Below are 56244 nucleotides of genomic sequence, written 5' to 3' on the forward strand. Positions count from 1 at the left end.
TGCTGGTGAAAGGCCGCTATGAAGGTATCGGCGGTTTCCCGATCGGCACGCAGGAAGATGTGTTGTCGCTGATTTCCGGCGGCTTTGACTCCGGCGTCTCCAGCTACATGCTGATGCGCCGCGGCTGCCGCGTGCACTACTGCTTCTTTAACCTTGGCGGCGCCGCCCATGAGATTGGCGTCCGCCAGGTCGCGCATTACCTGTGGAACCGCTTCGGCAGCTCTCACCGCGTTCGCTTTGTGGCGATTAACTTTGAGCCGGTGGTCGGCGAAATCCTCGAAAAAGTGGATGACGGCCAGATGGGCGTGGTGCTCAAGCGCATGATGGTCCGCGCCGCGTCAAAAGTCGCGGAACGCTACGGCGTGCAGGCGCTGGTCACCGGCGAAGCGCTGGGCCAGGTCTCCAGTCAGACTCTCACCAACCTGCGCCTGATCGACAACGTCTCCGATACCCTGATCCTGCGTCCGCTGATTTCGCATGATAAAGAGCACATCATCGACCTGGCCCGCGAGATCGGTACGGAAGATTTCGCCCGCACGATGCCGGAGTACTGCGGCGTGATCTCCAAGAGCCCGACCGTGAAGGCGGTGAAGGCGAAGATTGAAGCGGAAGAAGAACACTTCGATTTCAGCATCCTCGATAAAGTGGTGGAAGAGGCGAGCAATATCGATATCCGCGAAATCGCCCAGCAGACGGAAGAGACGGTGGTGGAAGTGGAAACCGTGAACGGCTTTGGCGCCAACGACGCGATCCTCGACATTCGCTCCATCGACGAGCAGGAAGACAAGCCGCTTAAGGTCGAGGGGGTTGAAGTTGTTTCTCTGCCGTTCTACAAGCTGAGCACCAAGTTTGGCGATCTCGATCAGAGTAAAACCTGGCTGCTGTGGTGCGAACGCGGAGTGATGAGCCGTCTGCAGGCGCTTTATTTGCGCGAGCAGGGCTTCAGCAACGTGAAAGTTTATCGCCCGTAACAGATTGTTATGATGCAAAAGGCCTTCCTTGATGGAAGGCCTTTTTACTATTGGCTGGGGAGTGTATTAGCGCAGGGTCAGCGCCAGGTCATTGAGTTGATCGATGACAATATTCCAGCCCTCGAAAAATCCCATCTGCTCATGCTGCTCGCGGGTTTCATCATCGGCATGCAGCACTGTGGCCGTATAGCGACACCCGCCCTGTTCATCGGCAAAAGTGATGATGGCCGTCATCGCGAAGGGGGAAACGGCGGGGCGATAATCCGCCGTCAGCATCGAGGTCATGACGATTTTTTGTTGCGGGATAACCTCAAGAAAACAGCCGGGGTTATCACTGCGTTCACCGTCAGGGCCGTGCATCACGGTGTGAAAGGCCCCGCCGGCGCGAAAATCAAAGGTCAGAACCTCGGTTTGCCAGGGCTTCGGGCACCACCAGGTTCGGAGTAATGCCGGGTCGGCCCACGCGCGCCACAGGGCTGCGGCGGGCGCGCTGAGCAGGCGGCTGATAACAAGATCGCGAGAATCGGTTGCGCTACGGGACATGCTACGACTCCTCAGGAAAAGGGGGAGCCAGTCCGCGGCGCGGACCGGCTATCAGGCTTCGTAGTAATTATAGATGCCGGCGGCCATCACCAACTGTGAGGCGACCTCATACGCTTTCTCGCGCCCCACCAGCAGATCGATCATTTTCAGGGCGAAATCAATCGATGTCCCTGGACCCTGGCTGGTTAACAGATTCACCCGCGGATCCCAGACCACCCGCTTATCCTGCCACTGATCGGCGGGGATCTGCGCCTTCAGCGCTGGAAAACCGGTCATGTTGCCGATCGGGAACAGATGATGAGGTACCAGCACGGTCGCCGGAGCGGCGCAGATAGCGGCCACAATGCGCCCAGAGAGATGAAACTGGCGGACGGTTTCCACCAACAGCGGGCTGTCGCGAAAGCACTCCGCTCCCTTGAGGCCGCCCGGGAGGACGATAATATCGAAATCGCCATCGGCCACCTCGACCAGAGGAGCATCCGCCAGCAGCTTGACGCCGCGCGAGCAGACGATGGTCAGGCCGCCGTCGCTGGCGACGCTGGCGGTGGTCACCTTCACCCCGCCGCGGACCAGCAGGTCGATAGTGGTGACCGCTTCGGTCTCTTCGCTACCAGGGGCGAGGCAAATCAGTGCCGACGCGCTCATATTCATTCTCCTTACGCTTGACCAGTTCAAATAAGCGGGCGTTTTCCGGTACGGCAACGCCGTGGGCGCGGGCGCGGTTGAGCAGAAAACCGGTGATATAGTCGATCTCCGTGTGCCGCTGGGCGCGAACGTCCTGCAGCATGGATGAGATATTTTCTGCCGTACTTTCAATCACCTGTTCGACATAAAATAGCAGGTTTTCCGCCGAGGTATGAATACCTTCGCGCTCCATCACTGCCGCCACCTCGCGACAAATGGCCGCAACTTCCTGCGGATAGTCGCGCAGATCGCCATTTTTACACCCTTTTATCGCGGTCAGGGGGTTAATCACGCAGTTAACCGCGAGTTTGCGCCAGGTGGCCGAGAAAATATTGTTGTGCCAGGCGACATCCGGCAGCACGTTCTGCAGCACTTCAGCGAGGTAGCTGTAGTCCTGTTCGTAGCTTTTCGCCGGCCCGATATGCGTGGTGCCCTGGGCGACGTGGATGATGACATTACCGTCCCGGCGAGCCGCCTGGGTGGTGGAGGCCAGCAGCAACGGCTGTTTCACGCTGCGCAGCTCCTCGACGGTTCCCATGCCGTTATGCACCAGCACAATCGGCGTGGTGTCCGGCAGGATCGCGGCCAGGTGCTTCACCGCGTTTGAAACCTGCCAGGCTTTTAAAGTGACAATCAGCAGCTCGCTGCTGGCAAGAAAATCGGGATCGTTGGCCGTCAGCGACTCGTTGAACACCGAGCCGTCGGTTTCAATGACGTTGACGCTACAGAATGGCTGCGGCACGCGCAGCCAGCCCTGGACTTCATGTCCCTGTTTGCACAACGCGGTCAGCCATAGTTGTCCCAGTGCACCGCATCCCAGTACGGTTACTTTCATTGTTCCTCCTCATCTGCCGCTACCCCAGGCGCTGATGACTAAAGTCTATCTCGTCGCTTTTCGCATCGTCGCACGGAAAGGGGGTTTCGGCGTCGTCGGGCAGCATGGGGAAAATAGCGCGAGCGTTGCGTAATCAGCTAAGCTTCCGGGATAACAAGTTGAGTTATGCCGCGTTGCAGGTATTATGCAACGCAAAAGAAACGGAAGGAGAGGAAAAGATGCCATCTTTCGATATTGTCTCTGAAGTTGATCTTCAGGAAGCCCGTAACGCGGTAGACAACGCGAGCCGCGAAGTCGAGTCGCGTTTTGATTTTCGTGGCGTTGAAGCCACGTTTGAATTAAACGACGCCAACAAGACCATTAAAGTGCTGAGCGAGTCTGACTTCCAGGTGAACCAGCTGCTGGATATCCTGCGCGCCAAGCTGCTCAAGCGCGGCATTGAAGGCACCTCCCTCGACGTGCCGGAAGATATCGTACACAGCGGTAAAACCTGGTTTGTTGAAGCGAAGCTGAAGCAGGGCATTGAAAGCGCGGTGCAGAAGAAGATCGTTAAACTGATCAAAGACAGCAAGCTGAAAGTGCAGGCCCAGATTCAGGGCGAAGAGATCCGCGTGACCGGTAAGTCCCGCGACGATCTGCAGTCGGTGATGGCGCTGGTGCGCGGTGGCGATCTGGGACAACCGTTCCAGTTCAAAAACTTCCGCGACTAAGGCGGCCGACAGACAGCAAAAAGCGGGGAATTCCCCGCTTTTTTATACCCCTTTGATGAGCTGCTCTATCTCGAAGCGGTTGGTGACTTTGCTGTCGATTTTGATATACACCGAACGCTCCTCGGGCACCACCAGCGCCTGATGAACCCCGCTGGCATTCAGCAGACGCGCCTGCAGCGCGCTGTCGACCACCACGCCGTCCGGTACCTCTACCCGCAGGCTGCTGACGTAGGGCGGCTCGCTCATGGTGCTGGCCACCAGCAGCCACAGCATCGCCAGCAGGGCGCCCAGCAGAAACACAGTCTGCGAATCAAAGAAACCATCGACCCAACCGCCAAGGGCGCCGCCAATCGCCACCCCGAGGAACTGGCTGGTGGAGTAAACGCCCATCGCGGTGCCTTTGTAGCCCGCCGGCGACTCTTTGCTAATCAACGACGGCAGCAGCGCTTCCAGCAGGTTAAACGCCAGGAAGAAGAGCTGAACGCCCGCCACCAGCTCCCAGAAGTAGCCTCCGGCGCCCCAGAGGACAATCTCCGCAATCAGCAGGATGGCGACGCAGAGCAAAAAGACGCGCTTCATCTTACGCTTCACTTCGGCGTAGATGATAAACGGCACCACCGAGATGAAGGAGATAACCATGGTGACCAGGTAAATCTTCCAGTGCTCGGCGGCCGGGAAGCCGGCGGCCTCCAGCTGTCCGGGCAGCGCGACAAAAGTGGACATCAGCATGATGTGCAGGCACATGATGCCAAAGTTGAGCTTCAACAGGCGCGGCTCCGCCAGCACCTTGCTAAAGCAGCCCTTCACCATCCCGGATTCGCGGTTAAGCACGTGGTTCTGGCTGTTGGGAACCACCCACAGGGTGAGCAGAATGCCGACGGTCGCCAGGATGGCGATCATCCAGAACAGGGCGTGCAGACCCAGCTGATGGGTAATAATCGGCCCCAGCACCATGGCGATAGCGAAAGTGACGCCGAAGCTGACGCCAATAAACGCCATCGCTTTAGTGCGGTTCTGTTCGCGGGTGAGATCGGAGAGCAGGGCCATGACCGCGGCGGCGATGGCGCCGGAGCCCTGAAGGGCGCGGCCAAGAATGATGCCCCAGATGGAGTCGGTGAGCGCGGCGATGACGCTGCCGAGCACGAAAATAAGCAGGCCGCCGACGATCAACGGCTTACGGCCAATACGGTCAGATAACAGTCCAAAGGGGATCTGGAACACCGCCTGCGCCAGACCGTAGATGCCGATCGCCAGGCCAATCAGCGCTTCACTGGCGCCCTGCAATGCCATGCCATACGTGGTCAGAACCGGCAGGACCATAAACATGCCAAGCATGCGCAGGGAGAATACCGTCCCCAAACCCCAGGTCGCGCGCAGTTCCCCTGGCGTCATTTTGTTATCGTTCATTACCACCTCAATATAAAAACTGCGCCTAGTGTAGCGGCGGGGGGTAAGAAGCGTAAATAAATGTTTGTTTAACAGATATTACGGGGCTGTTGCGCGATGCGACAAGTTGGTAAAAATCAATAAACCAGTGGAGGAGGACTCCACTGGCGAGGGGGAAAATTAAGGTAAAGTAAAGTCAACCCACTGGCTGCCGGCATCAGCCGATTTGACGCATTGCTCGACCCAATAGACGCCGTGCAGACCGGCTTCGACGTCCGGATACCAGAAGTCTTGCAGGAAGGCGCGATCGTCACGGTCCGTAGCGTCAATCGCCTGCGCATAGCGGCGATAGAGGTTGGCCCAGGCTTCAAACAGCCCTTCCGGATGACCGCCGCCGATGCGATCGTCCGCCAGCGCGTTTGCGCTCAGGTAGGGCATCCCGCGTTCCAGAATGCGCGCCGGCTCGCCCTGCACCTCATAGCTGAGCTGGTTAGGATGCTCATCCCACCATTCGATACTCGCTTTTTCGCCGACGATGCGTACTTTTTGCGAGTGCATGGCGCCGCTGTTCACCGCGCTGGTCCACATCGAGCCAACCGCGCCGTTGTCATATTCCATCAGGACAAAGGCGTTATCTTCCAGCGGCGCGCGAGAGGGAACAAAGCTCTGGCGGGAGCACATCAGCCGTTTGATATTGAGCTGTGGCGCCATGGTTTCGGCGACAAACAGCGGATGGGTGGCCAAATCTCCCAGCACATAGCTGGGCCCGGCGAACTTCGGCGTCACGCGCCAGCGGGTGGATTCTGCCTGCAGCTCCACGGCCTGGTTATGAAAGCCGTGGGCGAACTGCATATTGACGATGCGGATCTCGCCGAGCAGCCCATCGGCAATCATCTGCCGCGCCTGCTGGATCATCTGATAGCCGGCATAGCCGTAGGTGACGCCGACGATTTTGTTCTGTTTTTTACTCAGGTCCACCAGTTCGCGTGCCTCTTCGGCGGTAAAACAGAGGGGCTTTTCACAGATGACATGGAGGCCCGCTTCCAGCGCCGCTTTGGTGATGGCGAAATGGGTATTATTCGGGGTGGTGACCGAGACGACCTCGATCCCGTCAGGACGCTGCGCCTCTTCACGAAACAGGGTCTGGTAGTCGGCGTAGCAGCGCTCCGGCGCGATGCCAAGCTGCTCACCGAACGCGCGCCCGCGCTCGGCATCGACGTCAAGCGCGCCGGCCAGTAGGGTGTAAACATTGTCACGCAGCGCCGCACAGCGGTGGCTGTAGCCGATCTGGCTGGTTCCCCCGCCGCCGACCATGCCCCAACGCAGGGAACGGGATAAGGGTTTCAGACCGTTTAACATGGTGCTCTCCTTTTTGAAATCATTCGCACTCTGAGGCGCTCAATGCCGACGCCTGCGGCAACGCGCATCCGGATAGACTGACCTAAACTTAAGGAAATGTTTGTTCTGTTTCAATTGTATTGTGGAATTTATTTTTCATATATGCGAAGGGGATCGAATAAGCAGAAGTTTATTTTCCGCTGGGTTGAAAAGGAGAGGGGAATCAACGGCGACGGGTACAGGCCGGAATGTGGCGGAATGCTTTTCGTTAAAGAGCAAGATGAAATAAATTTTCTTTTTAACCTCAACGTGCGGTGCAATCCGCAGATTGCACCGGAGGAAGACGACGACATTACGCTCCGCGCACAGATGCGGGGGCTGGCGAAGCGGCGGGAGGATTACCGGCCGCAAAGATACCCTTCGCCGCCAGGCCTGCGACGGTGAGGGCTGCCGGGATGCCGAGGATCAAAAAGACGCTTTCGAAGGGCAGGTTGAGCGCCATCATCTCAGCGCCGGCAAAGGCGCTGAGGATCGCGCCGATCCGCCCGACGCCGTGCATCCAGCTGGATCCCGTCGCTCGCGCCTGCGTGGGGTAGTAACGGGCGGAGAGGGCGTTCATGCCGGTATTGGCGCCGTTCAGGCAGGCGCCGCTGATAAACGCCAGCATACAGAGCAGGGCAAAGCTGCCCGCCGCGTAGCCCATCGCCATGGTAAACAGGCCGCCGACGGCGTAGATCATCCCCAGCGCGCGATGGGGATTGATGCGGTCCATCAGCCAGCCGGCAAACAGCGAGCCGAGGGTACCTCCCGCCTGGTAGATGGCCGTCATGACGGCCGCCTGGCTGACGGTAAGCCCGACCTCCTTAACCAGCGTTGGCAGCCAGCTGCCGAGAATATAGACGAGGAACAGCCCCATAAAGTAGACCAGCCATAGCATCAGCGAGCCAAAGCCATACTGGCGGGAGAGCACAATGCGCATCGCATTCCCGGCCGCCGGCTGCGCCGGCAGGATAAACGTCACGTTGTCGCTGATTTGTCCGGGATAAAGACGATTGAGGATGGTGCGAATGCGCGCCGCAGGCGCTTGTTTTATCACCAGAAAACGAACCGATTCCGGCAGCCGCCAGATAAGCAGGGGGGCAAACAGCAGCGGCAGAATGCCGCCGAGCGCCATCAGCGAGTGCCAGCCAAACTGCGGGATCAGCCATGACGCGGTAAATCCTCCGGCCGCCGCGCCGAAGGTGAAGCCGCAGAAGATGACGGTAATAATAAATGAGCGCTGGCGTTCCGGAGCGTATTCCGACACCAGCGTCCCGATGTTCGGCATCGCGGCGCCCAGTCCGAGGCCGGTCATAAAGCGGAAGAACATCATCTGCTCAATGTTGTGCGAGAAGGCGGTGGCGATGGTCCAGAAGCCGAAGAAGAAGACGCTGTTGATGATGATCTTCTTGCGTCCCAGCCAGTCGGCGAGCGGGCCAGAGAAAATCGCGCCCAGCGCGAGGCCGATCAGCGCGGCGCTAATCACCAGGCCCAACTGGTGGTTGCTTACCCCCCACTCCAGCTTCAGCGTCGGGGCGATAAAGCCCATGATCGCGATATCAAACCCATCAAGAGCGATAACGCAAAAGCCGAGAAAAATAATCTGCTTTTGAAAGCGGCTCAGAGGATTACGGTTAATTAACTCTCTGACATCCAGGCGTTGAGTCTGTGTCATAGCGTATTCCTTATGCGCAGGAGCGCAGGTAGGGCTGCGCGGCATTGAACAGTAATTGCGCCCGCTGGAGGGGCGGCAGGGCGCCCTGCTCACCGTCCAGCGGCACTTCGAGGGAGACCGGTAGCGTTGCCGGCAGTGCCGCCATCAGACCGTGCAGATCCAGACCGCCTTCCCCCGGCACGTTGCGCGCTGAGCGGGCCTGGCGGATGAGCTCCTGCTCGCTTTCCGGCCGCTGCGCCGCGCCATCGCAGAGTTGCATATAGTTCAGATGATGCGCGGGCAGGCTGGAGAGGGCGGCGAGCGATTCCCCCGCGCGCCAGAAATGAAGGGCGTCCACCAGGATGCCGATATCTTCCCGCCCGCTGGCGGCGATCAGCGCCTGCGCATCGGCGATCGTGCGCAGCTGGGTCCAGGGCATCGGCTCAAGGTTCATGGTCAGGCCAAATGAGCGACCGGCCGCGGCGAGAGTGGCCAGGTTGTCGGCGCTGCGCTGCAGGTTGTCGTCATTCCCGGCGACTAACACCTGTCCGGCGCCAAGCCGCGCGGCGGTCTCCATAAAGCGCTGCAGCCGATCGTCGAGGGTAAACCCCGGGCTGAGGCGGACGATCTCCACGTCCGAGACGCGGATGCCGGTTTCCATCAGCGCGGCCAGGGTCGCGCGGACGGCGGGGGTATCGCCCAGCATGTCGTAGTCCGGGTCGGCGGGTGTGGCGGGCAGCAGCCGCAGTCCCACGTGGGTAAAACCGGTTCTGGCCGCTATCCGCACCTGTTCGGGGGGAGGGACATCGAGCAGGCTCAGCGCGGCGAGCGATAGGGTACGCATGTTCATAAATGGCTCCGGTACAGTTGCAGGTGAAGTTAGCCAGGGGTATTGCCGTCCCTGGTTTTTATTGCTTTGTTTTTATTGTGTTTGCCGCCAGATTTTTGCCCACCAGGTAGCCGAAGGTCATAGCCGGCCCGAGGGTGATCCCTCCGCTGGGGTAATAGCCGCGCATCACGCTCGACATGTCGTTGCCGATGGCGAACAGGCCCGGTATCGGCTGCTGCTGCCCATCCAACACCCGAGCGTGTTCGTCGGTTTGTAACCCGCTAAAGGTGCCCAGCGAGCCGGGCAGAATGCGCACCGCGTAGAACGGCCCTTCGCGCAGCGCTCCGAGCGTCACCTGATGGTCACCCTGCGCGCGGTTATAGGCCGATGCGCCGCGGTGAAAATCGATGTCTTCACCGGTGCTGGCAAAATGGTTAAAGCGTGCAACGGTTTCCGCCAGCGCATCGGTATCGATGGCGCACCGCTTCGCCAGCTCGGCAAGGGTGTTTCCTCGCCGCAGATAGCCGGTACGCAGCCAGGCGGTAGGGGAGAACGGAAAGGGCCTGGCGTGGCCCAGGCCATAGCGGCGCAGCGCGCGCCGATCGGCCAGCAGCCAGGCCTGCGGCGTGTCGCCCGCAGGCGTCGCCGCCAGCAGGGCGGCGATAAAGTCGTGATAGGAGTCGGCCTCGTTAACAAAGCGTTTGCCGTTAGGCAGGACGGCGATCACCCCGGGCTTGGCGCGTTCCACCAGATGGGGAAACATCAGCTGCTGGCCGCTGGCGAGGGTGACGCGGGACACCGGCGCCCAGGCCAGCGGGTGGCGCAGGCGGGTATCGAACTGGCCGCCGGCGGATTCGCCAAGGCGGATCCCCTCGCCCTGATTGTCAGGCGGCGCGGCGGAGAAATGGCCGTAACCCTCCGCGGCATGAGGCACCACCTGCGCCAGGCGCTGCCGATCGTGGGGAAAACCGCCGCAGGCCAGCACCACGGCGCCCGCTTCGACGAGTATCTCCCCGCCGTCGCTGCGCAGCACTGCACCGGACACTCCCTGCGGACCCTGCAGCAGTCTGACCGCCGGGGCGTTGAGCTGAAAACGCACCCCGGCGTCGAGGGCGGATCGCAGCAGACGGGCGACCAGCGCATTGCCATTGACCAGATGCAGCCCTCGTCCTGCGCGCAGCCGCTGCCAGCCGTGGCGCAGCAGGCGGCGGGCGGCATACAGCGCAGAGCGCGGCGAGCGGGTAGCGTTGAAAAAATGCGCCATGTCCGCGCCGCCGGCGATGCCCATCCCGGCAAGACTGATGGTCTCCAGCGGCGGGCGCAGTCGGTGGAGCCAGTCGCCGAGCAGGCGGCCATCGTAGGGCTGAGCGGTGACCGACCGCCCACCGTTCGCCGCGCCCGGCGACGCGTGAAAGTCCGGCATGGTGCTGCCCGACAGAAACTTCACCGCCGTCCGTTGATGAAAAAAATCCACCATTTCCGGCCCGTAATGCAGGAAGGTCTGCAAGCGAACGTCGGCGGCTTCTCCCCCCATCTCATGCTGCAGATAGGTCAGCGGGGCATCGGCCGCTTCGTCGATGCCCTCCGCTCGCGCCAGCGGGTTGCAGGGGATCCACAGCCAGCCGCCGGACCAGGCGCTGGTCCCGCCGAGCACTGACGCTTTCTCCGCCACCATGACGCTGGCGCCGTGCACTGCCGCGGTGACCGCGGCAGAGAGTCCCGCCGCGCCGGATCCGACCACCAGCACATCCACCTTCACAGGCCCGCTCATGATGGACTCCTTATTGCAATGGTGAAAAAGCGGTGGGGCGCATCAGCACCGATTCGAGGCGCTCCACGGCGGCCAGTTCGCGGTTTTTCCGCGAGAAGGTCTGCCAGCGCTCGTCCTGGGCCATCCGTGCGCGGCGTACCAGACGATCGTCCAGGCTTTCGTAAGCCCAGATGTGCACTACCTGATTGACCACGCCGATCTCGGTAAAAAAGAAGCCGATCAGTTTGCCAAGATGGTCAGTTTGCACCGCCAGGGCATCGCTTTGGTACAGCGCCAGCCAGTCGGCCATTTTCAGCGGATTGATGGTGTAGGTGCGTTTTTCGTAGATCATGATGTTTTCCTGATTAGTGGGTGGCGGGTTGCGCCAGATGGCAGGCGGCGAGGTAGCCAAACGTCAGCCCCGGGCCAAGGGTGATGCCGGGACCCGGGTAGGTGCCGGCCATCAGCGAATCCATGTCGTTTCCCACCGCGTACAGCCCCGCAATGGGGTTGCCTTCAGCGTTGACGACCTGGGCATCGGCGGTGGTGACCAGACCTCGAGAAGTCCCCAGATCGCCGGTATAGAGTTTGATGGCATAGAACGGCGCGCTGAGCAGGGGAGCGTTGCAGGCGTCAGGATGACGGCCCGGATCGCCCATCGCCCGGTTATAGCTGTTGCCGCCTTTGGCAAACTCACGGTCCACACCCTGCGCGGCGTCACGATTGTAGCGGGCGACCGTCTCGCTCAGGGCGTGGGCATCCAGCCCAAGCTGCTGCGCCAGCGCGGCCAGGGTATCGGCTCTATGCAGATAGCCAGCGGCGATCAGGGCGTCATTGTTCACCGGCGCCGGGCGCGCCAGCCCGAGGCCGTAACGCTTCATCGCCTGCGCGTCGCACAGTAAAAAGCAGGGGGCATTCTCCGCTGCACGCTGCATCGCGCTGGCAAAATGGTGATAGGAGCTGGACTCGTTAACGAAGCGTACCGCCCGTTGATTGACGGCAATCACGCCCGGCTTGGCCCGGTCGGTCACCAGGTGGGGGAAGCGCTCCTCGCTGCCGTCGGCCCGGGTCAGCACCGATACCGGCGCCCAGAAAAAGTTGGACGCGCGATCGGCTCCCTCGCGAGCGTTAAGTGCCGCCGCGAGACGCAGCGCGGCGCCATCATTGGCTGGCGGCGACATGGTGAAGTGCTCTCGGGTGTGAGGCCGATAGCGCGCCGCCAGCGCGCCAGCGGCAAAGCCGCCTGCGGCTAGCACCACCCCACGGCGGGCGTGTAGGGTCTCTTTTTGCCCCTGATAGTCAATCTCTACCCCGGTGACCGCGCCTTGCGATTCGCACAGCGCCAGCACATTGACATTCAGCCGAAGGCTCATGCCTTTACGCAGCGCCGTGGTCGCCATGCGGGCAATCAGCGCATTGCCCATCGCCAGGCGGGTGCCGCGAGGATATTTCACCCGGTCGCGGGCGTAGCGCAGCAGCAGCCGGGTGCAATGGGCCAGGGAGCGCAGCGAGCGACGCATATCGAGAAAATGTTGAATGTCGACGCGGTTGACCATCATCCCGCCAAACAGCAGCATCCCCGGCGGAGGCGAGCGCAGGTCGCGAAACGCGTCCCCCAGTTCACGGCCGTCATACTCGACCACCTCCAGCGCCCGACCGACGTCGACGGCGCCGGGCTCATCCGGATAGTAATCGGGTGAGAGCGGGCGCAGGCTATATTTCACCGCCCCCTCGCGCTCCAGAAAGGAGAGGGCCTCTCGCCCGGCGCGGACAAACGCCTCGGCGATATCTTCGCGGTAGTGGGCCTCGCCGATAATGGTTCGTAGATAGGTTTTGATCGCTTCGGCGCTACCGCTTTTGCCCTCGGCGCGCGCCTGGTCGGTATCGTGCAGCCACACGGCGCCGCCGGAGATAGCCGAGGTGCCGCCGAACTGACCGGCTTTCTCCAGCATCAGCACCGACAGCCCTTTGCAGCTGGCGGTGACCGCGGCGGCAAAGCCAGCGGCGCCACTGCCGATGACGATCACATCCCAGCTTTTCATGCCGCCGCTCCCTGCGCCGACGGGATGGCGCCGATAAACTGGCCCATCAGCGTCATCTGCGCCAGCGCCATTTCCGGCCCAGTCTGTACCCGGCAGCCGCGGGCGGCGGCGAAGGTGAGCAACGGCGTCATCACCGGGGCGGTGACAACGTCGGCCACGTGGGTGGCGCTGTCGAGCGTCTCCAGCAGCGCCTGGGGTAGGGGCAGTGCATCAAACCCGGCCATGCCGGCCGGCGAGCCGTTGATCAGCAGATCGACACCGTGCAGGCTGTCCGGCAGCGTGCTCAGTTGCACCGCCGGAAAGGCCTCGGTCAGAAGATCGTGCAGGCGTTGCCGGGTGGCCGGGTTTTGATCGTGCAGCGCCAGTTGGCGGATCCCCGCCTCGCACAATCCCCAGGCGATGGCGCTGCCGACGCCGCCGCAACCGGAGAGCAGCGCCTGCTTACCTGCCGGCTGAAAACCCTGTGCCTCGGCGGCAAGCTGAAATCCGACGCCGTCCAGCATATCGCCCTGTAACCGGCCATCCGCCAGCTTGCGGATCACATTGATGGCGTTGAGTCGGCGAGCGCGCGGCGTAAGCTCGTCGACCAGCGCGGCGGCGCGTTGTTTATGCGGTACCGTCACCAGCACGCCGCTCATGTTCTGCCAGCCGCGCAGGGCGTTGAGGTAGGCGGCCACCGCGTCCGGGACGATATCCACCGGGATCATGACGCTGTCCATGTGCTGTTCGGCAAAGTAGCGGTTGAAGTTATCCGGTGATTTCACCTGGGCGATCGGATGACCAATCACGGCGACAACCTGGGTAGTTCCACTGACCATTTCAAACCTCATTTGTTAAATGAATGTTGTGAAAGTATTTCAGCGGAAGCTGGGAGCGACAACGCAGAATTCGGACATGTTGGTTGTTAATCGCACCATCGCTGCGATAATCGCAGGAAATCGATAATGATGTTGCAAAAATGTGAGCGAATATGCAAAACACCATTCATCCACGCGATCTGATCGTCGGTTTACAAAAAGGGTTGGCGTTGATCCAGCTTTTTTCCAAAAACTGCCCAAAGCTCACTGTTGCCCAGGCGGCGAAAATGAGCGGTCTGACGCAAAGCGCGGCACGACGTTTTTTGTTGACGCTGCTGCATGATCGTTATTTGCAAACCGATGGGCGCTATTACTGGCTTACCCCGAAGACCCTGCGGCTTGGCTAGGCCTATGTTGATTCGGCGCAGTTTCCACGCATGGTGCGACCGATTGTCGAATACATCGCCAGCCGGACCGAAGAGCACGCCTCGGTGGGGGTGGTGGATGAAGATGAGCTGGTCTATATCGCCCGCAGCCGGCATACGCCGTTTAACTCCACGTCGGTTCGGCTAGGGGAGCGGGTGCCCATCTTCTGTACCGCCGGGGGGCGATTATGGCTGGCTTCGCTGCCGGAAGCAGAGTGTGAAGCGGTTCTGCAGCGCATTACCCGGGAACAACGCACGCCCTATACGGTGACCGACGTCGCGCCGCTGATGGAGAAAATCGCTCAGGTGCGGCGTCAGGGATACGCCACTATTGAACAGGAGTTTGAGATTGGCATGCTGGTGCTGGCGGTACCGTTAACCGACAGGGAAGGAACCTGGTGGGGAGCGCTAAGTCTGACCAGCCATCAATCGCGGACCTCGCTGGAAGCGTTATGCCGTGATCATCTCGATCTGCTCTACAGCGCGCAGGCGATGCTGGTGGGGTAAACAGGGCAGCCGATGCGCTGCCCTCGGCAAGATGTCGCTTAGGCTGATGCTTTGTTCAGGAAACTGCTCCAGTCGCTGGCGGCGTTATCGACAAAGGTGTTCCAGCTGTTGCCGGCGGTATTGACGAAGCTTCCCCAGTTATCCTTACCGGCGGTCACAAAGGTTTCCCAATTTGACTGACCGGTCAGGAAGGAACCAAACGCCATTGTGCTGTCGCAGACGAACGAGGCGAATGCGTTGCCAGAGGTGAGGACAAATGAGGTGAAACCGATGCCCGAGTTGGCGACGAAGCTGGCGAAGCCGCTGGCCGCGCCGAACAGGTTAAAGCCGCCGGAGATGTAGTCCATTTCGTTCAGTGTTAACTCTTTCATTGCAATTCCTTGTATTGAATATTTCCAAAACGGGCATAAGCCCGAGGCGAAAGGTAGCACCGTAGAGCTGAACGGGGCGAGCGACGTCCGGTTGGTATAAGCTCATTTTTTCCTCATTTATTAGCGGGTAGCTACGAAAACGGTGTGGGGGAGGGGAGGGAAGTATGAATTGAGAAAGGAAAAAGACGTGAAACAGAAAAGAAAAAGCCCCGTAAAAACGGGGCTTTATATCATACTGGAGCCGGTGATTATCTCACATAAGCCAGCAGACTATGTGAATCCGGCACCATAAAGTCAACGGACATCATCACGGACAGCGCAGTGATGGCAACGATGGAAAAGACGAAGAGCTTACGCGCCCAGACTTTATCATCTGCCACTTTGTAGCCGCGCAGCGCCATGCCCAGCCACCAGACGCTGACCGCTGCCGCTACGACCAGGTATTTGTACCCGGCATAGCCGCCCAGCGAGAGCATCAGGGTCGCAACGGCAAAGGCGACGATGTACAGCGTAATATGGTTTTTGGCGACCGATATACCTTTCACTACCGGCAGCACCGGAATATTCGCCGCCTGATAATCCTTGAAGCGGAAAATCGCGATGGCGTAGGAGTGAGGCATCTGCCACAGGCTAAAGATAGCCAGCAGGATAGCCGCACCGCTGTCGAAATCACCGGTCACTGCGCAGTAGCCAATCACCGGCGGCGCTGCGCCGGAGAGTGAGCCAATCAGCGTGCCATAGACGGAGTGGCGTTTCATGTACAGGCTGTAGACGCCGACATAAACCACGAACCCCATCACCCCCAGCCAGCAGGCCAGCGGATTTGCGCCGAACCACAGCAGCATAAAGCCAGCAATACCCAGCAAGGTGGCGTACACCAGCGAAGCTTCTGGCGAGATCAGCCCTTTGACCAGCACCCGGTTTTTCGTCCGTTCCATCTTACGATCGATGTCCCGGTCGATGTAGTTGTTGAATACACAACCCGAGGCGACCACCAGGGATACTCCAAGGAGCGTCCAGACGAACAGCGGATAGTCGATGTGGCCTTTGGAGGCCAGCAGGAAACCGCCGATCACGGAGATCAGGTTGCCAAAAATAATGCCTGGTTTCGTAACTTGCAGGTATTGCTTAAACATACTCGCCGCTCTTAGTGCATCATCATGTTGTAGTTCAGGTTCCACATAATCCAGATGGAGCCGACAACCACGATCGCAATGATGATTACGGTGAAGATAAATGCGGTCAGGTTCCAGCCTTCATCGGACTTGCTGTTCATATGCAGGAAGTACACGAGGTGTACCACGATCTGCACCACAGCGGTCACCAGAATGGTGCCAAGGATAACCGCATGCGAGGCGGAGCCACTCATCACCATGGCGAACGGAATGACCGTCAGGATGATGGACAGGATAAATCCTGTCATGTAGCTCTTCACGCTGCCGTGAGAAGCGCCGCTATGATCGGTAGAATGACTCATTACATCGCCCCCATCAGATAGACAACCGAGAACACGCAGATCCACACCACGTCCAGGAAGTGCCAGAACAGGCTCAGGCACAGGATACGGGTGCGGTTAGTGCTGGTCAGGCCACGACGTGAAACCTGGAACATCAGCACCGCCATCCAGATAAGACCGGAGGTCACGTGCAGACCGTGGGTGCCGACCAGCGCGAAGAACGCGGACAGGAAGCCACTACGATCCGGACCAAAGCCTTCCATGATCAGGTGATGGAATTCATAGATTTCCATCCCGATAAATCCGGCGCCAAACAACCAGGTCAACGCCAGCCAGGAAACCACCTGGCTCTTGTTGTTTTTGTACATGGCGATAGCCGCCATGCCGTAGGTGATGGAGCTGAACAGCAGCAGTGCGGTTTCAACCAGAACGAACGGCAGTTCGAAAATATCTTTGCCAGTTGGTCCGCCGGCTGTGCCGTTCACCAGAACGGCATAGGTAGCAAACAGCGTAGCGAAGATAATGCAGTCGCTCATCAGGTAGATCCAGAAACCGAATACCTTCATCGGTCCTGTATCATGGTGCCCGTGTTCATGCGCGTGGGCAGTATGCGCAAGAGTATCAGTTGCCATTTTTCAGCCCTGCTTTGTTAATCTCATCGAAATGCTGTTTTTCCAGTTTTTCGACTTCTGCAACCGGTACGTAGTAATCCACGTCCTCGTCAAAGCTCTTAATAATCCAGGTCGCTACGATGCCGATGAAGCTGGCGATCGCCATCCACCAGATATGCCAGATCATGGCGAAACCAAATACCGTAGCGAAGGCGGCAATGACGATGCCAGCGCCGCTGTTCTTCGGCATATGAATTTCTTCATAGTGAGCAGGCTGTTTGTACGCTTCACCTTTCTCTTTCATTTCCCAGAAGGCGTCACGCTCGTGAACCTGAGGAACGATAGCGAAGTTGTAGAACGGCGGTGGAGAAGAGGTTGCCCACTCCAGCGTACGGCCACCCCATGGGTCACCGGTCAGGTCACGGTTCTGATCGCGGTCGCGAATAGAGACGTAGAACTGAATCAGCTGGCACAGGATACCGCAGGCGATCAGCGCCGCACCGCAAGCTGCAACAACCAGCATCGGGTGGAACTGCGGATCGATCTGCTGGCTCAGACGACGGGTCATCCCCATGAAGCCCAGCACGTACAGCGGCATAAACGCCACGAAGAAGCCGATGATCCAGAACCAGAAAGCGCGTTTGCCCCAGGTTTCGTTCAGGGTGAAGCCAAAGGCTTTCGGCCACCAGTAGGTCAGACCGGCGAAGCAACCGAACACCACACCGCCGATGATAACGTTATGGAAGTGCGCGATCAGGAACAGGCTGTTGTGCAGAACGAAGTCCGCGCCCGGTACCGCCAGCAGCACACCGGTCATCCCACCGACGGAGAAGGTGACGATAAAGCCGATAGTCCACATCATCGCCGAGTTGAAGACGATGCGGCCCTGATACATGGTGAACAGCCAGTTGAAGATCTTAACCCCGGTCGGGATCGCGATAATCATGGTGGTAATACCGAAGAAGGCGTTTACGTTCGCGCCAGCACCCATGGTGAAGAAGTGGTGCAGCCAAACGATGAACGACAGAACGGTAATACAGACGGTTGCCCACACCAGAGAGGTGTAACCGAACAGACGCTTACGCGAGAAGGTCGCGGCGATTTCGGAGAAGACCCCGAACACCGGCAGAACCAGGATGTACACTTCCGGGTGACCCCAGGCCCAAATCAGGTTGATGTACATCATCATGTTGCCACCCATATCGTTGGTAAAGAAATGGGTGCCCAGGTAACGATCCAGGGTCAGCAGCGCGATGGTGACGGTCAGAATTGGGAAAGAGGCGATAATCAGGATGTTAGCGCACAGAGATGCCCAGGAGAATACCGGCATCTTGAACATGGTCATGCCCGGGGCGCGCATCTTGATAATGGTCACGAAGAAGTTAATACCGGTCAGGGTAGTACCGATACCGGAGAGCTGCAGCGCCCAAATCCAGTAGTCTACCCCTACGCCAGGACTGTATTCAATTCCCGACAGCGGCGGATAAGCCAGCCAACCGGTCTGCGCGAACTCACCGACGCCCAGAGACAGGTTAACCAGAATCACGCCCACAACGGTGAACCAGAAGCTCAGGTTGTTGAGGAACGGGAAGGCTACGTCGCGTGCGCCGAGCTGAAGCGGAACTACCAGGTTCATCAGACCGATAACGAACGGCATCGCCACGAAGAAGATCATGATAACGCCGTGGGCGGTAAAGATCTGATCGTAGTGATGAGGCGGCAGGAAGCCTGCTTCCCCGGCCGAGGCCAGCACCTGCTGGCTACGCATCATGATGGCGTCAGCAAAGCCACGCAGCAGCATGACGATTGCCACGATAACGTACATGATACCGAGACGTTTGTGGTCGACAGAAGTCAGCCACTCGTTCCATAGGTAGGACCACTTACCGAAGTAAGTGATGGCTGCCAGAAGCGCCAGTCCCCCAATGATAATCGCAGCCACCGTTACCACGATAATAGGTTCGTGGTAGGGCACTGCATCCAGTGTAAGTTTTCCGAACATCGTTTTCTTCCTCGGCCCCTTAGTGAGCGGTTTCCGCGTGGCTCATGTCCATGCCTTCCATCCCGTCGTGAGCGGCATGCTCGCCTTCAGGTTTGGACATGTTCATGCTCTCGTGAGACATGAATTTGTTCACAACATCTTTGAACAGATCCGGTTTCACGTTAGAGAAGTATTCCACTTTGTTGTATTCGCTAGGCACAGCCACTTTCTCGAACGCGGCCATAGAGTCCATGGCGTTCGGAGACTGTTTCGCTTTTTCAACCCACTGATCGAAAGTTGCACGATCCGGGGTAGCAATCGCTTTGAACTTCATACCAGAGAAGCCCGGGCCACTGTAGCTAGCGGAGATACCGTCATAAGTACCAGCTTCGTCAGCAATGAGGTGCAGCTGAGTCTGCATCCCGGCCATTGCGTAGATCTGGCTGCCTAAGCGCGGAATAAAGAACGAGTTCATCACCGAGTTAGAGGTCACTTTGAAGTGTACCGGTACGTTCGCCGGGAAGGCGATTTCGTTAACGGTAGCAATACCCTGTTCCGGATAGATAAAGAACCATTTCCAGTCCATCGATACGACTTCGATGGTGATTGGTTTCTCGTCATGGACAAGCGGTTTGCTTGGCTCCAGTGCGTGAGTGGTTTTCCAGGTCAGAACGGCCAGGAACAGGATGATCAGAATAGGTACCGTCCAGACCACAGCTTCCACTTTATTGGAGTGTGACCAGTTCGGGCTATACTTCGCATCTTTATTGCTCGCGCGATACTTCCAGGCAAATCCTACTGCCATCAAGACGGCGGGAATAACGACAATCATCATCAGGCCGAAGGCCGTCAGAATCAAAGAGCGTTGCTCCAGTCCAATCTGTCCTTTTGGGTCAAGGAGTGCAGAATCACAACCACTGAGTAATACAGTACCTGCGATTAATGACATCCATCCCAAACTTTTATTGTATTTCCTGAGTCTCATTGAACGACCTCAATTCCACGGGATCTGGTGGCGTTTAAAGTGTATGGGCATTTTACGGTAAGGTTGCATTACTGTAAACATGATTGGATCTCTGTCAGTTCTGTGTTAGCGGCTTCTGCTTGGTTTGTCACATATGTTACGTAGTGTTACGTAATCGCTTGCAAAGCCTGATTTTCGTGGGATCGATAACGAAAGGGATAAGAAAAGGTGTACTTAGCGGCGAATGGGCATAACCACCCAAAAATTAGAACAATTGTTTAACATTTAATTATCAAATAAAAGACATTGTGGAAACGTGAAATAAAAACGGCGTAGCTGAATCGGTTAAATTATTTAAAGAATCGAATGAAAACTGTCAATAATTTCCAGAAAACAAAAACGCACAAAACAACAAATAGCGCGGCGGGGAATATAAAAGCGTTAATAAGCCGTTATAATTACGTTTCGTAATTACAACGGCTAATAATGATGCAGCGTCCTTAAATCAGGTGGGTTTTACGCAGCGCCAGGTAGTCGAGCAGGCCGCCGAACAAAATACCGCCAACGGCGGTCAGCGCGGCAACCTCCAGCAGGCCGGACAGGAAGCTGAACGACGTATAATCCAGCGCGTTGAGGATCAGCAGACCCAGCCATACCGCCAGCAGCAGGCAGCCCAGCGTCAGGATCCCCAGCGCCAGCGCATAGGCCTGCGGATATTCGCTACGCGGTATAAAGCTTGCCGTGCGTTGGGTATGCTCGAGCGTTTGTCGGCACAGCAGCAGCAGCGCGATCCCCGGCACCGCCGCGACCACGGAGAAGAGATAGAAGGCGGACCAGCCGTGGGCCTCGACAAACCAGCCGGCAATCGGCCCGACGTACACGCGGCCAACCGCGGACAGCGCCGAGAGCAGCGCGAACTGGGTGGCGGAGAACGACTTGTTGCACAGCGTCATCAGCAGCGCCACAAACGCCGCCGTCCCCATTCCCCCGCACAGATTTTCAAAGAATACCGCGGTCGCCATGGAATAGAGGTGCTTATCGGTAATCGACAGCAGCCAGTAGCCGGCGTTGGAAACCCCCTGCAGCAGACCGAAGATCAGCAGCGCCCGGAACAGCGTCAATCGCTGCATCAGGACGCCGCCGTACAGGGCGCCAAGAATGGTGGCGAACAGGCCTAAGGTTTTGTTCACCATTCCCACCTCGCCGGCGTCAAAACCGACGCCGCGGATGAGAAAGGTGGTGGTCAGACTCATGGCAAAGGCATCGCCAAGCTTATAAAGAACGATGAGCAGCAGAATCAGCCAGGCGTTGTTACGGCCGAAAAAATCGCGCAGCGGTTCAGCTACCGCCTGCTCCAGCGACCGGGGAACCGGGATAACGTCGCTTGGCTCGGGCGCCAGCAGCGTGGCGATGATGCAGGGCACCAGCAGCGCCGCCATCAGCCAGTACATGCCCTGCCAGCCGAGATAGCGGTCGGCGATCCACAGGGCCAGACCACCGGAGACCAGCATCCCGAGGCGATAGCCCAGCACGCTGATCGCGGCGCCAGCGCCGCGCTCTTCCGCTGGCAGAACGTCGGTTTTCCAGGCGTCAAAAACAATATCCTGCGACGCCGAACAGAAGGCGATCACTACCGCCAGCGCCGCCATCCAGCGCAGCTGGGAGGCAGGTTCGAGAAAACCCATCGCCGCGATGGCCAGCAGAAGCAGGACCTGGGTGGTCACCAACCAGCCGCGACGGCGCCCGAGAAACGGCGGCGTGTAGCGGTCCATCAGCGGGGACCAGAGGAATTTAAAGACATAGGCCTGGCCGACAAGCGAGAAAAAACCGATCGTTTTCAGATCGATGTTTTCCACCGTCATCCAGGCCTGCAGGGTACCGGAGGTGAGGGCCAGCGGCAGACCGGAGGCGAAGCCGAGGATCAGCAAAATCGCTGATTTAGGCTGCTGAAAAATGCGTAAGTAGTGACTGGACATAGCATAAAGCACGAACCCGGCGGAGGCCGGGTTCGTGGGGGCATTAACGCGCGTTTTGCTTGATGAAATCGTGGATGCTGGTGTCCTGCGCCATATCGGCGATGGTATCAGTCAGGACGCTGTTGACGGCATCAGCGATGTTTTTGTTCGAGGCCTGGAAGGCACCTTCTACCGAGTAGCTGGCGCGGTAGTTTTTGGTCATCTTCGTGCCGTTTGCCGCGGTGGCGATGATGGCGATATCGGCTTTGGTGGCGATGTTGTAGCGCACGTTGCCCTGGGAGACGTCAGCGTAGAGTTTGTTGACGATGATCTGCAGATCGACTGCGCCGTTCGGGCCAATCATGTAGCCGCGCGCGGTCATTTGTTTCTCCAGCACTTCCTGCAGCAGGAAGCGCAGATCGCGGGAGGCGGTAAGGGTGACCTGTTGGTTGTCGCGCGTCACTTTCGCCAGCGCCTGGTCCGGACGCTGGTCGGCGCCGTTGATGCTGACGGTCACGCCCATAAGGCTAGGATCCTGCTGCGGCAGCGTGATTTTCGGCGATACTTCAATGGTGGTCGGCGGCGTGGCGCATCCTGCCAGCATAAACATGGCGACCAACGGGAAAAGGATCTTCTTAAGCATGTTCAGGTCTCAACGCATGGTGTTGTTATAAGGAAAATTACCGCCATCATAGCATTGCCAACGGCAAGGGGAAGTGGCAACGCGTGTAAATCCATCGCCCTGGCGGTTTTCTGAGCGTCCCGCCACGGTTAATCGCTCTTTCCCCGGCGGATCTGGCGACCAGAGCCAGTAAACGTGATACTTTTGAATGAAAATATCAGAACAATGCTAATTTTTTGTTGTTTTCTCCTAATGGAAGCGGTAAAAGCGGCTAACATTTAAATGGAGTGGCGGCATCTCAGCGTTGTCGGAGGAGAAAATTCATGATGATACGTGAACAGATCGAAGCAAAACTTAGAGCAGCGTTCGACCCGATGTATCTCGAAGTCGTGGATGAAAGTTATCGTCACAACGTCCCAGCGGGCTCTGAAAGTCATTTTAAAGTGGTGTTAGTGAGCGATCGCTTCACTGGCGAGCGTTTCCTAAATCGCCACCGTATGATCTACGGCACGCTAACCGAGGAGCTGTCGAATACGGTGCACGCCCTGGCGCTGCACACCTACACGATTAAAGAATGGGAAGCGCTACAGGATACGGTTTTCGCCTCGCCGCCGTGCCGCGGCGCGGGGAGCATCGCCTAGAAATCCCATTTGCAACCGCTGGCGCTTTTCCAGTATGTTGCTTGCAGATTTAGCAAAAACGGCCTACGGGCCGTTTTGTTTTGCCTGGAAAATGCGCAAACTCAGCGCTTTTGCGGACAAAATTGAGCGGGAAATGTGAAAAATGCCGCAGCACCAGGCGACAACCGTTCTCGACTCACAAAAGTGATGCCGCTATAATGCCGCGTCTTATATATGAATGTCTTCGGGATGATTCTGACGACAGGGAATGTGTTTCTGATTTGAAGAGGGCATCCCGGTTCTGCGAAGCCACCTACACGCGCTTCCAGAGTTGACCGAGCACTGTGATTTTTTTGAGGTAACAAGATGCAAGTTTCAGTTGAAACCACTCAGGGCCTTGGGCGCCGTGTAACGATTACTATCGCCGCTGACAGCATCGAGAATGCTGTCAAAAGCGAGCTGGTCAACGTAGCGAAAAAAGTTCGCATTGACGGCTTCCGTAAAGGCAAAGTGCCGATGAATGTTGTTGCTCAGCGCTATGGCGCTTCCGTTCGTCAGGACGTGCTGGGCGACCTGATGAGCCGTCATTTCGTTGACGCGATCATCAAAGAAAAAATCAATCCGGCCGGCGCGCCGAACTACGTTCCGGGCGAATACAAACTGGGTGAAGACTTCACCTACGCGGTAGAGTTCGAAGTGTATCCGGAAGTTGAACTGCAGGGTCTGGAAGCGATCGAAGTAGAAAAACCGGTTGTTGAAGTGACCGACGCTGACGTTGACACCATGCTGGAAACCCTGCGCAAGCAGCAGGCAACCTGGAAAGAAAAAGAAGGCGCGGTTGACGCTGAAGATCGCGTAACCATCGACTTCACCGGTTCCGTAGATGGTGAAGAGTTCGAAGGCGGCAAAGCTTCTGACTTCGTACTGGCGATGGGCCAGGGTCGCATGATCCCGGGCTTCGAAGACGGTATCAAAGGCCACAAAGCGGGTGACGAGTTCACCATCGACGTGACCTTCCCGGAAGAATACCACGCAGAAAACCTGAAAGGTAAAGCGGCTAAGTTCGTTATCAACCTGAAGAAAGTTGAAGAACGTGAACTGCCGGAGCTGACCGAAGAATTCATCAAACGTTTCGGCGTGGAAGATGGTTCCGTCGCTGGCCTGCGCGCTGAAGTGCGTAAAAACATGGAACGCGAGCTGAAAGGCGCTGTGCGTAACCGCGTGAAGTCTCAGGCTATCGAAGGTCTGGTTAAAGCTAACGACATCGACGTTCCGGCAGCTCTGATCGACAGCGAAATCGACGTGCTGCGTCGCCAGGCTGCTCAGCGTTTCGGTGGCAACGAGAAACAGGCTCTGGAACTGCCGCGCGAACTGTTCGAAGAGCAGGCTAAACGCCGCGTAGTGGTTGGCCTGCTGCTGGGCGAAGTGATTCGCACCAACGAGCTGAAAGCTGACGAAGAGCGCGTGAAAGGCCTGATCGAAGAGATGGCTTCTGCTTACGAAGATCCGTCAGAAGTGGTTGAGTTCTACAGCAAGAACAAAGAGCTGATGGACAACATGCGCAACGTGGCGCTGGAAGAGCAGGCTGTTGAAGCCGTGCTGGCGAAAGCCAAAGTGTCTGAAAAAGCCACTTCCTTCAACGAACTGATGAACCAGCAGGCGTAATTTCGCCGCGATTGTTCAAGGTTCGGGCAAAAACCCGTTGCCGAAAGGCGGCGGGTTTTTTTTTAGCTAATGATAGCCTCAGGCACGGTGCTAAAACGCATTTACCATGATAGCGTTACAGCAAAAGCTTGTTATGCTTGAAATATGGCAACGCCATCCCCATTACCGAGGGAGGCAACTGCATCCGCAATCGCACGCGTGTTGAAGAGGCGGTGACGCGTTCAGCGGATAGAAACTGTGGCTGATAATCCGTCCGTAAGGTTACAATCAGTGCAGCAGGTATTTTAAAATTACTCCAGGAGACGGAAATGTCATACAGTGGCGAACGAGACAACTTTGCACCCCATATGGCCCTGGTGCCGATGGTCATTGAACAGACCTCACGCGGTGAACGTTCTTTTGATATCTACTCCCGTCTGCTTAAGGAACGCGTCATTTTTCTGACCGGCCAGGTCGAAGACCACATGGCAAACCTGATCGTGGCGCAGATGCTGTTTCTGGAAGCGGAAAACCCGGAAAAAGACATTTACCTGTACATTAACTCTCCGGGCGGGGTGATCACCGCCGGGATGTCGATTTATGACACCATGCAGTTCATCAAGCCGGACGTCAGCACCATCTGTATGGGCCAGGCCGCGTCCATGGGCGCGTTCCTGCTGACCGCCGGGGCGAAGGGCAAGCGTTTCTGCCTGCCGAACTCCCGCGTGATGATCCACCAGCCGCTGGGCGGCTATCAGGGGCAGGCGACGGATATTGAGATCCACGCCCGTGAAATCCTGAAGGTGAAAGGACGCATGAATGAGCTGATGGCGCATCATACCGGCCAGTCTCTTGAGCAGATTGAGCGTGACACCGAGCGTGACCGCTTCCTGTCTGCTGCGGAAGCCGTGGAGTACGGACTGGTCGACTCTATTTTGACCCATCGTAATTGATGCCCTGGGCGTAAGGGTGCCGCTTTACGCTTCATCCTTCTCGCCACGTTTGCTGAGCGGTTGGCATTTTTCCGGACGCTTGCCGGGCAGGCAGGCGGCCGGTCGCTTCGCTACCGCCGCGATGTAGCGCGAAGGATTTTGTGTATATACTAATGAAGGGCGGCACAACGCTATATGGCGGCTTGCGCCTGAGAATGGCATTTGCGTCGTCGTGTGCGGCACAAAGAACTTAAAAAGAGGTTTGGACTCATGACAGATAAACGCAAAGATGGATCGGGCAAATTGTTGTATTGCTCTTTTTGCGGCAAAAGCCAGCATGAAGTGCGTAAGCTGATCGCCGGGCCATCCGTGTATATCTGCGACGAATGCGTTGATTTATGTAACGACATCATTCGCGAAGAGATTAAAGAAGTTGCGCCGCACCGCGAGCGCAGCGCGCTGCCGACGCCGCACGAGATTCGCCACCACCTTGATGACTACGTCATCGGTCAGGAACAGGCGAAAAAAGTGTTGGCGGTCGCGGTATACAACCACTACAAACGTCTGCGCAATGGCGATACCAGCAATGGCGTAGAGCTGGGTAAAAGTAACATCCTGCTGATCGGGCCGACCGGCTCCGGTAAAACGCTGCTGGCGGAAACGCTGGCGCGCCTGCTGGATGTGCCGTTTACCATGGCGGACGCCACCACCCTGACCGAAGCCGGTTATGTGGGTGAGGACGTCGAAAATATCATTCAGAAACTGCTGCAGAAGTGCGATTACGACGTGCAGAAAGCGCAGCGCGGCATCGTCTATATCGACGAAATCGACAAAATTTCGCGTAAGTCCGATAACCCGTCGATTACTCGCGATGTCTCCGGCGAAGGCGTGCAACAGGCGCTGCTGAAGCTTATCGAAGGCACCGTCGCCGCCGTTCCACCGCAGGGCGGGCGTAAACACCCGCAGCAGGAGTTCCTGCAGGTTGATACCTCCAAGATCCTGTTTATCTGCGGCGGCGCGTTTGCCGGTCTGGACAAAGTGATTTCCCACCGTGTGGAAACCGGCTCCGGCATTGGTTTTGGCGCGACGGTTAAAGCGAAGTCCGACAAAGCGAGCGAAGGCGAGCTGCTGGCCCAGGTCGAGCCGGAAGATCTGATCAAGTTTGGTTTGATTCCGGAATTCATCGGCCGTCTGCCGGTCGTGGCGACCCTGAACGAGCTGAGCGAAGAAGCGCTGATCCAGATCCTGAAAGAGCCGAAAAACGCCCTGACCAAGCAGTATCAGGCGCTGTTTAGCCTTGAAGGCGCAGAGCTTGAATTCCGCGACGAAGCGCTGGATGCCATTGCCAAGAAAGCGATGGCGCGTAAAACCGGCGCCCGTGGCCTGCGTTCCATTGTGGAAGCGGCGCTGCTGGACACCATGTATGATCTGCCTTCGATGGAAGATGTCGAAAAAGTGGTCATTGATGAGTCGGTTATCGCCGGTCAGAGCAAACCGCTGCTGATCTACGGCAAACCGGAAGCGCAGCAGGCATCTGGCGAATAATTAGCCATTTCACTCAAGCAGTTAACAAAAAGGGGGGATTTTATCTCCCCTTTTATTTTTCCTGCATTCCCGCCGTTGAATGTGTGGAATACATCCCCATATACTGGATTACATATTAACGACGATGCAGTGGAGTGTGGCGTCGTCGGCTACCTGGCGGACTTTAAACTAAGAGAGAGCTCTATGAATCCTGAGCGTTCTGAACGCATTGAAATCCCCGTATTGCCGTTGCGCGATGTGGTGGTTTATCCGCACATGGTCATACCCCTGTTCGTAGGGCGGGAAAAATCTATCCGTTGCCTCGAAGCGGCCATGGACCATGATAAAAAAATCATGCTGGTTGCGCAGAAAGAAGCGTCGACGGATGAGCCGGGTGTAAACGATCTTTTCACCGTTGGAACCGTGGCGTCTATTTTGCAGATGCTGAAGCTGCCGGACGGCACCGTGAAGGTGCTGGTCGAAGGGCTACAGCGTGCACGCATTTCTGCGCTGTCTGATAATGGCGAGCATTTCTCGGCGAAAGCGGAGTATCTCGACTCGCCGGCGATTGACGAACGTGAGCAGGAAGTGCTGGTTCGTACCGCTATCAGCCAGTTTGAAGGCTATATCAAGCTGAATAAGAAGATTCCACCGGAAGTGCTGACGTCGCTGAACAGCATCGACGATCCGGCGCGCCTGGCGGATACCATCGCGGCGCATATGCCGCTGAAGCTGGCGGACAAGCAGTCCGTGCTTGAGATGTCCGACGTCAACGAACGTCTGGAATATCTGATGGCGATGATGGAATCGGAAATCGATCTGCTGCAGGTTGAGAAGCGCATTCGCAACCGCGTCAAAAAGCAGATGGAGAAATCCCAGCGCGAGTACTATCTGAACGAGCAAATGAAAGCGATTCAGAAAGAACTCGGCGAGATGGACGACGCCCCGGACGAAAACGAAGCGCTGAAGCGCAAGATCGACGCGGCGAAAATGCCGAAAGAGGCGAAAGAGAAAACCGAAGCGGAACTGCAGAAGCTGAAGATGATGTCGCCGATGTCTGCGGAAGCGACCGTCGTGCGTGGCTACATCGACTGGATGGTGCAGGTGCCGTGGAATGCGCGCAGTAAGGTCAAGAAAGACCTGCGTCAGGCCCAGGAGATCCTCGATACCGATCACTATGGTCTGGAGCGCGTGAAGGACCGCATCCTTGAGTATCTCGCGGTGCAGAGCCGGGTGAACAAAATCAAGGGGCCGATCCTCTGCCTGGTGGGACCGCCGGGGGTAGGTAAAACCTCGCTGGGGCAATCTATCGCCAAAGCGACCGGCCGGAAATACGTCCGCATGGCGCTGGGCGGCGTGCGCGATGAAGCGGAAATTCGCGGTCATCGTCGAACCTATATTGGCTCGATGCCGGGCAAACTGATCCAGAAAATGGCGAAAGTGGGGGTAAAAAACCCGCTGTTCCTGCTGGATGAGATTGACAAAATGTCTTCCGATATGCGCGGCGACCCGGCTTCTGCGTTGCTTGAGGTGCTGGATCCGGAACAGAACGTGGCCTTTAACGACCACTATCTGGAAGTGGATTACGATCTCAGCGACGTGATGTTCGTGGCGACTTCCAACTCCATGAACATTCCGGCGCCGCTGCTGGACCGTATGGAAGTGATTCGCCTCTCGGGTTACACCGAAGATGAAAAACTGAACATCGCCAAGCGTCACCTGCTGCCGAAGCAGATCGAACGCAACGCGCTGAAGAAAGGCGAACTGACCGTCGACGACAGCGCCATTATCGGCATTATTCGTTACTACACCCGTGAAGCGGGCGTTCGTAGCCTAGAGCGTGAAATCTCCAAGCTGTGCCGTAAGGCCGTTAAGCAGCTGTTGCTGGATAAATCGCTGAAACACATCGAAATTAATGGTGAGAATCTGCATGATTATCTCGGCGTGCAGCGCTTCGACTATGGCCGCGCCGATAGCGAGAACCGCGTCGGTCAGGTGACCGGTCTGGCGTGGACGGAAGTGGGCGGCGACCTGCTGACCATCGAAACCGCCTGCGTACCGGGCAAAGGCAAACTGACCTACACCGGATCGCTGGGCGAGGTGATGCAGGAGTCGATTCAGGCTGCGCTGACCGTGGTACGTTCGCGGGCGGACAAGCTGGGGATTAACGCCGACTTTTACGAGAAGCGTGATATTCACGTCCACGTACCGGAAGGGGCGACGCCGAAGGACGGTCCGAGCGCGGGGATTGCCATGTGTACGGCGCTGGTCTCCTGCCTGACCGGCAACCCGGTACGCGCCGATGTGGCGATGACCGGGGAGATTACGCTGCGTGGACAGGTGCTGCCGATCGGCGGTCTGAAGGAAAAACTGCTGGCGGCGCATCGCGGCGGTATTAAGACTGTTCTGATTCCTGATGAGAACAAACGCGACCTTGAAGAAATTCCGGATAACGTTATCGCTGATTTGGATATCCATCCGGTGAAACGAATCGAGGAAGTTCTGACACTTGCGCTGCAAAACGAACCGTTTGGCATGCAGGTTGTGACCGCGAAATAGTGATTCTGCGCAAATTGCGCTAATAAAAATAGGGCTGGTAAGTCATTTCGGACTTGCCAGCCTTTTTTTGTGTAGCTAACTTAGATCGCTGGCAGGGGGGTCATCGACAACTGCTGTTGTAAGGGCATGACAGTCCTGATATAACTGCTGCGCGGTCGCACTATGAAGGACTCTGGTGCGATATAAATTATAAAGAGAGGAAGAGAACAGTGAATAAATCTCAACTGATTGACAAAATTGCTGCGGGTGCGGACATTTCTAAAGCTGCAGCTGGACGTGCGTTAGATGCTTTAATCGCTTCTGTTACTGAATCTCTGCAAGCTGGGGATGACGTTGCGCTGGTAGGTTTCGGTACCTTTGCTGTTAAAGAACGTGCCGCCCGTACTGGTCGCAACCCACAAACAGGTAAAGAAATTACTATCGCTGCCGCAAAAGTGCCGGGCTTCCGTGCTGGTAAAGCGCTGAAAGACGCGGTGAACTGATCGGCTTTCCCGTCAGGGAATGTGACGAAGTACAAGGGCGCATCGTGAGATGTGCCTTTTTTATTGCCTTTTCAGACCACTTTATGTGTGTTTATCGCCACTTGTGGGCTGACAATCACCCTGTTTTCTTGTCAAAATACGTCCTCACGCGCGGCGGCCATCACGTGCTATGCTGCGCGAGCTAAAGTCATCTACAGCGGAGCGTTGTTACACCATGATGGACAACCTACGCACGGCCGCCAACAGCGTCGTGCTCAAGATTATTTTCGGTATCATTATCGTCTCGTTCATTTTGACCGGGGTGAGTGGTTACCTGATTGGCGGTGGCAAAAACTATGCCGCAAAAGTGAATGGCCAGGAGATTGGCCGTGGGCAGTTTGAAAACGCCGTCGCCAGCGAACGTAACCGTATGCAGCAGCAGCTTGGCGACCAGTTCTCCGAGCTGGCGGCGAACGAAAACTACATGAAAACCATGCGCCAGCAGGTGCTGAACCGCCTGATTGACGAGTCGCTTCTGGATCAGTATGCCCGCGAGCTGGGCCTCAGCATCAGCGATGAGCAGGTGAAGCAGGCGATCTTCCAGACCCAGGCGTTCCAGACGAACGGTAAGTTCGACAACCAGCGTTTCAGCGGTATTGTCGCCCAGATGGGGATGACCACCGATCAGTACGCCCAGGCGCTGCGTAACCAGCTGACCACGCAGCAGCTGATTAACGCCATTGCGGGTACCGACTTCATGCTGCCCGGCGAGTCCGATCAGCTGGCGGCGCTGGTGTCTCAGCAGCGTGTCGTCCGCGAAGCGACCATCAACGTCAACGCCCTGGCGGCAAAACAGACCGCCAGCGATGAGGAAATCAACGCTTTCTGGCAGCAGAATCAGGCCCGTTTTATGGCGCCGGAGCAGTTCCGCGTAAGCTACATCAAGATGGATGCCGCCAGCATGCAGGAAAACGCCTCTGACGAAGAAATTCAGTCATGGTATGACCAGCACAAAGATCAGTTCACTCAGCCGCAGCGTAACCGCTACAGCGTGATTCAGACTAAAACTGAAGCTGATGCGAAAGCGGTACTGGCCGAGCTGCAAAAAGGCGCCGATTTCGCCACGCTGGCAAAAGAAAAATCGACCGATATTATCTCTGCCCGCAACGGCGGCGATATGGGGTGGATGGAAGATGCTTCTACCGTGCCTGAGCTGAAAGACGCCGGCCTGAAAGAGAAAGGCCAGCTCTCCGGGGTGATCAAATCCTCGGTTGGCTTCCTGGTGGCCCGTCTGGACGACGTCCAGCCGGCGCAGGTCAAGCCGCTGGCTGACGTGCGCAATGACATTGCGGCGAAAGTGAAGCAGGAGAAAGCGCTGGATGCTTACTATGCGCTGCAGCAGAAGGTGAGCGATGCGGCCAGCAACGATAATGAATCGCTGGCGGGCGCGGCGCAGGTCGCCGGACTGCAGGTGGTGGAAACCGGCTGGTTTGGCCGCGATAACCTGCCGGAAGAGCTGAACTTTAAACCGGTCGCTGACGCTATCTTCAACGGCGGTCTGGTCGGCGTGAACGGCGCGCCGGGCAGCAACTCCGACATCATTACCGTTGACGGCGATCGAGCCTTTGTTCTGCGTATCAGCGAGCACAAAGCCGAGGCGGTGAAACCGCTGGCCGAAGTGAAGGCACAGGTCAGCGATATCGTTAAGCACAATAAAGCGGAACAGCAGGCGAAGCGGGATGCCGATAAGCTGCTGGCGGCGCTGAAAGACGGCAAAGGCGATGAGGCGATGAAGGCGGCTGGCCTGAGCTTTGGCGCACCGCAGACGCTTTCCCGTACCGGCCAGGATCCGCTGAGCCAGCTGGCATTTACTCTGCCGCTGCCGCAGCAGGGCAAACCGGTCTATGGCGTTGGCAGCAACATGCAAGGCGATGTGGTGCTGGTGGCGCTCGATGAAGTGAAAGCAGGCAGCATGCCGGAAGAGCAGAAGAAGGCTATGGTTCAGGGGATTACCCAGAACAATGCCCAAATCGCTTTCGAAGCGCTGATGAGCAACCTGCGCAAGGCGGCGAAAATTAAGCTGGGCGACAGCATCGACCAGCAGCAGTAATTTCGCGTCATTTCGCAAAAATACGCAACACCATGTAATCCTCAAGGGCCGCTTTCGCGGCCCTTTCCATTTCTGTGATTTGCCTTTTGTCGGCCATCCGCACTGACGCTATCGTAGCCTTGCTGTCTATACACAAGGAGATATCAGCATGAAATATGGAATAAAAGCACTGATGGCCGCGGGCGTTCTGGTTTTCGCGGTAGGCGCACAGGGCGCGCTGGCTGCCCCCGCCAGCGGCAAAGCGGCGGTAACCAAAGAGCATGTCCAGGCGTCCTCTTCGGCGAAGGCGAAAGCGGAGCCCGGCGAGGCCAACAACGGGGCGACCAAAGTCAGCATTAACCACGCCAGCGCCGAACAGCTGGCGCAGGCTCTGAATGGCGTGGGGTTGAAAAAAGCCCAGGCGATTGTCAGCTACCGTGAGGAGTACGGACCGTTCAAAACCCTTGATGATCTGAAGCAGGTCCCGGGGATGGGCAGCGCGCTGGTGGAGCGGAATTTATCCCATCTGACGCTGTAAATTTTTTGCCAGCGCTTGCACAGCGGTGATTTTTTGCCAGGATAAAGAGGTTGCATCAAGTGGTGTGACCTCTTACCTCATAAACAACAATAACAGAAAGGCATTGATGCTATGCAGACACAAATTAAAGTTCGCGGCTATCATCTGGACGTCTACCAGCATGTGAATAACGCACGCTACCTGGAGTTCCTTGAGGAGGCCCGCTGGGATGGTCTGGAAAAGAGTCCGGCATTTCATTGGATGACCGAGAAAAACATCGCCTTCGTGGTGGTGAACATTAATATTAACTACCGCCGTCCGGCGGTCCTGGGCGATGTGCTGACAGTGAGCAGCAAACTGGAGCAACTCAACGGCAAAAGCGGCACGCTCAGCCAGGTGGTCACTCTCAACCCCAACGGCGAGGTGGTGGCCGATGCGCTGATTACCTTCGTCTGTATCGATTTGAAAACCCAGAAGGCGCTGCCGCTGGAAGGGGAACTGCGTGAGAAACTCGACCAGATGAACTTGCGCTGACAACCGTCGCGTGCGTGCGTGCCGGGCGGTGGCGCACCTCCACCCACGGAAGGTGATGAACCCCTTGCCCCGGTAAGCGTAGCGCTACCGGGGAAGTTGAACTGAAGCTTTTGGAAGATACCTCTGCGGAGGCTATGCCTGTATCAGCCCGGTTTTTTGCTTCATCACCGCCATTACCCCGAGTTTATCGGCCAGATACTGGTTAAGCCCGTTAGCGCGCAGGTTGCAGGCGGCGCACTGGCCGCAGCCATCGCCCTTAATGCCGTTGTAGCAGGTAAGGGTTTCCCGGCGCACCAGATCTAACTGACCCCAGTAGTCGGCCAGCGCCCAGGTCTCGGCTTTGTTCAGCCACATCAGCGGTGTTTCAAAGCGTATGTCTTTCGCCATTCCAAGGCTGACGGCGTGGTGCAGCGCTTTGACAAACTCATCGCGGCAGTCCGGGTAGCCGGAGAAGTCGGTCTCGCACACGCCGGTGATGATAGCTTCGGCTTTTACCTGATAGGCGTAGATGGCCGTCAGGGTTAAAAACAGAATATTGCGCCCCGGGACAAAAGTGTTGGGAATGCCCTCGGCATCAGGCTGATAGTCCGGTACCGGAATGTTATCGCGGGTCAGGCTGCTGACTGCCAGTTCATTGAGCAGGGTAACGTCCAGCACTTTATGCGCGACGGCGCCAAGTTTCAGGGCGAGTTCGCGCGCAACGTCGATTTCCGCGCGGTGGCGTTGGCCATAATCAAAAGTGACGCAATGCACTTCATCATACTGTTGCAGAGCCTGCACCAGACAGGTGGTTGAATCTTGTCCTCCGCTGAAGACAACTACGGCGCGTTTCATGGCAATTCCTGACTAAATGAGTAAAGGCGATATGGTAGCGCCAGACGCCCGCCACCACCAGCTCTGTCACGTCGACGCCGGCAGCCAGGCGCTGGCGAAGTCGAACCAGCCGCGGGCGTTGAGGCGCAAGCCATTGACTCCCGGCGGGGCGCTGATGCGATAGTTGTATTTAAACAGCGGCGTCATGATGGCGTCTTCCATCAGGCTGTTAAATACGTTGCGCAGCGCATCGTTGCGGCTGCGGGCTTCCGGCTGCGCCTGTACCGCGTCTAATGTCGCCTGCAGATGGGCATATTGCGCCCCGGTCAGCAAATTGGGCCACAGCATATCGCAGCGCAGCCACTGCTCCAGGGCATACTCCGGCGCTTCGCCGATCAGGCGGTCGCCCATCATCAGGTCGGCCTGCCCCAGATGTTGGCAGCCTTCCCAGTTTTTGGCGTCATGGAACAGCAGCGTCAGCTCGCAGCCGAGCACAGCCAGCCGCTGTCTCAGCTGTTCGGCCATGGCGTGGAGTTCGACCGGCAGATGGTAGAGCAGCGTGAGCCTGGCCGGCAGCGGCACCGCGCTGTTTTCCGGCCCCTGCGGGATGGACCATCCCGGCAACACCTCATGGCTTGGCGTAATCAGATCCTCGTCGAGCGGCAGCGTGTCCAGCAACGACGAGCGGTGAATTATCGATACCAGCCGCTGGGCCTGCGCTTTGCTAAGCCGAGGGCTGTGACGCAGGGTCAGATAGCAGAAGCCAAGACTGATGCTGTTGCTGACCTGGCGCAGGTTATGCAGCTCTTCTCGATCGCCAATAGTGATCTGCACCGGGTGGCGGCAGCTGGTCCCGAGATCGCGATCGAAGAGCTGGGGGGTGATCCAGTACTCCACCGCCTGGATCAGCGGATGCCGCAGGTGGTAGCGGGGATGGTTCTCCAGGCGGACGAGTTCCGGACTAAACCGCTTCAGGCGGAACGGTCCGCAGCCGATGGCCGGATCGTCAGGATGGGCCAGCACGCTGCAATAGCTGGCGAGGCGGAACGGCAGCCAGTAGTCAGGACGATGCAGCGTGATGGTCAGGCACTGGGCGTGAGTGACATCGATGCGGCTGATGCTGGCGAAGAGGGTCCGCAGGGCGGGCAGTTCCAGCAGCAGCAATAAGCGCTGCCGCAACTGTGCGGTTTCCACCGCATCGCCGTTGTGCCAGCACAGTGTGGAGCGGATATAAAACTGCCAGCGCAGGCCGTCAGGGGAGACCTGCCAGTGGTGCGCCAGATCGCCGATCGGCATATTGTCACCTTCGTCGAAGCGCGTCAGCCCGGCATAGATCTGCCCGGCCAGATGCTGCTCGGCGCGTCCGGGCAGAAAGCCGGGACGCAGCGGCTCCAGCGGGCGATAATAGGGAATACGCAGCGTCGGGGTATTGTTTTGCCATTGACCGCCCAGAAAGGGGTGGAGCAGGGCTTTCAGCTCCACCGGGGCCAGCTGCGCCAGCTCCAGCGCGTTTTGCTGCTGACCTTTATGCAGCGCCTGCTCCATCATCTCATTGCGCAGACGTTCCGGCGTTTTGTAAAAAGAGAGCAAGCCGCGCTTGCCGCGCCCGGAGCGGGCCTGCCAGCTTAACCATCCAGCTTCCTGCGCCTGACGCAGTAGGGTACGGACGTGGCGTTCGCTGCAAAAACAGCGTTCCGCCAGCTCGCCGACGGTGACCTGCTGCTGCGCCCCGGCAGAGGGCTGCCACAGCCGCTGGTACTGGTTTAAACGGTGTAAGAGTCGCATAAGCGCTGTCGCCCACCGGGCCGCAATAAACCCGGAACAATTTATATTATCTATTCACTATTACTTCCGTATATCCCAGGTGATACTGCAACACAAGCGAAGCCCATCACACATCGGGGAAAACACCATGGCAAAACTGGCAGCATTTGATATGGACGGCACCTTACTGATGCCGGACCATCGTCTCGGAGAAAAGACGCTCACCGCGCTGAAACGGCTGCGGGAACGCGATATCACTCTGACGTTCGCCACCGGCCGCCATGCGCTGGAGATGCACCATGTGATGGGTGAATTTTCCCTGGACGCATTTCTGATCACGGGCAACGGGACGCGCATCCACTCGCTGGAAGGGGAGGAGCTGTACCGTCAGGATCTCAATCCCGAGGTAGCGGAAGACGTGCTGCATAGTCGATGGGATACCCGGGCCAGCATGCACGTGTTTAATGACGGCGGTTGGTTCACCGGCCAGGCAAGACCTGAGCTGCTGAAGGCGCATGTCTTCAGCGGGTTTCGCTATCAACTGTGCGATCCGAAACGTATGTCGGCGCATCATGTCACCAAGATCTGCTTCTGCGGCGATCATGACGATCTGCGCCGCCTGCGGATCCAACTGAATGAGGCGCTGGGCCAGCGCGCGTTTCTCTGCTTCTCGGCGATGGACTGTCTGGAAGTGCTGCCGGTTGGCTGCAATAAAGGCGCGGCGCTGGCGAGGCTGAGCCAGCACCTGGGACTCTCCCTACAGGAGTGCATGGCCTTCGGCGATGCGATGAACGATCGCGAGATGCTTCGCAGCGTCGGGCGGGGGTTCATCATGGGCAACGCGATGCCGCAGCTGAAAGCCGAGCTGCCGCATCTCCCGGTTATTGGCGACTGCCGGCATCAGGCGGTCTCCCATTTTTTAACGCATTGGCTGGATAATCCTGATCTTCCTTATTCCCCCGAATAGAGAGACCCTTCCAGCAAGCCAGATAGCATTCTATCTGGCTTTTTTTATGTTCTGCCGACCAGCCGGGCGATCTCCGCCTGCCAGGGTGCGATATCGCCGATGTTGGCCGCCACCCACTGCGGGTTGTAATAGCTTTCCAGATAACGCTCGCCGCTGTCGCACAGCAGGGTGACGAGGGAACCCGTGCGTCCTTCCTCGCGCATCCGCGCGGCCAGCTGCAGCACGCCCCACATGTTGGTCCCGGTCGAGGCGCCGACTTTTCGCCCAAGCTGCGTTTCCAGCCACAGAGCAGTGGCCACGCTCGCCGCATCCGGCACGCGCAGCATCTCATCGACAACATCGGGAATAAACGATGGCTCGACGCGCGGGCGGCCGATGCCTTCAATTTTGCTGCCGATCGGGCTGCGCAGGCTGGCGTCGCGGGTCTGCCAGTAATCGAGGAATACTGAATTTTGCGGGTCGACAACCATCAGCTGCGTCTCGTAACCCTGGCTGCGAATATAGCGGCCAATGGTCGCCGAGGTCCCCCCGGTGCCGGCGCTCATCACGATCCACGACGGCTGCGGGTGCGGCTCATGGCTCATCTGGCGGAAAATACTGTCGGCGATATTGTTATTGCCGCGCCAGTCGGTGGCCCGCTCGGCGAAGGTAAACTGATCCATATAGTGGCCGTTCAGTTCACGCGCCAGCGTTTCGGAAGCCGCGTAGATTTCGCAGGCGCTCTGCACAAAATGGCAGCGTCCGCCGTAGAACTCGATCTGTTCGATTTTTCGTCTGGCGGTGCAGGAGGGCATCACGGCGATAAACGGCAGCCCCAGCAGGCGGGCGAAATAGGCTTCAGAAACTGCGGTCGAACCCGAAGACGATTCGATAATCGTGGTGCCTTCTTTGATCCAGCCGTTGCACAGGCCATAGAGAAACAGCGACCGCGCCAGACGATGTTTGAGGCTACCGGTCGGATGCGTACTTTCATCCTTCAGATAAATCGGGATCCCCGGAAAACCAGGCAACGCCAGGCGAATCAGGTGTGTATCGGCGGAACGCTGATAGTCGGCGTTAATTTCACTAATGGCGTGTTTTACCCAGGCGCTATTCATCTCGGATTCCTGTTTGTCATTTTGTGCCCAGCTTAGCGGATTGTGCGGGAAAAATTGTTGCTATTTGACCTTTCAATTACAATTGCGGGAGTAAATTATTCTCTCTGGTGGCCTTATGTTAGATAAAATTGACCGTAAGCTGCTGGCGCTGCTGCAGGAAGATTGCACCCTCTCTTTGCAGGCGCTGGCCGATGCCGTTAATCTGACCACGACCCCTTGCTGGAAACGCCTGAAACGACTCGAGGATGAGGGTATTCTCCGCGGGCGCGTCGCCTTACTGGATGCGGAAAAGGTGGGGCTGGGGCTGACGGCGTTTGTCCTAATCAAGACCCAGCATCACAGCAGCGACTGGTATTGCCATTTTGTGAGCGAAGTGACGCAGATGGCTGAAGTGCTCGGCTTCTGGCGGATGGCGGGGGAGTATGACTATCTGCTGCGGGTGCAGGTGGCCGATATGAAGCGCTATGACGACTTTTATAAACGGTTGGTGAACAGTGTGCCGGGGCTGTCGGATGTCACTTCGAGTTTTGCCATGGAACAGATAAAATACACCACCGCCTTGCCTGTCGAATAACGGTATTGCGCCGTAACCCATAACCAATCAGGATCTTACTGCTTGCGATTATTTGCACAACTCAGCTGGTATTTCCGCCGGGAGTGGCGCCGCTATCTTGGCGCAATTGCCCTGCTGGCCATTATTGCCGTCCTGCAGCTTGTTCCGCCGAAGGTGGTGGGCATTGTGGTCGACGGCGTGACGCAACAACATTACACCGCGGAGAAGGTGTGGATGTGGATCGGCGCGCTGGTGCTGATCGCGGTGATGGTCTACCTGCTGCGCTATGTCTGGCGCGTGCTGCTGTTCGGCGCCTCTTACCAGCTGGCGGTCGAACTGCGGGAAGACTTTTACCGGCAGCTGAGCCGCCAGCATCCGGCGTTCTATTTGCGCCATCGCACCGGGGATCTTATCGCCCGCGCCACCAATGACGTGGACCGGGTGGTGTTTGCCGCTGGTGAAGGGGTGTTAACCCTGGTGGATTCCCTGGTGATGGGCTGTGCGGTGTTGATTGTGATGTCGACGCAGATTAGCTGGCAGCTCACCCTGCTGGCGCTGCTGCCGATGCCGCTGATGGCCCTGGCGATCAAACGCAACGGCGATGCCCTTCACGAACGTTTTCGCGTCGCCCAGGCGGCCTTTTCCAGCCTCAACGATCGCACGCAGGAGAGCCTGACCAGCATCCGCATGATTAAGGCGTTCGGGCTGGAGGATCGCCAGTCGGCGCAGTTTGCCGCCGATGCGGCCGATACCGGAGCGAAAAATATGCGCGTGGCGCGAATTGACGCTCGCTTCGACCCCACCATCTATATCGCCATCGGGGCGGCGAACCTGCTGGCCATCGGCGGCGGCAGCTGGATGGTTATCCACGGCAGCCTGACGCTGGGGCAGCTGACCAGCTTCGTGATGTACCTTGGCCTGATGATCTGGCCGATGCTGGCGCTGGCGTGGATGTTTAACATCGTGGAGCGCGGTAGCGCGGCCTATGGTCGTATCCGCACCCTGCTCGAAGAGGCGCCGGCGGTGGACGACGGGACCGAAACGGTGCCGGCAGGCCGCGGCGTCCTGCAGGTCGCTATCTGCGATTTCATCTATCCGCAGGCGAGCAAACCTTCACTGGAACAGGTTAATTTTACCCTTCAGCCGGGGCAAATGGTGGGCATCTGCGGGCCGACGGGCGCCGGCAAAAGCACCATTCTGGCCCTGCTGCAGCGCCATTTTGACGTCACCAGCGGCGAGATCCGCTTTCACGATCTGCCGCTACCGCGTCTGCAGCTCGACAGCTGGCGCGAACGGCTGGCGGTGGTCAATCAGACGCCGTTTTTATTCTCCGATACCGTCGCCAATAATATCGCGCTGGGAAAACCGGACGCGACGCCGGAACAGATTGAGCGGGTGGCGCGGCTGGCCAGCGTGCATGACGACATTCTGCGTCTGCCCCAGGGGTACGATACCGAAGTGGGCGAGCGCGGCGTGATGCTCTCCGGCGGCCAGAAACAGCGTATCTCTATTGCCCGCGCCCTGCTGCTGGAGGCCGAAATTCTGATCCTGGATGATGCCTTATCGGCGGTGGATGGCCGTACGGAGCACCAGATCCTGCACAACCTGCGCCAGTGGGGAGAGGGGAGGACGGTGATTATCAGCGCCCACCGGCTGTCGGCGCTGACCGAGGCCAGTGAAATTCTGGTACTGCAGCATGGGCATGTCGCCCAGCGCGGCCGCCATGAGGCGCTGGCCGTGCAGCCAGGCTGGTATCGCGACATGTATCGCTATCAGCAGCTGGAGGCCGCGCTCGACGAGGTTCCCCAGGAGCAAGAGGAGGTCCTGGATGCGTAGCTTTACCGAACTCTGGCCGACGCTTAAACGCCTGCTGGCCTATGGTTCACCGTGGCGTAAGCCGCTGGCCATCGCGGTGGCGATGATGTGGATCGCGGCGGCGGCAGAGGTGAGCGGTCCGCTGCTTATCAGTTATTTCATCGACAATATGGTGGCGAAACATACTCTGCCGCTGAAGCTGGTGGCAGGCCTGGCGGCAGCCTATATCGGTCTGCAGCTGCTGGCGGCGTTACTGCACTATAGCCAGTCGCTGCTGTTTAACCGCGCCGCGGTTGGCGTGGTCCAGCAGTTACGCAGCGATGTGATGGATGCCGCCCTGCATCAGCCGCTCAGCGAGTTTGATACTCAGCCGGTCGGGCAGCTTATCTCCCGGGTAACCAACGATACGGAAGTCATTCGCGACCTGTACGTGACGGTAGTGGCGACGGTGCTGCGTAGCGCGGCGCTGATCGGCGCGATGCTGGTGGCGATGTTTAGCCTCGACTGGCGGATGGCGCTGGTGGCAATCGCGATTTTCCCGGCGGTGCTGATCGTGATGATCATTTATCAGCGCTATAGCACGCCGATCGTGCGCCGGGTGCGCGCCTGGCTTGCCGACATCAACGATGGCTTTAACGAAGTGATCAACGGCATGGGTGTCATTCAGCAGTTCCGCCAGCAGGCGCGTTTTGGCGAACGGATGCGTGAGGCCAGCTACGCCCACTACCTGGCGCGGATGCAGACGCTGCGCCTCGACGGTTTTCTGCTGCGTCCGCTGCTGAGTCTTTTTTCCTCGCTGGTGCTGTGCGGGCTGCTGATGCTGTTCGGCTTTAGCGCGGCGGGCACGATTGAGGTCGGGGTCCTGTATGCGTTTATCAGCTATCTCGGGCGCCTTAACGAGCCGCTCATTGAGCTGACCACCCAGCAGTCGATGCTGCAGCAGGCGGTGGTCGCCGGCGAACGCGTTTTCGAACTGATGGACCGTCCGCGCCAGGCGTGGGGCGCCGATGACGCGCCGCTGAGCAGCGGTCGAGTGGAAATCGACCATCTCTCCTTCGCCTACCGCGGGGATCGTCTGGTCCTCCAGGATATCACGCTGGATATCCCTTCCCGCAGCTTTGTGGCGCTGGTCGGGCATACCGGCAGCGGGAAGAGTACCCTCGCCAGTCTGATGATGGGCTATTACCCGTTAACCCACGGGGAGATCCGCATCGATGGCCGGCCGCTCGCTTCTCTCAGCCACAGCGCGTTGCGTCGGGGCATCGCGATGGTGCAACAGGATCCGGTGGTGCTGGCGGATACCTTCTATGCCAACGTCGCGCTGGGCCGGGACATCAGCGAAACCCAGGTCTGGGAAGCGCTGGAGGCGGTGCAGCTGGCGGCGGTGGCGCGCAGCATGAGCGACGGCCTGTACACCCAACTGGGCGAGCAGGGCAATAATCTCTCCGTCGGACAGAAGCAGCTGCTGGCGCTGGCGCGCGTGCTGGTGGACACCCCGCAGGTACTGATTCTGGATGAGGCGACAGCAAACATCGACTCCGGTACCGAGCAGGCGATCCAGCAGGCGCTGGCGAAGGTTCGCCAGCATACCACCCTGGTGGTTATCGCCCATCGGCTGTCGACCATCGTCGAGGCGGATACCATTCTGGTTCTGCATCGTGGTCAGGCCGTCGAGCGGGGCAACCACCAGCAGCTGCTGGCGGCGAAAGGCCGCTACTGGCAGATGTATCAGCTACAGCTGGCTGGTGAAGAGCTGGCGGCCAGCGCCAGAGAAGAGTCGCTCAGCGCCTGATGCACCACCAGCAGGCAGCGAAGGCTGGGCGGCCTGTCGTGGTGCAAAAACGTTACATCAAATGCACCGCTGTGGTGCATTTTTGCCCGTTAAATGCCTTTGCGCCGGCTAATGCCTGACCTCTCGCCTGTTTTTTGCCATCAAAGGGCCGCTAAGCGGCCTTTTTTCATTTCTGGCATAGCCCTTGCTTTATATCCATCGTGTTAGCTGCGGCCATTACCGAATACTGACTGGAGGGGACTTATGAAGCTGGTTACCGTGGTAATCAAACCATTCAAACTGGAAGACGTGCGTGAAGCCTTGTCTTCCATCGGCATTCAGGGCCTGACGGTCACTGAAGTCAAAGGATTTGGCCGTCAGAAAGGACATGCGGAGCTCTACCGCGGCGCCGAGTATAGCGTCAACTTTCTGCCAAAAGTGAAGATTGATGTGGCGATCGCCGACGATCAGCTGGATGAAGTTATCGATGTCATCAGCAAAGCGGCTTACACCGGAAAAATTGGCGACGGCAAAATTTTTGTCGCTGAATTGCAGCGCGTCATTCGCATCCGTACCGGCGAAGCTGACGAAGCGGCACTGTAATTTCCAGACCACACAGTGATGGGGAACGAAACAATGAAAATGGCAACAATGAAATCGGGTCTGGGGGCATTAGCCCTTCTTCCGGGGCTGGCGATGGCCGCGCCTGCGGTGGCGGACAAAGCCGATAACGCGTTTATGATGATTTGCACCGCGCTGGTTCTGTTTATGACTATCCCGGGGATTGCGCTGTTTTACGGCGGCCTGATCCGCGGTAAGAACGTTCTTTCCATGCTGACGCAGGTGATTGTCACCTTTGGCCTGGTCTGCGTACTGTGGGTCATTTATGGCTATACCCTGGCCTTCGGCACCGGCGGCAGCTTCTTCGGCAGCTTTGACTGGGTGATGCTGAAAAATATTGAACTGAAAGCGCTGATGGGCACCTTCTATCAGTATATCCACGTCGCCTTCCAGGGCTCGTTCGCCTGCATCACCGTCGGGCTGATCGTCGGGGCGCTGGCTGAACGTATCCGTTTCTCCGCCGTGCTGATTTTCGTGGTGGTGTGGATGACGCTCTCCTACGTGCCGATTGCGCATATGGTCTGGGGCGGCGGTCTGCTGGCGACGCATGGCGCGCTGGATTTCGCCGGCGGCACCGTTGTGCACATCAACGCCGCGGTCGCCGGGCTGGTGGGCGCGTATATGATGGGCAAACGCGTGGGCTTCGGCAAAGAAGCGTTCAAACCGCATAACCTGCCGATGGTGTTCACCGGCACCGCTATCCTCTACGTGGGTTGGTTCGGTTTCAACGCCGGGTCTGCCAGCGCAGCGAATGAAATCGCGGCCCTGGCGTTCGTTAACACCGTCGTGGCGACCGCCGCTGCTATCCTGGCGTGGACCTTTGGCGAATGGGCTCTGCGCGGCAAACCTTCACTGCTGGGCGCCTGCTCCGGGGCAATTGCCGGTCTGGTTGGCGTTACGCCGGCGTGTGGTTATATCGGTGTCGGCGGCGCGCTGATCGTCGGTATCGCCTCTGGCCTGGCGGGTATCTGGGGCGTGACTGCGCTGAAACGCTGGCTGCGTGTGGATGACCCTTGCGACGTCTTCGGCGTTCACGGCGTCTGCGGCATCGTCGGCTGTATTCTGACCGGTATCTTCGCGGCGACTTCTCTGGGCGGCGTCGGTTATGCGGAAGGCGTCACCATGGGCCATCAGCTGCTGGTGCAACTGGAAAGTATCGGCATTACCGTGGTCTGGTCCGGCGTCGTCGCTTTTATCGGCTACAAAGTAGCGGATATGACCGTAGGGCTGCGCGTGCCGGAAGAGCAGGAGCGCGAAGGGCTGGACGTCAACAGCCATGGCGAAAACGCTTACAACGCCTGACAGAAAACCCTTCTCCATGTAGCAAAAAGCCTCCCGTAGGGGAGGCTTTTTTTATGCGTTGCGGTTGCGCATCACCCCTTCCTGCACCGTTGAGGCAACCAGCGTGCCATCCTGGGTGTAGAACTCGCCGCGGACGAAGCCGCGGGCGCTGGAGGCCGAGGTGCTTTCGACGCTGTACAGCAGCCACTCATTGATATTAAACGGCCGATGGAACCACATCGAGTGATCGATAGTGGCGACCTGCATGCCGGGCTCAAGGAAACCAACGCCGTGCGGCTGCAGCGCCACCGGCAGGAAGTTAAAGTCCGAGGCATAGCCCAGCAGATACTGATGAATGCGCAGATCGTCGGGAACGGCGCCGTTGGCGCGCAGCCACACCTGACGCACCGGCTCGGCGATATGGCCTTTCATCGGGTTATGAAACTCCACCGGGCGGATCTCCAGCGGCTTATCGCAGAGGAATTTGTCTTTCACCTGCGGCGGCAGGAGATGCGCCAGCTTGCGGGCAATGTCGGTTTCCGAAGGCAGCCCATCAGGGGAGGGGGCGGCCGGCATCGCTTTCTGATGTTCATAGCCGTGCTCTGGCGCCTGGAAGGAGGCGGTCATATAGAAGATCGGCTTCCCGTTCTGGATGGCGGCGACCCGGCGGGCGCTAAAGCTGTTGCCGTCGCGCAGCACCTCCACATCGTAGACGATCGGTTTTTGACTGTCGCCGGGGCGCAGAAAGTAGCTGTGAAACGAATGCACCAGACGTTCAACGGGCACGGTCTCTTTTGCCGCATACAGCGCCTGGCCCACCACCTGGCCGCCAAAAACCTGGCGCAATCCCAGGTCTTCGCTCTGTCCACGGAACAACCCTTCCTCAATTTTTTCCAAATCTAATAATGCCAGCAGGTTAGAGAGTGCCTGACTCATACTTTTCCTCAGTTAACAATGGCGGCGCCGCGCGCGTAATGTGGCAAAGTATAACCTGGAATCGCAAGTGGTCCGATGGGTGTAATAATCTGAATAACAACCGGTCAACAGGAAGAAATCTGCGATCTGTGCCACACTTATTGACGACACGAAAGTTCCTGCCGGCGAAGCGGCGGAACATCCTCCTGGGTATTAAGGGATGATAAGGAGAACATCATGAAATTTGCCTATATGTTTAGTGCCTTAGCCGTCGCCGCGACGCTGACCGCCTGTGCTAATCACCACTCGAACAATTCTTCGACGCAGGCGGCTGCACCCGACCCTTACGGTATTGCGACGCTGAGCGTGGCGCAGCAGCAGCCGAGCGTCACGGGGACGATTAATATCCGCCAGAGAATCGCTTTGCCGCCGGATGCGGTGCTGACGGTGACCCTGTCGGATGCTTCTCTGGCCGATGCGCCAGCCCGCGTATTGTCGCAAAAAGCGGTGCGTACCGAAGGCAAGCAGGCGCCATTCAACTTTGCACTGCCTTACAACCCGGCAGATATTCAACCGAACGCCCGCATTCTGTTGAGCGCAGCGATTACGGTTAACGGCCAGCTGATGTTCATTACCGATACCGTGCAGACGGTGATCAACCAGGGGGGCACCCATGCCGACCTGACGCTGGTTCCGGTTCAGCAGACCGCCGTGCCTGTCGCACAGTAAGCTCGCTAAGCCCCCGAATGGGGGCTTTTTTTTGGTCTTCAGTAAACCCAGCGATAGCGCTGGAGATCGATATGGCCGCCGCCGGAGACCTGCACCCCTTCGGCCAGCAGCGCCTGACGCTGCCGCTGCAGATCGGGGCCGGTGAGGGAGATATCGCCATGGCGATTGACTACCCGATGCCAGGGCAGAGTGGACCCTTCCGGCAGACGCTTCAGCACACCGCCCACCTGGCGCGCCGCGCGCGGCGAACCAGCCAGCCTGGCGACATCGCCATAGGTCGTGACATACCCTTCCGGTATCGACGCCACAATGTGCCAGACACGTTGGGGAAATGTATCGTGCGGATCCATATTCAGTCCTGTTACCCGAAAAACGCCAGCATAAGCGCTGATCTTCAGGCTGTACAGCCTGCCCGATCAGGCGGGCTGTTCGACGGTGAACGTCAGAGCGAGGCCGAGGATCTGCATGCCATGGACATTGTCGGAAGGTGAACTGGCGATGAGGCTCTCAAGGAATTTTAACCGCTGCGAGGTCGCGTTGATGATCAGCTTCGCGCGCAGGCCCGGCATGGTCAGCGACGATATGGGGTATACCACCCGACCGCTGATGTAGACCGGTAGCTTGCGCAGTTCCACCTGGCGCAGGACGCCGACGGTGGAATAGAGCAGCGCCAGCGGCGTGACCGCCCGCACCGGCGCCTGACTGATGGTCACGAAGTCGAGCATTTTTTCAGGGCGCAGATAATTCACCCCCTGAAAGGCGATGGTCATCCCTTCAATGGCGGGTAAAGGCAGAGTGATGGTCTGTGGTGATGAGTCAGTCATTCGATTACCGTCGAGACAAGGTGCTGATGATAAAAGGGGACGCAAGATGGCTAAGTATGGTGGATATCCCCACTGTGTGCTGAGCGCGCGCTCGCAATCTCACAGGTTGAGCGTGAGTGACTGGTTTTATTCGCATTATTGCGCAATAAACCAGCAGGCAGTCGGGGCGTGCTTGCAATTCACCAGGTCAGCAGGGATAATGCGCCAGCGCGTTGGGTAACAACGCTCTCAATGGGGGCTCTGTTGGTTCTCCCGCAACGCTACTCTGTTTACCAGGTCAGGTCCGGAAGGAAGCAGCCAGAGCAGACGACGTGTGTGCCGGGATGTAGCTGGCAGGGCCCCCACCCATTTCGGCCTTCGTAATTTTCCCCTTGTATTTGTGCGGTCTTTTCTGCTGACCAGAATTTATTTCTGATACAGATCACATATTATTTTTAGTTGCTAAAACACCCTCTACTTATTCCATAATATTTACTTGTCATAAATATGAAATGCTACTGAAATATTAATGTCATTTGCGTGTCATAAATAAAGCGCATCTTATTGGTGGGAATTTGTTGCCAGATCCATGCTATAAAATATATCTCTGGATCAGCATGTTAACTTCGTGTATTAATTATGATGATTTTATTGCACGGGAAGCGTAGCTATGACCACAGTGGTTTTGAATGTAAAAATTGACGCTGAGTTAAAAGAGAAGTTGCGTCATTATGCGGAAGTGAATAACGAGAACCTGGGTACGGCAACGGAAAAGCTGCTGCAGCTGGCTTTTCAGCTGGAGGCGTCAGCAGATGAGGCGGGGGTGACGGAAGAGGACATTGACAGCCAGCATACCGAAGAGGAAGCGACGCCATTAACCCCTAAAGAAATCAAAGCATTAAGAAAACTTCTGAAGAAGAAAAAATGAAACAACAATTCTCTACAGCCAGCAACTACAGCGAAGCCTGCGATATGTTGCGCTCAGGATACGTGAAACACGTTCGCCTGAACTGGAATATCGGTAGTGATGAGTTCTTTCGCATTGCCTCCGACTGGTGTGACACCGGCGCTAAAATTAAAAAAGATGAAGATGGCTTTATTATTTCCTTGAAAGGGTTTCCTATTCCGCGCCAGCATTAATGAAATTGCCTTATTTCCGTCACCGGGTTGCCATAACCAGATGGCAGGATACCCAGGCAATTTTATAAAAACATCTCATATACCTCATGGATGACGGACTTTTGACGGGCTGAAGCCAGCCCGTCGATATTTTCTTATATTATTTTCCGCAAACGCGTACTTTCCCGCTGTTCTGCAAGGCTGTGCCACAATGGTTGTAGCGTGGAGAAGGCCTGGCGCAATGCTTCATCCGGCAGCGTAAACGGCAGACGTAAATAGCGATCGAACGCGCCCTCCAGACCAAACCGCGTGCCGGTGCCGATATGGATCCCCTGGCTTTCCGCACGTGCAGAGAACAAAGTGGCTAGCATGTCAGGGAGTTCCACCCAAAAAGAGAGCCCGCCTTCCGGTGGCGTAAAGCGCCAGCGGGGAAAATACTCTTTCATCAGCTCTTCGCACATGTCCCGGCGCGCCTTCAGCATCTCCCGTCGCGGCGGCAGCAGCGTGGCGGCGTTTGCCAGCAGCCAGCTGCAGGCCAGCTGCTCCAGCAGCGGCGTACCCAAGTCCAGAGAGTCGCGGGCCTGAATAAGCGAGGCGATTGTTCGCGTGCTGGCGCGGATCCAGCCGATGCGCAGTCCCCCCCAGAAACTTTTCCCGGCCGAACCGATGGTGATCACCGCGGCGTCGGGATTAAAGCAGGCCAGCGGCGGCGGGGGCGGGGCGTTATACCAGAGGTCGACCATGGTCTCATCGATCACCAGCGTTGTTCGCGTCCTGGCCGCGATGTCCGCGACCCGCTGGCGGGTGAGGGCATCCATACAGCGCCCGGTGGGGTTGTGAAAATCCGGCATCAGCCACGCCAGACGCGGCGCGGTCTGCGCAATGATCGCCGCGAATCCATCGCAGTCCCACCCCTGCTGTGGGAGTGCGACCCCAATGGGCCGGCAGGAGGCGCCCTGAATGGCGCTGATGGCCATTGGATAGGTCGGGGCATCAATGACCACCCGGTCACCGGGGCCGGTGAACAGACGCAGGATCAGCGCGAAGGCGCTGAGCGCGCCGTTGACCACCATCACTTCATCGGGCCGCGTCGGCAGGCCACGTTCGCTGTAGCGCCGGGCAATCGCTTCCCGCAGCACCGGGAGCCCCTGCTGATCGTAACCGGTCTGGGCGAGATAGGGCGGCAGCAGGGTCATGGCATGCTGGAAGGCCTGATGGACCTCCGGACCGGCGCTGAGGGCGGCGGTAGAGAGATTGATCGTCGAGGGGGTCGCAGAGGGCGGCGGCAGGTCGGCAGGGCGTTCCGGCAAAACAATGCGCGACCCGCTTCCCTGGCGGCTTTGGAGAAATCCCTCCTCCCGCAGCTGGCCGAGGGCGCTGGCGATGGTCGTCCGGCTGACGTTGAGGGCCGCCGCCAGCTCGCGCTCGCCGGGCAGGCGCGTCTGTAGCGTCAGACGGCCATCGAGGATCAGCAGGCGGAGCGCTTCCGCCAGCTGGCGCCATAGCGGTGTGCGTGAACTGGACTCCTGCCAGTTGCCGAGCAGGCGTACCAGGGACTGTGTTCCAAAGCGTCGGGCTGACATAGCGATCCACTTTTCCAAAACTGGCCATTAATTATCAGTCCATTTTTGCTGATGATGAGGGCATTCGCAATGATGTTGAGGAAAAAATATGCTTCGTCGCCTACTGCAGTTATATATCGGTCTGGTGCTCTACGGCGTGTCCACGGCGCTCTTCGTGCATGCTAATCTCGGCGCCGATCCGTGGGACGTCTTTCATCTTGGAGTGGCTAAACAGCTGGGGATCAGTTTCGGGACCGTGATTATTCTGACCGGCGCCGCGGTGCTGCTGCTATGGATCCCTATCCGGCAGATGCCGGGGCTCGGTACGGTGAGCAATGTGATAGTGCTGGGGCTGGCGGCGGACGCCACGCTGGCCGTCCTGCCGCCGCTGGAATCGCTGGTGGCGCGCAGTGCGCTGCTGGTGGTGGCGATTGTGCTGAACGCTATCGCCACCGGGATGTACATTGGCGCGGGGTTTGGCCCGGGTCCGCGCGATGGCCTGATGACCGGCCTGCACGCTCGCACCGGCTGGTCATTGCGCGGTATCCGGACGGCGATCGAGCTTTCCGTGCTGCTGATTGGCTGTCTGCTGGGGGGCAAGTTTGGCGTCGGAACCGTCATTTACGCGCTGTCGATTGGACCGCTTATCCAGCTGTGCCTGCCGTGGTTCAGTCAGCCCGTCAACCGCAACGCGGTCAACACTCCCCGGGAGAGCGTCTCCTGAAGGGAACCCGCGCCCTCGTCGTCAAGAAGAGGGCGCTTTGTGGTTTACAGACCGCTCAGGCCATGAAGCATCATGTAGATCCCCACCACAATAATCAGTAAGCCTGAAAACCAGGGCGCCTTGCGCGAGAGGTCGTTAAGCCACGGCCAGCGGCGGGCGGCATGTTTAAGGCTCAGGGCGGCGATAGCCCCTGAAGCCACCAGCGTCAGCGCCAGACCGACGCTAAAGCCCAGCACCAGCGTGGCGCCCAGCGAGAATTTCTTCAGCTGTAAACAGATAAGCAGCACGGTAATGGACGCCGGGCAGGGGATCAGCCCGCCGGTCAGGCCAAACAGCACGATCTGCCCGGTCGTCACCTGACGGCCATCAAAGCGCCGGTTGATCTCCTGGGCATGGGCCCGCTGATGCGCGTCCTGCCACTCCTCCGCCACCAGCGGCGCGGCGGATGAGGACGCATGGTGATGGTCATGGTGGTGATCATGTTCGTGGTGATGATCATGTTCGTGGTGGTGCTCATGTTCATGGTGGTGCTCATGTTCATGGTGGTGATCATGGTGCGTGTGGGGCTGCGATTCGCGCCAGGTGCGCCAGAGCATCCAGCAGGCAATCAGCACAATGACAATCCCTGAGACCAGCTGAAACCAGGGTTCAGAGGTTTGGGCGTTCCAGCCGCGGCCAAACCACAGACCGGCCATGGCGATCAGCCAGACCACCGCCGTATGCGAAACCGTGGCCGCCAGCCCCAGCAGTACCGCCTGTTTTAAGGTTCCTCGCACCGCCACGATAAAGGCGGCCATCATTGTTTTTGAGTGCCCGGGTTCGAGGCCGTGCAGCGCGCCGAGCAGTATTGCGCTGGGAATAAACAGCCAGGCATTGCCCTGCTGCAGAAGGGAAGTGAAATCGTTCATATTGGGATCCTTGCCAAAAGTGCCTTTATCCTACTCCCCCCCAGTAGTAAAATACTACCCCCCAGTAGATAAGGCGGCTAATAAAAAGGATCATGGTATGCTGGCAGGCGTTGCTGACCACGCAGGTCGGTAATCCCGGACAGAAAAAAACGGTGGATCGCGTAATGTCACACACAGTGAGAGACAAAAAGAAGTTACTGACCCGGCTGAAGAAAATTCAGGGGCAGAGTACCGCATTAGAGAAAATGCTTAATCGCGAGCATGAGTGCGCTGAGGTGCTACAGCAGCTGGCGGCGATCCGCGGCGCGGTCAATGGCATGATGCTGCAGGTTATCCAGGGACATCTCACCGACCATGTGGTGAAAGAGCCAGACGAGACGCAGCGTGAGGCGGATCTGGAGACGGTGATGCAGGTGATTAAATCCTATCTGAAGTAGCCTCCGGCAGAGGGCGGCGAAGAGGCCGCGCCCGCTGACCTTCTGCGCAGGCCGCCTGCCGCTTAATGCGCATGGAGGTTCTCTTCCGCCCACAGAATAAACGACTCTTTTGGCAGCGCTTTGCTGTACAGCCAGCCCTGGGCGTACTGAACGCCATGCTGTCTCAGCCAGTCGCGCTGGCTTACGGTTTCCACCCCTTCGGCGACGGTGGCCAAATTGAGCGCCTTGGCCATTTCAATAATGTGCGGCGTCAGCGGCCGGTACTCGAGGGTATCGACAAAGGATTTATCGATTTTCAGCGTGTCGACGTCCAGCTTCTGCAGATAGCTCAGGCTGGAGTAGCCGGTACCGAAATCGTCAATCGAAATGCGGTGCCCGGCCTCGCGGTAGTGTGCGATCACCGGCATGGTGGTCTCCGGGTCGACAAACCCGCGCTCGGTGATCTCAAGGATAATCTGTTCGGCGGCGATCCCCCAGTGCTGCAGCTGATCGTGTAATAGCTTGGGTAGGGTGGGAGAGCGTAAGTCATCCACCGACAGGTTGATGGAGATATGCACTTCCGGCCGCTGCCTCAGCCAGGGGCCCAGGTCGGCAAAAATTTTCCTGACGATATCTTCCGTCAGCTGGGTGATCAGTCCGGTTTGCTCGGCCAGGGGAATGAAGATATCCGGCGATAAAAAGGTGCCGTCGGGTTGCTGCCAGCGCGCCAGCGCTTCGGCCCCGGCGATTTTTCCGTCCTGCAATGAAATAATCGGCTGATAGTGAACCTGAATCGCCTGGGAATTGAGGGCGTCCAGCATACTGTTGCGCGGTGAACGCAGGTGTCTCAGCAGGCGCAGCAGCAGCCAGGTGGCAAGCAGGCTGGTGAAGATGCCGACAGGGAGCCAGAAGATCAGCTGCTGGCGAATACGCTGCTGTAGCGGCAGCGTGGATGACCAGGTCACAATGCCGGATCCCAGCTCGGGAATGCGCTGGATCCGGTAGACCGTATTATCCAGGGTCAGCATATTCAGGTGCGGATCTTTAATCCGTTGCCAGACCTTCGCCGGCAGCGGCTGGCTGCTGATCACCATTTTCAGATGGTCCAAACCAAACAGCATGGTATGGATCTTCTCCTCGCTGGCGGGCACCACATCAATGAAGGAGATGGGATCGATCATTACCATATGCTGCCGGCTGGCCATGGCCGTCATCTGGTGATTAAGGCCAAGATCGTTAATCGAGGTCAGCCAGGTGCGATAGCCGTCGGGGGCAATGTGGTCCGGTGGCGGGAAGGTCACCGCAACGCTATGGTCTTCCAGGGAGGAGCATTGCGGTACGGAATCTTCCAGCCAGAGCACTTCCTGCACGTAGCGATGGGTATAGGCGATCCGGCGGAGGGCGAGCAGATGCTCCGGGCTACAGGAAGCGGCAGAGTGTGAGTCGGCCTCCCGCAGTGCTTCCCGGGCCTGATCGGCGACCTGCAGCGTGCGGACGACAATACGGTTGGAATAATCATCCAGCTCACGATAGAACTGCATTTTGGCCTGCCGCGCCGCCTGCCAGATGCTGAGCGAGATAGGCAGGATGATGGCCAGTATCAGCACTCCTGTAAACAGCGCCATCAGATGCCGGGTCCTCATGCCTGTATCCTTATCGTTCGCCGGGTGTCATCAGTATATGCGAAAGATAAACCGGGCGCAGCGGGAGAAATCGTGCTGCGTGGGCAAAAAAACCGGCATCACAATAACCTGCGATGCCGGGAGAGAAGGATGATTCCGATGCAGCAGAATAAAAATGAGGGTGTGAATGCCGGGCAGGATGTATTCCGGCATTCAGTCGCAGCATACGCTGCGCAGATGACAGCAATATGTTGGCTTAGTGGGCGTCCGGCGCCGTGATATCGGCGCTGATGCGCAGATCGTTCTCATCAAACACCATGCAGAAGCGGTCATCGAAGGCCAGATTAATCTTCTGCCACGGGCGGAAATGGACGTCGCCGGGCAGCAGAACCTTGACGTTATCGTGACCGTAGCACTGGCCGAACAGGTAGGTATTGTTGCCCAGACGCTCCACCACTTCACATTGAAACTCCACCACGGTACCGGTGGAGACTTCCGGCGTGAGGTGCTCTGGCCGGATCCCCAGCGTGACCGCGGCGCCGGGCTTCAGCGGTTGGGTGGCAACGTTCAGGGTGAGCTGATGGTCCTGGGCGAGGGTGACCGTTAAGCGCTCTGCCTGCCAGTCGCTGACGGTGGCCGGCAAAAAGTTCATCTTTGGCGAGCCGATAAAACCGGCGACGAACTTATTGACCGGATTGTAGTACAGCGCCATCGGCGAACCCATTTGTTCGACCTTCCCGTAGTTCATGACTACGATTTTATCGGCGAGCGTCATCGCCTCCACCTGATCGTGCGTGACATACACCATGGTGGTCTTCAGCTCCTGGTGCAGTCGGGCGATATGCAGGCGCATATCGACGCGCAGCTCGGCATCGAGGTTAGAAAGCGGCTCATCGAACATAAACACCCGGGGATTACGCACGATAGCGCGGCCAATGGCCACACGCTGCCGCTGGCCGCCGGAGAGCTGCTTCGGTTTACGATCCAGCAGGTGAGAGAGCTGCAGCGTTTTGGCCACCATTTCCACCTGGCGACGGATCTCCGCTTTCGGCACTTTATTGACTTTCAGCCCATAGCCCATATTCTCCGCCACCGTCATGTGCGGATAGAGCGCATAGGACTGAAAAACCATCGCCACGCCGCGGCGGGCGGGGACCACATCGTTCATCACCTCATCGCCAATCAGCACTTCCCCGTCACTGACCTCTTCCAGCCCGGCAATCATACGTAACAGCGTCGATTTTCCACAGCCGGAAGGGCCGACGAAGACCGCAAACTCGCCATCTTCAATATCGAGATTGACCTGGTGCAGCGTCACCGTGCTGCCGAACCTTTTGGTGACATTCCTCAGTCGTATATTGGACATCCACATTCCCCGAAGTGAGTAGCCGTTGTTTGCCGTTGGCGTGTCGCTGATTTGAGTGTGTTTGTATTACGTGTAACAAATCAGCGTGACGATATTCAACAGCGCTAAAATCATGTCCTGACTATAACTTCCGCGGTTTTTGCGCCATACAGCGGCGTTTCATTTCTGCAAGGATGATCACACAACTGGCAGCTTATGGTAGTTTTATCCCCAATCAAAGCGTAGCGTATAACAAAGGCGAACCAGAATCTGTTTTCTATGTAACAAGGCAGTTTGAAATGATTTTTTTTCTAACTGGCAGACGTAAGTCAAATAAAAAACCATTAAATTGTTATACCTTCACATGAGGTTGATAATGAAAAAGAACACGCTTGCTGCACTGATCCTTACCACCCTCGCGGCGGGGCAACTTACCAGCCTGCAGGCGCATGCCGCCGGGCAGCTCAACGTTTGGGAAGACATTAAAAAATCCACTGGCATCAAAACCGCGGTCAGCGATTTTGAGAAGCAGTACAACGTGAAGGTCAATCTGCAGGAGATGCCTTATGCCCAGCAGCTGGAAAAGCTGCGCCTTGATGGCCCGGCGGGCATTGGGCCGGACGTGCTGGTGATCCCGAATGACCAGCTCGGCGGCGCCGTCGTTCAGGGACTTCTCTCGCCGCTCAACGTTGAGCAGGCGAAACAGGATGCCTTTACGCCAGCCTCTATCAACGCCTTCCGCATGGACAACGCGCTGTATGGGATCCCGAAAGCGGTGGAAACCCTGGTGCTTATCTACAACAAGGACCTGATCGACAAGCCGCTGGACAGTCTGCAGGCCTGGCTGGACTACTCGAAGACCCAGCGCGAGCAGAACAAATACGGCCTGCTGGCCAAGTTTGATCAGATCTACTACAGCTGGGGGGCGATTGGCCCGATGGGCGGCTATATCTTCGCGAAGAACGACGGCGGCGGTTTTAATCCGCAGCAGGTGGGGCTCAATACGCCCGGCGCCGTGGAAGCCGTGACCTTCCTGAAAAAATTCTATGCCGAGAAGGCCTTCCCCGCAGGGATCCTCGGCGATAACGGGCTGAACGCCATTGATTCGCTGTTTACCGAGAAAAAAGCGGCGGCGGTGATCAACGGCCCCTGGGCCTTCCAGCCGTATGAAGCCGCCGGTATCAACTATGGCGTGGTGCCGCTGCCGACCCTGCCGGACGGCAAGCCAATGAGCTCCTTCCTCGGCGTTAAGGGCTACGTGGTATCGACCTGGAGTAAAGACAAGGCGCTGGCGCAACAGTTTATCGAGTTCATCAACCAGCCGCAGTATGTAAAAGCCCGCTATGTCGCCACCGGCGAAATCCCGCCGCTGAAGGCGATGATTGACGACCCGGTGATTAAAAATGACGAAAAGGCCAGCGCCGTCGCCGTTCAGTCGGCTCGGGCGATGGCTATGCCGGGCATTCCGGAGATGGGGGAAGTGTGGGGGCCGGCCAATGCCGCGCTTGAACTGAGTCTCACCGGCAAGCAGGCGCCGCAGGCCGCGCTCGATAATGCGGTGAAACAGATCAAGATGCAGATTGAAGCGATGCAGGCCAGCAATCAGTAATTTACCGTCACGTGAAGTCACCGAGCGGGAGGGGGACCTCCCGTTTGTAGAAGGAGTCGAGTGTGAGCATCCATTCCAGCGAAAATTTTAGCGACGCGCGCGGGCCCGGGCGCCATGCGTGGTGCGGCCTGTTGCTGGCAATCGTGCCGGGTTTCGGCCAGTTTTATCATCGCCAGTGGCTGAAGGGGCTGGTCTTCCTGGTGCTGCTGAGCAGCTTTTTGGGTATTTTTTACGATTTCCTGCGCGAGGGGCTGTGGGGGCTCTATACCCTGGGTGAAGAGGTGCCCCGGGATAACTCTATCTTCCTGTTAGCGGAGGGGATTATCAGCGTGCTGATCGTCGCTTTTGGCGTGCTGATCTATTTTCTCTCGCTGCGGGACGCGTGGCTGAACGGCAAAAAACGCGATGAAGGGGTCGCGCTGAACAGCGTGCGTAAGCAGTACCAGATGCTGCTGAGCGA

General features: G+C 57.9%; 53 protein-coding genes, 1 other RNA gene and 1 pseudogene (2 of these 55 running past the window's edge). 26 read left to right on the forward strand and 29 right to left on the reverse strand.

Annotated features, from left to right (window positions below; translation table 11 throughout):
• Positions 1–971, forward strand: the 3' portion of a protein-coding gene (thiI, locus tag KHQ24_RS02510; protein ID WP_004204823.1) for a tRNA uracil 4-sulfurtransferase ThiI. The gene continues 478 nt to the left of window position 1, outside the view; only the last 971 of its 1449 coding nucleotides appear in the window; its start codon lies beyond the left edge, outside the window; the stop codon is at positions 969–971.
• Between the two features lie 66 nt (positions 972–1037).
• Here thiI and KHQ24_RS02515 read toward each other — a convergent pair whose 3' ends face one another.
• The 3 genes from KHQ24_RS02515 to panE are packed head-to-tail and all read right to left on the reverse strand — an operon-like array spanning position 1038 to position 3033.
• Positions 1038–1514, reverse strand: a complete 477-nt coding sequence (locus KHQ24_RS02515) for an SRPBCC family protein (RefSeq protein ID WP_048323159.1) — start codon at positions 1512–1514, stop codon at positions 1038–1040.
• A 51-nt stretch (positions 1515–1565) separates the two neighbouring features.
• A complete protein-coding gene (gene yajL, locus KHQ24_RS02520) occupies positions 1566–2159 on the reverse strand; it encodes a protein deglycase YajL (RefSeq protein WP_004204820.1) in 594 nt (197 codons plus the stop codon).
• Complete coding sequence (gene panE, locus KHQ24_RS02525; RefSeq protein WP_017898925.1) at positions 2122–3033, reverse strand: 2-dehydropantoate 2-reductase; 912 nt, start codon at positions 3031–3033, stop codon at positions 2122–2124. The genes yajL and panE overlap by 38 nt, the downstream gene beginning before the upstream one ends.
• A gap of 218 nt (positions 3034–3251) precedes the next feature.
• Between panE and KHQ24_RS02530 the strand changes: the two genes are divergently transcribed.
• Entirely contained in the window at positions 3252–3743 is a 492-nt protein-coding gene (locus tag KHQ24_RS02530; RefSeq protein ID WP_002891465.1) for a YajQ family cyclic di-GMP-binding protein, read from the forward strand.
• A gap of 42 nt (positions 3744–3785) precedes the next feature.
• On the opposite strand, the gene KHQ24_RS02535 is transcribed toward KHQ24_RS02530, so the two are convergent.
• From KHQ24_RS02535 to KHQ24_RS02570, 8 genes are all read right to left on the reverse strand, one after another.
• Positions 3786–5150, reverse strand: coding sequence for an MFS transporter (locus KHQ24_RS02535; RefSeq protein WP_004204817.1), 1365 nt, complete (start codon positions 5148–5150; stop codon positions 3786–3788).
• Positions 5151–5309: 159 nt separating this feature from the next.
• On the reverse strand, positions 5310–6488 hold the full coding sequence (locus KHQ24_RS02540) for a Gfo/Idh/MocA family protein (RefSeq protein WP_004204816.1): 1179 nt from the start codon (positions 6486–6488) through the stop codon (positions 5310–5312).
• Between the two features lie 331 nt (positions 6489–6819).
• On the reverse strand, positions 6820–8181 hold the full coding sequence (locus KHQ24_RS02545) for an MFS transporter (RefSeq protein WP_211777112.1): 1362 nt from the start codon (positions 8179–8181) through the stop codon (positions 6820–6822).
• 10 nt (positions 8182–8191) lie between these two features.
• Positions 8192–9010 carry a sugar phosphate isomerase/epimerase family protein gene (locus tag KHQ24_RS02550; RefSeq protein ID WP_004204814.1) on the reverse strand — a complete coding sequence of 273 codons (819 nt, stop codon included), beginning with the start codon at positions 9008–9010 and terminating at the stop codon, positions 8192–8194.
• Positions 9011–9068: 58 nt separating this feature from the next.
• The gene (locus tag KHQ24_RS02555) at positions 9069–10760 is read right to left on the reverse strand and encodes an FAD-dependent oxidoreductase (RefSeq protein ID WP_032455633.1); all 1692 of its coding nucleotides are present in this window, start codon (positions 10758–10760) and stop codon (positions 9069–9071) included.
• Between the two features lie 10 nt (positions 10761–10770).
• Positions 10771–11091 carry an NIPSNAP family protein gene (locus KHQ24_RS02560; RefSeq protein WP_004204812.1) on the reverse strand — a complete coding sequence of 107 codons (321 nt, stop codon included), beginning with the start codon at positions 11089–11091 and terminating at the stop codon, positions 10771–10773.
• A 13-nt stretch (positions 11092–11104) separates the two neighbouring features.
• On the reverse strand, positions 11105–12781 hold the full coding sequence (locus KHQ24_RS02565; RefSeq protein WP_064794535.1) for an FAD-dependent oxidoreductase: 1677 nt from the start codon (positions 12779–12781) through the stop codon (positions 11105–11107).
• A complete protein-coding gene (locus KHQ24_RS02570) occupies positions 12778–13599 on the reverse strand; it encodes a shikimate dehydrogenase family protein (RefSeq protein ID WP_004204809.1) in 822 nt (273 codons plus the stop codon). Before KHQ24_RS02570 ends, KHQ24_RS02565 begins: the two co-directional genes overlap by 4 nt.
• Positions 13600–13751: 152 nt before the next feature.
• On the opposite strand from KHQ24_RS02570, the pseudogene KHQ24_RS02575 reads away from it, so the two are divergent.
• A pseudogene (locus tag KHQ24_RS02575) lies at positions 13752–14510 on the forward strand (IclR family transcriptional regulator domain-containing protein).
• A gap of 38 nt (positions 14511–14548) precedes the next feature.
• Here the strand turns inward: KHQ24_RS02575 and KHQ24_RS02580 are convergent.
• From KHQ24_RS02580 to KHQ24_RS02615, 8 genes are all read right to left on the reverse strand, one after another.
• Complete coding sequence (locus KHQ24_RS02580) at positions 14549–14881, reverse strand: hypothetical protein (RefSeq protein ID WP_017898918.1); 333 nt, start codon at positions 14879–14881, stop codon at positions 14549–14551.
• Between the two features lie 248 nt (positions 14882–15129).
• Entirely contained in the window at positions 15130–16017 is an 888-nt protein-coding gene (cyoE, locus tag KHQ24_RS02585) for a heme o synthase (RefSeq protein WP_002891629.1), read from the reverse strand.
• Positions 16018–16028: 11 nt separating this feature from the next.
• A complete protein-coding gene (locus tag KHQ24_RS02590) occupies positions 16029–16358 on the reverse strand; it encodes a cytochrome o ubiquinol oxidase subunit IV (protein WP_002891634.1) in 330 nt (109 codons plus the stop codon).
• Positions 16358–16969: a cytochrome o ubiquinol oxidase subunit III gene (locus tag KHQ24_RS02595; RefSeq protein WP_002891635.1), complete on the reverse strand. Its 612-nt coding sequence runs from the start codon at positions 16967–16969 to the stop codon at positions 16358–16360. Before KHQ24_RS02595 ends, KHQ24_RS02590 begins: the two co-directional genes overlap by 1 nt.
• The gene (gene cyoB / locus KHQ24_RS02600; protein WP_004204804.1) at positions 16959–18950 is read right to left on the reverse strand and encodes a cytochrome o ubiquinol oxidase subunit I; all 1992 of its coding nucleotides are present in this window, start codon (positions 18948–18950) and stop codon (positions 16959–16961) included. The genes KHQ24_RS02595 and cyoB overlap by 11 nt, the downstream gene beginning before the upstream one ends.
• Before the next feature lie 19 nt (positions 18951–18969).
• Complete coding sequence (cyoA, locus tag KHQ24_RS02605; RefSeq protein ID WP_004204802.1) at positions 18970–19914, reverse strand: cytochrome o ubiquinol oxidase subunit II; 945 nt, start codon at positions 19912–19914, stop codon at positions 18970–18972.
• A gap of 479 nt (positions 19915–20393) precedes the next feature.
• The gene (ampG, locus tag KHQ24_RS02610) at positions 20394–21869 is read right to left on the reverse strand and encodes a muropeptide MFS transporter AmpG (protein ID WP_064183753.1); all 1476 of its coding nucleotides are present in this window, start codon (positions 21867–21869) and stop codon (positions 20394–20396) included.
• Positions 21870–21912: 43 nt separating this feature from the next.
• Positions 21913–22491, reverse strand: a complete 579-nt coding sequence (locus KHQ24_RS02615) for a lipoprotein (RefSeq protein WP_004204800.1) — start codon at positions 22489–22491, stop codon at positions 21913–21915.
• Between the two features lie 302 nt (positions 22492–22793).
• Here KHQ24_RS02615 and bolA point away from each other — a divergent pair, with 302 nt between their 5' ends.
• From bolA to KHQ24_RS02660, 9 genes are all read left to right on the forward strand, one after another.
• On the forward strand, positions 22794–23111 hold the full coding sequence (gene bolA / locus KHQ24_RS02620) for a transcriptional regulator BolA (protein ID WP_002891649.1): 318 nt from the start codon (positions 22794–22796) through the stop codon (positions 23109–23111).
• A gap of 345 nt (positions 23112–23456) precedes the next feature.
• Positions 23457–24755, forward strand: coding sequence for a trigger factor (gene tig, locus KHQ24_RS02625; RefSeq protein WP_004204798.1), 1299 nt, complete (start codon positions 23457–23459; stop codon positions 24753–24755).
• Positions 24756–25063: 308 nt separating this feature from the next.
• On the forward strand, positions 25064–25687 hold the full coding sequence (gene clpP, locus KHQ24_RS02630) for an ATP-dependent Clp endopeptidase proteolytic subunit ClpP (protein WP_002891804.1): 624 nt from the start codon (positions 25064–25066) through the stop codon (positions 25685–25687).
• A gap of 249 nt (positions 25688–25936) precedes the next feature.
• Positions 25937–27211 (forward strand): ATP-dependent protease ATP-binding subunit ClpX, encoded by a 1275-nt coding sequence (gene clpX / locus KHQ24_RS02635; RefSeq protein WP_002891807.1) that lies wholly within the window; start codon positions 25937–25939, stop codon positions 27209–27211.
• 183 nt (positions 27212–27394) lie between these two features.
• Positions 27395–29749 (forward strand): endopeptidase La, encoded by a 2355-nt coding sequence (lon, locus tag KHQ24_RS02640; RefSeq protein ID WP_004151336.1) that lies wholly within the window; start codon positions 27395–27397, stop codon positions 29747–29749.
• Positions 29750–29958: 209 nt separating this feature from the next.
• Positions 29959–30231, forward strand: coding sequence for a nucleoid-associated protein HU-beta (gene hupB, locus KHQ24_RS02645; RefSeq protein ID WP_002444653.1), 273 nt, complete (start codon positions 29959–29961; stop codon positions 30229–30231).
• Between the two features lie 214 nt (positions 30232–30445).
• Positions 30446–32320, forward strand: a complete 1875-nt coding sequence (gene ppiD / locus KHQ24_RS02650; RefSeq protein WP_017898913.1) for a peptidylprolyl isomerase — start codon at positions 30446–30448, stop codon at positions 32318–32320.
• A gap of 148 nt (positions 32321–32468) precedes the next feature.
• Entirely contained in the window at positions 32469–32837 is a 369-nt protein-coding gene (locus tag KHQ24_RS02655; protein ID WP_004204794.1) for a ComEA family DNA-binding protein, read from the forward strand.
• A 111-nt stretch (positions 32838–32948) separates the two neighbouring features.
• The gene (locus KHQ24_RS02660; RefSeq protein ID WP_004204793.1) at positions 32949–33350 is read left to right on the forward strand and encodes a YbgC/FadM family acyl-CoA thioesterase; all 402 of its coding nucleotides are present in this window, start codon (positions 32949–32951) and stop codon (positions 33348–33350) included.
• Between the two features lie 132 nt (positions 33351–33482).
• Here the strand turns inward: KHQ24_RS02660 and queC are convergent, their stop codons facing one another.
• On the reverse strand, positions 33483–34184 hold the full coding sequence (gene queC, locus KHQ24_RS02665; protein WP_211777113.1) for a 7-cyano-7-deazaguanine synthase QueC: 702 nt from the start codon (positions 34182–34184) through the stop codon (positions 33483–33485).
• 66 nt (positions 34185–34250) lie between these two features.
• The gene (locus KHQ24_RS02670; RefSeq protein WP_211777114.1) at positions 34251–35948 is read right to left on the reverse strand and encodes an SgrR family transcriptional regulator; all 1698 of its coding nucleotides are present in this window, start codon (positions 35946–35948) and stop codon (positions 34251–34253) included.
• 127 nt (positions 35949–36075) lie between these two features.
• On the opposite strand from KHQ24_RS02670, the gene cof reads away from it, so the two are divergent.
• The gene (cof, locus tag KHQ24_RS02675) at positions 36076–36894 is read left to right on the forward strand and encodes an HMP-PP phosphatase (protein ID WP_017898908.1); all 819 of its coding nucleotides are present in this window, start codon (positions 36076–36078) and stop codon (positions 36892–36894) included.
• A gap of 44 nt (positions 36895–36938) precedes the next feature.
• Here the strand turns inward: cof and KHQ24_RS02680 are convergent, their stop codons facing one another.
• Positions 36939–37991: a PLP-dependent cysteine synthase family protein gene (locus tag KHQ24_RS02680; protein ID WP_023319850.1), complete on the reverse strand. Its 1053-nt coding sequence runs from the start codon at positions 37989–37991 to the stop codon at positions 36939–36941.
• 115 nt (positions 37992–38106) lie between these two features.
• Between KHQ24_RS02680 and KHQ24_RS02685 the strand changes: the two genes are divergently transcribed.
• The 5 genes from KHQ24_RS02685 (at position 38107) to amtB (ending at position 44053) form a co-directional block, all read left to right on the forward strand.
• Positions 38107–38565 (forward strand): Lrp/AsnC family transcriptional regulator, encoded by a 459-nt coding sequence (locus KHQ24_RS02685; protein WP_004204786.1) that lies wholly within the window; start codon positions 38107–38109, stop codon positions 38563–38565.
• Positions 38566–38607: 42 nt separating this feature from the next.
• Entirely contained in the window at positions 38608–40380 is a 1773-nt protein-coding gene (locus KHQ24_RS02690) for a SmdA family multidrug ABC transporter permease/ATP-binding protein (RefSeq protein WP_194417554.1), read from the forward strand.
• On the forward strand, positions 40373–42151 hold the full coding sequence (locus KHQ24_RS02695) for a SmdB family multidrug efflux ABC transporter permease/ATP-binding protein (protein WP_004204783.1): 1779 nt from the start codon (positions 40373–40375) through the stop codon (positions 42149–42151). The genes KHQ24_RS02690 and KHQ24_RS02695 overlap by 8 nt, the downstream gene beginning before the upstream one ends.
• A gap of 243 nt (positions 42152–42394) precedes the next feature.
• The gene (gene glnK, locus KHQ24_RS02700; RefSeq protein WP_002891893.1) at positions 42395–42733 is read left to right on the forward strand and encodes a P-II family nitrogen regulator; all 339 of its coding nucleotides are present in this window, start codon (positions 42395–42397) and stop codon (positions 42731–42733) included.
• A 33-nt stretch (positions 42734–42766) separates the two neighbouring features.
• A complete protein-coding gene (gene amtB / locus KHQ24_RS02705) occupies positions 42767–44053 on the forward strand; it encodes an ammonium transporter AmtB (protein WP_004204781.1) in 1287 nt (428 codons plus the stop codon).
• 51 nt (positions 44054–44104) lie between these two features.
• On the opposite strand, the gene tesB is transcribed toward amtB, so the two are convergent.
• On the reverse strand, positions 44105–44968 hold the full coding sequence (tesB, locus tag KHQ24_RS02710) for an acyl-CoA thioesterase II (RefSeq protein WP_004204779.1): 864 nt from the start codon (positions 44966–44968) through the stop codon (positions 44105–44107).
• A 216-nt stretch (positions 44969–45184) separates the two neighbouring features.
• Here tesB and KHQ24_RS02715 point away from each other — a divergent pair, with 216 nt between their 5' ends.
• Positions 45185–45676 (forward strand): YbaY family lipoprotein, encoded by a 492-nt coding sequence (locus tag KHQ24_RS02715; protein ID WP_002891903.1) that lies wholly within the window; start codon positions 45185–45187, stop codon positions 45674–45676.
• A gap of 38 nt (positions 45677–45714) precedes the next feature.
• On the opposite strand, the gene KHQ24_RS02720 is transcribed toward KHQ24_RS02715, so the two are convergent.
• Complete coding sequence (locus KHQ24_RS02720; protein ID WP_004204778.1) at positions 45715–46026, reverse strand: MGMT family protein; 312 nt, start codon at positions 46024–46026, stop codon at positions 45715–45717.
• A 66-nt stretch (positions 46027–46092) separates the two neighbouring features.
• Positions 46093–46500: a hypothetical protein gene (locus KHQ24_RS02725; RefSeq protein WP_017898905.1), complete on the reverse strand. Its 408-nt coding sequence runs from the start codon at positions 46498–46500 to the stop codon at positions 46093–46095.
• Positions 46501–46741: 241 nt separating this feature from the next.
• Between KHQ24_RS02725 and ffs the strand changes: the two genes are divergently transcribed.
• The 3 genes from ffs (at position 46742) to KHQ24_RS02740 (ending at position 47619) form a co-directional block, all read left to right on the forward strand.
• An RNA gene (ffs, locus tag KHQ24_RS02730) (signal recognition particle sRNA small type) lies at positions 46742–46838 on the forward strand.
• 311 nt (positions 46839–47149) lie between these two features.
• A complete protein-coding gene (locus tag KHQ24_RS02735) occupies positions 47150–47407 on the forward strand; it encodes a hypothetical protein (protein WP_004204776.1) in 258 nt (85 codons plus the stop codon).
• The gene (locus KHQ24_RS02740; protein WP_004142688.1) at positions 47404–47619 is read left to right on the forward strand and encodes a hypothetical protein; all 216 of its coding nucleotides are present in this window, start codon (positions 47404–47406) and stop codon (positions 47617–47619) included. Before KHQ24_RS02735 ends, KHQ24_RS02740 begins: the two co-directional genes overlap by 4 nt.
• Before the next feature lie 134 nt (positions 47620–47753).
• Here KHQ24_RS02740 and KHQ24_RS02745 read toward each other — a convergent pair whose 3' ends face one another.
• Entirely contained in the window at positions 47754–49181 is a 1428-nt protein-coding gene (locus KHQ24_RS02745) for a PLP-dependent aminotransferase family protein (RefSeq protein WP_004204774.1), read from the reverse strand.
• 88 nt (positions 49182–49269) lie between these two features.
• On the opposite strand from KHQ24_RS02745, the gene KHQ24_RS02750 reads away from it, so the two are divergent.
• Positions 49270–49884, forward strand: a complete 615-nt coding sequence (locus KHQ24_RS02750; RefSeq protein WP_004204770.1) for a YczE/YyaS/YitT family protein — start codon at positions 49270–49272, stop codon at positions 49882–49884.
• A 44-nt stretch (positions 49885–49928) separates the two neighbouring features.
• Here the strand turns inward: KHQ24_RS02750 and KHQ24_RS02755 are convergent, their stop codons facing one another.
• Entirely contained in the window at positions 49929–50792 is an 864-nt protein-coding gene (locus tag KHQ24_RS02755; protein ID WP_032455639.1) for a nickel/cobalt efflux protein RcnA, read from the reverse strand.
• A gap of 164 nt (positions 50793–50956) precedes the next feature.
• Here KHQ24_RS02755 and KHQ24_RS02760 point away from each other — a divergent pair, with 164 nt between their 5' ends.
• Entirely contained in the window at positions 50957–51229 is a 273-nt protein-coding gene (locus KHQ24_RS02760; RefSeq protein WP_004204767.1) for a metal-sensing transcriptional repressor, read from the forward strand.
• 62 nt (positions 51230–51291) lie between these two features.
• On the opposite strand, the gene KHQ24_RS02765 is transcribed toward KHQ24_RS02760, so the two are convergent.
• Complete coding sequence (locus tag KHQ24_RS02765) at positions 51292–52851, reverse strand: EAL domain-containing protein (protein ID WP_004204766.1); 1560 nt, start codon at positions 52849–52851, stop codon at positions 51292–51294.
• 235 nt (positions 52852–53086) lie between these two features.
• The gene (locus KHQ24_RS02770; protein ID WP_043521496.1) at positions 53087–54196 is read right to left on the reverse strand and encodes an ABC transporter ATP-binding protein; all 1110 of its coding nucleotides are present in this window, start codon (positions 54194–54196) and stop codon (positions 53087–53089) included.
• Positions 54197–54551: 355 nt separating this feature from the next.
• On the opposite strand from KHQ24_RS02770, the gene KHQ24_RS02775 reads away from it, so the two are divergent.
• Positions 54552–55784: a maltodextrin ABC transporter substrate-binding protein gene (locus KHQ24_RS02775; RefSeq protein ID WP_017898899.1), complete on the forward strand. Its 1233-nt coding sequence runs from the start codon at positions 54552–54554 to the stop codon at positions 55782–55784.
• A 62-nt stretch (positions 55785–55846) separates the two neighbouring features.
• A protein-coding gene (locus KHQ24_RS02780; RefSeq protein WP_017898898.1) for a carbohydrate ABC transporter permease crosses the window boundary here: on the forward strand, positions 55847–56244 show its start. Its footprint extends 910 nt past the window's final position; the window shows 398 of its 1308 coding nt (coding positions 1–398); it begins with the start codon at positions 55847–55849; its stop codon lies beyond the right edge, outside the window.

The organism is Klebsiella sp. 54, from assembly GCF_018223875.1.
Classification (GTDB): Bacteria; Pseudomonadota; Gammaproteobacteria; order Enterobacterales; family Enterobacteriaceae; genus Klebsiella; species Klebsiella quasipneumoniae.

What these genes read in the sequence shown, in the direction of transcription:
- KHQ24_RS02515 (WP_048323159.1), bottom strand. Translation starts at nt 1,514, where the DNA reads ATGTCCCGTAGCGCAACCGATTCTCGCGATCTTGTTATCAGCCGCCTG.
- yajL (WP_004204820.1), bottom strand. Translation starts at nt 2,159, where the DNA reads ATGAGCGCGTCGGCACTGATTTGCCTCGCCCCTGGTAGCGAAGAGACC.
- panE (WP_017898925.1), bottom strand. Translation starts at nt 3,033, where the DNA reads ATGAAAGTAACCGTACTGGGATGCGGTGCACTGGGACAACTATGGCTG.
- KHQ24_RS02530 (WP_002891465.1), top strand. Translation starts at nt 3,252, where the DNA reads ATGCCATCTTTCGATATTGTCTCTGAAGTTGATCTTCAGGAAGCCCGT.
- KHQ24_RS02535 (WP_004204817.1), bottom strand. Translation starts at nt 5,150, where the DNA reads ATGAACGATAACAAAATGACGCCAGGGGAACTGCGCGCGACCTGGGGT.
- KHQ24_RS02540 (WP_004204816.1), bottom strand. Translation starts at nt 6,488, where the DNA reads ATGTTAAACGGTCTGAAACCCTTATCCCGTTCCCTGCGTTGGGGCATG.
- KHQ24_RS02545 (WP_211777112.1), bottom strand. Translation starts at nt 8,181, where the DNA reads ATGACACAGACTCAACGCCTGGATGTCAGAGAGTTAATTAACCGTAAT.
- KHQ24_RS02550 (WP_004204814.1), bottom strand. Translation starts at nt 9,010, where the DNA reads ATGAACATGCGTACCCTATCGCTCGCCGCGCTGAGCCTGCTCGATGTC.
- KHQ24_RS02555 (WP_032455633.1), bottom strand. Translation starts at nt 10,760, where the DNA reads ATGAGCGGGCCTGTGAAGGTGGATGTGCTGGTGGTCGGATCCGGCGCG.
- KHQ24_RS02560 (WP_004204812.1), bottom strand. Translation starts at nt 11,091, where the DNA reads ATGATCTACGAAAAACGCACCTACACCATCAATCCGCTGAAAATGGCC.
- KHQ24_RS02565 (WP_064794535.1), bottom strand. Translation starts at nt 12,781, where the DNA reads ATGAAAAGCTGGGATGTGATCGTCATCGGCAGTGGCGCCGCTGGCTTT.
- KHQ24_RS02570 (WP_004204809.1), bottom strand. Translation starts at nt 13,599, where the DNA reads ATGGTCAGTGGAACTACCCAGGTTGTCGCCGTGATTGGTCATCCGATC.
- KHQ24_RS02580 (WP_017898918.1), bottom strand. Translation starts at nt 14,881, where the DNA reads ATGAAAGAGTTAACACTGAACGAAATGGACTACATCTCCGGCGGCTTT.
- cyoE (WP_002891629.1), bottom strand. Translation starts at nt 16,017, where the DNA reads ATGTTTAAGCAATACCTGCAAGTTACGAAACCAGGCATTATTTTTGGC.
- KHQ24_RS02590 (WP_002891634.1), bottom strand. Translation starts at nt 16,358, where the DNA reads ATGAGTCATTCTACCGATCATAGCGGCGCTTCTCACGGCAGCGTGAAG.
- KHQ24_RS02595 (WP_002891635.1), bottom strand. Translation starts at nt 16,969, where the DNA reads ATGGCAACTGATACTCTTGCGCATACTGCCCACGCGCATGAACACGGG.
- cyoB (WP_004204804.1), bottom strand. Translation starts at nt 18,950, where the DNA reads ATGTTCGGAAAACTTACACTGGATGCAGTGCCCTACCACGAACCTATT.
- cyoA (WP_004204802.1), bottom strand. Translation starts at nt 19,914, where the DNA reads ATGAGACTCAGGAAATACAATAAAAGTTTGGGATGGATGTCATTAATC.
- ampG (WP_064183753.1), bottom strand. Translation starts at nt 21,869, where the DNA reads ATGTCCAGTCACTACTTACGCATTTTTCAGCAGCCTAAATCAGCGATT.
- KHQ24_RS02615 (WP_004204800.1), bottom strand. Translation starts at nt 22,491, where the DNA reads ATGCTTAAGAAGATCCTTTTCCCGTTGGTCGCCATGTTTATGCTGGCA.
- bolA (WP_002891649.1), top strand. Translation starts at nt 22,794, where the DNA reads ATGATGATACGTGAACAGATCGAAGCAAAACTTAGAGCAGCGTTCGAC.
- tig (WP_004204798.1), top strand. Translation starts at nt 23,457, where the DNA reads ATGCAAGTTTCAGTTGAAACCACTCAGGGCCTTGGGCGCCGTGTAACG.
- clpP (WP_002891804.1), top strand. Translation starts at nt 25,064, where the DNA reads ATGTCATACAGTGGCGAACGAGACAACTTTGCACCCCATATGGCCCTG.
- clpX (WP_002891807.1), top strand. Translation starts at nt 25,937, where the DNA reads ATGACAGATAAACGCAAAGATGGATCGGGCAAATTGTTGTATTGCTCT.
- lon (WP_004151336.1), top strand. Translation starts at nt 27,395, where the DNA reads ATGAATCCTGAGCGTTCTGAACGCATTGAAATCCCCGTATTGCCGTTG.
- ppiD (WP_017898913.1), top strand. Translation starts at nt 30,446, where the DNA reads ATGATGGACAACCTACGCACGGCCGCCAACAGCGTCGTGCTCAAGATT.
- KHQ24_RS02655 (WP_004204794.1), top strand. Translation starts at nt 32,469, where the DNA reads ATGAAATATGGAATAAAAGCACTGATGGCCGCGGGCGTTCTGGTTTTC.
- KHQ24_RS02660 (WP_004204793.1), top strand. Translation starts at nt 32,949, where the DNA reads ATGCAGACACAAATTAAAGTTCGCGGCTATCATCTGGACGTCTACCAG.
- queC (WP_211777113.1), bottom strand. Translation starts at nt 34,184, where the DNA reads ATGAAACGCGCCGTAGTTGTCTTCAGCGGAGGACAAGATTCAACCACC.
- KHQ24_RS02670 (WP_211777114.1), bottom strand. Translation starts at nt 35,948, where the DNA reads ATGCGACTCTTACACCGTTTAAACCAGTACCAGCGGCTGTGGCAGCCC.
- cof (WP_017898908.1), top strand. Translation starts at nt 36,076, where the DNA reads ATGGCAAAACTGGCAGCATTTGATATGGACGGCACCTTACTGATGCCG.
- KHQ24_RS02680 (WP_023319850.1), bottom strand. Translation starts at nt 37,991, where the DNA reads ATGAATAGCGCCTGGGTAAAACACGCCATTAGTGAAATTAACGCCGAC.
- KHQ24_RS02685 (WP_004204786.1), top strand. Translation starts at nt 38,107, where the DNA reads ATGTTAGATAAAATTGACCGTAAGCTGCTGGCGCTGCTGCAGGAAGAT.
- KHQ24_RS02695 (WP_004204783.1), top strand. Translation starts at nt 40,373, where the DNA reads ATGCGTAGCTTTACCGAACTCTGGCCGACGCTTAAACGCCTGCTGGCC.
- glnK (WP_002891893.1), top strand. Translation starts at nt 42,395, where the DNA reads ATGAAGCTGGTTACCGTGGTAATCAAACCATTCAAACTGGAAGACGTG.
- amtB (WP_004204781.1), top strand. Translation starts at nt 42,767, where the DNA reads ATGAAAATGGCAACAATGAAATCGGGTCTGGGGGCATTAGCCCTTCTT.
- tesB (WP_004204779.1), bottom strand. Translation starts at nt 44,968, where the DNA reads ATGAGTCAGGCACTCTCTAACCTGCTGGCATTATTAGATTTGGAAAAA.
- KHQ24_RS02715 (WP_002891903.1), top strand. Translation starts at nt 45,185, where the DNA reads ATGAAATTTGCCTATATGTTTAGTGCCTTAGCCGTCGCCGCGACGCTG.
- KHQ24_RS02720 (WP_004204778.1), bottom strand. Translation starts at nt 46,026, where the DNA reads ATGGATCCGCACGATACATTTCCCCAACGTGTCTGGCACATTGTGGCG.
- KHQ24_RS02725 (WP_017898905.1), bottom strand. Translation starts at nt 46,500, where the DNA reads ATGACTGACTCATCACCACAGACCATCACTCTGCCTTTACCCGCCATT.
- KHQ24_RS02735 (WP_004204776.1), top strand. Translation starts at nt 47,150, where the DNA reads ATGACCACAGTGGTTTTGAATGTAAAAATTGACGCTGAGTTAAAAGAG.
- KHQ24_RS02740 (WP_004142688.1), top strand. Translation starts at nt 47,404, where the DNA reads ATGAAACAACAATTCTCTACAGCCAGCAACTACAGCGAAGCCTGCGAT.
- KHQ24_RS02745 (WP_004204774.1), bottom strand. Translation starts at nt 49,181, where the DNA reads ATGTCAGCCCGACGCTTTGGAACACAGTCCCTGGTACGCCTGCTCGGC.
- KHQ24_RS02750 (WP_004204770.1), top strand. Translation starts at nt 49,270, where the DNA reads ATGCTTCGTCGCCTACTGCAGTTATATATCGGTCTGGTGCTCTACGGC.
- KHQ24_RS02755 (WP_032455639.1), bottom strand. Translation starts at nt 50,792, where the DNA reads ATGAACGATTTCACTTCCCTTCTGCAGCAGGGCAATGCCTGGCTGTTT.
- KHQ24_RS02760 (WP_004204767.1), top strand. Translation starts at nt 50,957, where the DNA reads ATGTCACACACAGTGAGAGACAAAAAGAAGTTACTGACCCGGCTGAAG.
- KHQ24_RS02765 (WP_004204766.1), bottom strand. Translation starts at nt 52,851, where the DNA reads ATGAGGACCCGGCATCTGATGGCGCTGTTTACAGGAGTGCTGATACTG.
- KHQ24_RS02770 (WP_043521496.1), bottom strand. Translation starts at nt 54,196, where the DNA reads ATGTCCAATATACGACTGAGGAATGTCACCAAAAGGTTCGGCAGCACG.
- KHQ24_RS02775 (WP_017898899.1), top strand. Translation starts at nt 54,552, where the DNA reads ATGAAAAAGAACACGCTTGCTGCACTGATCCTTACCACCCTCGCGGCG.